The sequence below is a fragment of the Loktanella agnita genome (assembly GCF_046640325.1).
GTDB classification, from domain to species: Bacteria; Pseudomonadota; Alphaproteobacteria; order Rhodobacterales; family Rhodobacteraceae; genus Yoonia; species Yoonia agnita.
In genome coordinates, this window is record NZ_JBJMBF010000012.1 from 1 (window position 1) to 57148 (window position 57148).

The 57148-nt window shown below is 58.6% G+C and carries 54 protein-coding genes and 1 pseudogene (1 of these 55 cut by a window edge); 39 read left to right on the forward strand and 16 right to left on the reverse strand.

The window, feature by feature from the left end:
• Positions 1 to 590: 590 nt before the first annotated feature.
• Both ACJ5NV_RS13925 and ACJ5NV_RS13930 read right to left on the reverse strand, forming a co-directional pair.
• The gene (locus ACJ5NV_RS13925) at positions 591 to 902 is read right to left on the reverse strand and encodes an ETC complex I subunit (protein WP_411644628.1); all 312 of its coding nucleotides are present in this window, start codon (positions 900 to 902) and stop codon (positions 591 to 593) included.
• A gap of 122 nt (positions 903 to 1024) precedes the next feature.
• A complete protein-coding gene (locus tag ACJ5NV_RS13930; RefSeq protein WP_411644630.1) occupies positions 1025 to 2254 on the reverse strand; it encodes an aminopeptidase in 1230 nt (409 codons plus the stop codon).
• A 198-nt stretch (positions 2255 to 2452) separates the two neighbouring features.
• Between ACJ5NV_RS13930 and ACJ5NV_RS13935 the strand changes: the two genes are divergently transcribed.
• The 6 genes and pseudogenes from ACJ5NV_RS13935 to ACJ5NV_RS13960 all read left to right on the forward strand — a co-directional run bounded on the left by ACJ5NV_RS13935 (position 2453) and on the right by ACJ5NV_RS13960 (position 8753).
• Positions 2453 to 3025, forward strand: coding sequence for a hypothetical protein (locus ACJ5NV_RS13935; RefSeq protein ID WP_411644631.1), 573 nt, complete (start codon positions 2453 to 2455; stop codon positions 3023 to 3025).
• Positions 3026 to 3046: 21 nt separating this feature from the next.
• On the forward strand, positions 3047 to 4777 hold the full coding sequence (locus tag ACJ5NV_RS13940) for a methyl-accepting chemotaxis protein (protein ID WP_411644632.1): 1731 nt from the start codon (positions 3047 to 3049) through the stop codon (positions 4775 to 4777).
• Between the two features lie 126 nt (positions 4778 to 4903).
• The gene (locus tag ACJ5NV_RS13945) at positions 4904 to 5104 is read left to right on the forward strand and encodes a hypothetical protein (RefSeq protein WP_411644634.1); all 201 of its coding nucleotides are present in this window, start codon (positions 4904 to 4906) and stop codon (positions 5102 to 5104) included.
• Positions 5105 to 5233: 129 nt separating this feature from the next.
• Positions 5234 to 5755 (forward strand): annotated as a pseudogene (locus ACJ5NV_RS13950) (aminoglycoside phosphotransferase family protein); the annotation flags it as partial.
• Positions 5756 to 5849: 94 nt separating this feature from the next.
• On the forward strand, positions 5850 to 8045 hold the full coding sequence (gene uvrB / locus ACJ5NV_RS13955; protein WP_411644636.1) for an excinuclease ABC subunit UvrB: 2196 nt from the start codon (positions 5850 to 5852) through the stop codon (positions 8043 to 8045).
• A 252-nt stretch (positions 8046 to 8297) separates the two neighbouring features.
• Positions 8298 to 8753: a HugZ family pyridoxamine 5'-phosphate oxidase gene (locus ACJ5NV_RS13960; RefSeq protein WP_411644638.1), complete on the forward strand. Its 456-nt coding sequence runs from the start codon at positions 8298 to 8300 to the stop codon at positions 8751 to 8753.
• Here ACJ5NV_RS13960 and ACJ5NV_RS13965 read toward each other — a convergent pair.
• The 7 genes from ACJ5NV_RS13965 to ACJ5NV_RS13995 form a co-directional block, all read right to left on the reverse strand.
• The gene (locus ACJ5NV_RS13965) at positions 8750 to 9376 is read right to left on the reverse strand and encodes an NYN domain-containing protein (protein WP_411644640.1); all 627 of its coding nucleotides are present in this window, start codon (positions 9374 to 9376) and stop codon (positions 8750 to 8752) included. The two genes, ACJ5NV_RS13960 and ACJ5NV_RS13965, sit on opposite strands and share 4 nt — an antisense overlap.
• A gap of 51 nt (positions 9377 to 9427) precedes the next feature.
• Positions 9428 to 9826, reverse strand: coding sequence for a Cu(I)-responsive transcriptional regulator (cueR, locus tag ACJ5NV_RS13970; RefSeq protein ID WP_411644642.1), 399 nt, complete (start codon positions 9824 to 9826; stop codon positions 9428 to 9430).
• On the reverse strand, positions 9826 to 12252 hold the full coding sequence (locus ACJ5NV_RS13975; protein ID WP_411644644.1) for a heavy metal translocating P-type ATPase: 2427 nt from the start codon (positions 12250 to 12252) through the stop codon (positions 9826 to 9828). The genes cueR and ACJ5NV_RS13975 overlap by 1 nt, the downstream gene beginning before the upstream one ends.
• Before the next feature lie 55 nt (positions 12253 to 12307).
• Positions 12308 to 13606, reverse strand: coding sequence for a histidinol dehydrogenase (hisD, locus tag ACJ5NV_RS13980; RefSeq protein WP_411644646.1), 1299 nt, complete (start codon positions 13604 to 13606; stop codon positions 12308 to 12310).
• A 113-nt stretch (positions 13607 to 13719) separates the two neighbouring features.
• Positions 13720 to 14949: an ABC transporter permease subunit gene (locus tag ACJ5NV_RS13985; protein ID WP_411644861.1), complete on the reverse strand. Its 1230-nt coding sequence runs from the start codon at positions 14947 to 14949 to the stop codon at positions 13720 to 13722.
• Positions 14950 to 15053: 104 nt separating this feature from the next.
• Positions 15054 to 15857, reverse strand: a complete 804-nt coding sequence (locus ACJ5NV_RS13990) for a taurine ABC transporter ATP-binding protein (protein ID WP_411644648.1) — start codon at positions 15855 to 15857, stop codon at positions 15054 to 15056.
• Positions 15858 to 15972: 115 nt separating this feature from the next.
• Positions 15973 to 16992 (reverse strand): taurine ABC transporter substrate-binding protein, encoded by a 1020-nt coding sequence (locus ACJ5NV_RS13995; RefSeq protein ID WP_411644650.1) that lies wholly within the window; start codon positions 16990 to 16992, stop codon positions 15973 to 15975.
• 472 nt (positions 16993 to 17464) lie between these two features.
• Between ACJ5NV_RS13995 and ACJ5NV_RS14000 the strand changes: the two genes are divergently transcribed.
• A complete protein-coding gene (locus ACJ5NV_RS14000; RefSeq protein WP_411644651.1) occupies positions 17465 to 18847 on the forward strand; it encodes an aminotransferase family protein in 1383 nt (460 codons plus the stop codon).
• Positions 18848 to 18988: 141 nt separating this feature from the next.
• Here ACJ5NV_RS14000 and ACJ5NV_RS14005 read toward each other — a convergent pair whose 3' ends face one another.
• Positions 18989 to 19141 (reverse strand): hypothetical protein, encoded by a 153-nt coding sequence (locus tag ACJ5NV_RS14005; protein WP_411644653.1) that lies wholly within the window; start codon positions 19139 to 19141, stop codon positions 18989 to 18991.
• Between the two features lie 88 nt (positions 19142 to 19229).
• Positions 19230 to 19640: a hypothetical protein gene (locus ACJ5NV_RS14010; protein ID WP_411644655.1), complete on the reverse strand. Its 411-nt coding sequence runs from the start codon at positions 19638 to 19640 to the stop codon at positions 19230 to 19232.
• 172 nt (positions 19641 to 19812) lie between these two features.
• Here ACJ5NV_RS14010 and pdxR point away from each other — a divergent pair, with 172 nt between their 5' ends.
• From pdxR to ACJ5NV_RS14070, 12 genes are all read left to right on the forward strand, one after another.
• Complete coding sequence (pdxR, locus tag ACJ5NV_RS14015; protein WP_411644657.1) at positions 19813 to 21294, forward strand: MocR-like pyridoxine biosynthesis transcription factor PdxR; 1482 nt, start codon at positions 19813 to 19815, stop codon at positions 21292 to 21294.
• A 94-nt stretch (positions 21295 to 21388) separates the two neighbouring features.
• Entirely contained in the window at positions 21389 to 22060 is a 672-nt protein-coding gene (locus tag ACJ5NV_RS14020; protein ID WP_411644862.1) for a hypothetical protein, read from the forward strand.
• Positions 22061 to 22197: 137 nt separating this feature from the next.
• Complete coding sequence (gene xsc / locus ACJ5NV_RS14025) at positions 22198 to 23970, forward strand: sulfoacetaldehyde acetyltransferase (RefSeq protein ID WP_411644659.1); 1773 nt, start codon at positions 22198 to 22200, stop codon at positions 23968 to 23970.
• Between the two features lie 3 nt (positions 23971 to 23973).
• Positions 23974 to 24717, forward strand: a complete 744-nt coding sequence (locus ACJ5NV_RS14030) for a sulfite exporter TauE/SafE family protein (RefSeq protein WP_411644661.1) — start codon at positions 23974 to 23976, stop codon at positions 24715 to 24717.
• A 13-nt stretch (positions 24718 to 24730) separates the two neighbouring features.
• Positions 24731 to 25666, forward strand: coding sequence for a phosphate acyltransferase (locus ACJ5NV_RS14035; RefSeq protein ID WP_411644663.1), 936 nt, complete (start codon positions 24731 to 24733; stop codon positions 25664 to 25666).
• The gene (locus ACJ5NV_RS14040) at positions 25663 to 26727 is read left to right on the forward strand and encodes an acetate/propionate family kinase (protein WP_411644665.1); all 1065 of its coding nucleotides are present in this window, start codon (positions 25663 to 25665) and stop codon (positions 26725 to 26727) included. Before ACJ5NV_RS14035 ends, ACJ5NV_RS14040 begins: the two co-directional genes overlap by 4 nt.
• Entirely contained in the window at positions 26727 to 27491 is a 765-nt protein-coding gene (locus ACJ5NV_RS14045; RefSeq protein WP_411644667.1) for a TSUP family transporter, read from the forward strand. The genes ACJ5NV_RS14040 and ACJ5NV_RS14045 overlap by 1 nt, the downstream gene beginning before the upstream one ends.
• 18 nt (positions 27492 to 27509) lie before the next feature.
• Entirely contained in the window at positions 27510 to 30335 is a 2826-nt protein-coding gene (locus tag ACJ5NV_RS14050) for a molybdopterin oxidoreductase family protein (RefSeq protein ID WP_411644669.1), read from the forward strand.
• Positions 30332 to 30829 (forward strand): hypothetical protein, encoded by a 498-nt coding sequence (locus ACJ5NV_RS14055; protein ID WP_411644671.1) that lies wholly within the window; start codon positions 30332 to 30334, stop codon positions 30827 to 30829. The genes ACJ5NV_RS14050 and ACJ5NV_RS14055 overlap by 4 nt, the downstream gene beginning before the upstream one ends.
• On the forward strand, positions 30826 to 30969 hold the full coding sequence (locus ACJ5NV_RS14060; protein ID WP_411644672.1) for a hypothetical protein: 144 nt from the start codon (positions 30826 to 30828) through the stop codon (positions 30967 to 30969). The genes ACJ5NV_RS14055 and ACJ5NV_RS14060 overlap by 4 nt, the downstream gene beginning before the upstream one ends.
• Positions 30966 to 31727 carry a 4Fe-4S dicluster domain-containing protein gene (locus ACJ5NV_RS14065; protein ID WP_411644673.1) on the forward strand — a complete coding sequence of 254 codons (762 nt, stop codon included), beginning with the start codon at positions 30966 to 30968 and terminating at the stop codon, positions 31725 to 31727. The genes ACJ5NV_RS14060 and ACJ5NV_RS14065 overlap by 4 nt, the downstream gene beginning before the upstream one ends.
• Positions 31727 to 32599: a dimethyl sulfoxide reductase anchor subunit family protein gene (locus ACJ5NV_RS14070; protein WP_411644675.1), complete on the forward strand. Its 873-nt coding sequence runs from the start codon at positions 31727 to 31729 to the stop codon at positions 32597 to 32599. The genes ACJ5NV_RS14065 and ACJ5NV_RS14070 overlap by 1 nt, the downstream gene beginning before the upstream one ends.
• A gap of 96 nt (positions 32600 to 32695) precedes the next feature.
• Here the strand turns inward: ACJ5NV_RS14070 and ACJ5NV_RS14075 are convergent, their stop codons facing one another.
• Both ACJ5NV_RS14075 and ACJ5NV_RS14080 read right to left on the reverse strand, forming a co-directional pair.
• Positions 32696 to 33757: an ABC transporter ATP-binding protein gene (locus ACJ5NV_RS14075; RefSeq protein WP_411644676.1), complete on the reverse strand. Its 1062-nt coding sequence runs from the start codon at positions 33755 to 33757 to the stop codon at positions 32696 to 32698.
• A 3-nt stretch (positions 33758 to 33760) separates the two neighbouring features.
• Positions 33761 to 34564: an IclR family transcriptional regulator gene (locus ACJ5NV_RS14080; protein ID WP_411644677.1), complete on the reverse strand. Its 804-nt coding sequence runs from the start codon at positions 34562 to 34564 to the stop codon at positions 33761 to 33763.
• A gap of 162 nt (positions 34565 to 34726) precedes the next feature.
• Between ACJ5NV_RS14080 and ACJ5NV_RS14085 the strand changes: the two genes are divergently transcribed.
• The 10 genes from ACJ5NV_RS14085 to ACJ5NV_RS14130 all read left to right on the forward strand — a co-directional run bounded on the left by ACJ5NV_RS14085 (position 34727) and on the right by ACJ5NV_RS14130 (position 46136).
• A complete protein-coding gene (locus tag ACJ5NV_RS14085; RefSeq protein WP_411644679.1) occupies positions 34727 to 35992 on the forward strand; it encodes an ABC transporter substrate-binding protein in 1266 nt (421 codons plus the stop codon).
• A 144-nt stretch (positions 35993 to 36136) separates the two neighbouring features.
• Positions 36137 to 37093: a carbohydrate ABC transporter permease gene (locus ACJ5NV_RS14090; RefSeq protein WP_411644681.1), complete on the forward strand. Its 957-nt coding sequence runs from the start codon at positions 36137 to 36139 to the stop codon at positions 37091 to 37093.
• 96 nt (positions 37094 to 37189) lie between these two features.
• A complete protein-coding gene (locus ACJ5NV_RS14095) occupies positions 37190 to 38038 on the forward strand; it encodes a carbohydrate ABC transporter permease (RefSeq protein ID WP_411644683.1) in 849 nt (282 codons plus the stop codon).
• 2 nt (positions 38039 to 38040) lie between these two features.
• The gene (locus ACJ5NV_RS14100; RefSeq protein WP_411644685.1) at positions 38041 to 40122 is read left to right on the forward strand and encodes an alpha-galactosidase; all 2082 of its coding nucleotides are present in this window, start codon (positions 38041 to 38043) and stop codon (positions 40120 to 40122) included.
• Positions 40119 to 40877 (forward strand): SDR family NAD(P)-dependent oxidoreductase, encoded by a 759-nt coding sequence (locus ACJ5NV_RS14105; RefSeq protein WP_411644687.1) that lies wholly within the window; start codon positions 40119 to 40121, stop codon positions 40875 to 40877. Before ACJ5NV_RS14100 ends, ACJ5NV_RS14105 begins: the two co-directional genes overlap by 4 nt.
• On the forward strand, positions 40874 to 41773 hold the full coding sequence (locus ACJ5NV_RS14110; protein WP_411644688.1) for a 2-dehydro-3-deoxygalactonokinase: 900 nt from the start codon (positions 40874 to 40876) through the stop codon (positions 41771 to 41773). Before ACJ5NV_RS14105 ends, ACJ5NV_RS14110 begins: the two co-directional genes overlap by 4 nt.
• 3 nt (positions 41774 to 41776) lie before the next feature.
• Complete coding sequence (locus tag ACJ5NV_RS14115; RefSeq protein ID WP_411644690.1) at positions 41777 to 42382, forward strand: 2-dehydro-3-deoxy-6-phosphogalactonate aldolase; 606 nt, start codon at positions 41777 to 41779, stop codon at positions 42380 to 42382.
• Complete coding sequence (locus tag ACJ5NV_RS14120) at positions 42379 to 43200, forward strand: SMP-30/gluconolactonase/LRE family protein (RefSeq protein WP_411644692.1); 822 nt, start codon at positions 42379 to 42381, stop codon at positions 43198 to 43200. Before ACJ5NV_RS14115 ends, ACJ5NV_RS14120 begins: the two co-directional genes overlap by 4 nt.
• Before the next feature lie 42 nt (positions 43201 to 43242).
• A complete protein-coding gene (locus ACJ5NV_RS14125; protein ID WP_411644694.1) occupies positions 43243 to 45147 on the forward strand; it encodes a beta-galactosidase in 1905 nt (634 codons plus the stop codon).
• A complete protein-coding gene (locus tag ACJ5NV_RS14130; RefSeq protein WP_411644696.1) occupies positions 45144 to 46136 on the forward strand; it encodes an aldose epimerase family protein in 993 nt (330 codons plus the stop codon). The genes ACJ5NV_RS14125 and ACJ5NV_RS14130 overlap by 4 nt, the downstream gene beginning before the upstream one ends.
• Here ACJ5NV_RS14130 and ACJ5NV_RS14135 read toward each other — a convergent pair.
• Complete coding sequence (locus ACJ5NV_RS14135; RefSeq protein WP_411644698.1) at positions 46090 to 46389, reverse strand: YciI family protein; 300 nt, start codon at positions 46387 to 46389, stop codon at positions 46090 to 46092. The two genes, ACJ5NV_RS14130 and ACJ5NV_RS14135, sit on opposite strands and share 47 nt — an antisense overlap.
• A gap of 126 nt (positions 46390 to 46515) precedes the next feature.
• Between ACJ5NV_RS14135 and ACJ5NV_RS14140 the strand changes: the two genes are divergently transcribed.
• The 7 genes from ACJ5NV_RS14140 (at position 46516) to ACJ5NV_RS14170 (ending at position 52107) form a co-directional block, all read left to right on the forward strand.
• Positions 46516 to 46893 carry a winged helix-turn-helix transcriptional regulator gene (locus ACJ5NV_RS14140; RefSeq protein ID WP_411644699.1) on the forward strand — a complete coding sequence of 126 codons (378 nt, stop codon included), beginning with the start codon at positions 46516 to 46518 and terminating at the stop codon, positions 46891 to 46893.
• Positions 46890 to 47690, forward strand: coding sequence for a pseudouridine synthase (locus tag ACJ5NV_RS14145; protein ID WP_411644701.1), 801 nt, complete (start codon positions 46890 to 46892; stop codon positions 47688 to 47690). The genes ACJ5NV_RS14140 and ACJ5NV_RS14145 overlap by 4 nt, the downstream gene beginning before the upstream one ends.
• A gap of 266 nt (positions 47691 to 47956) precedes the next feature.
• Positions 47957 to 48778: a TerC family protein gene (locus ACJ5NV_RS14150; RefSeq protein WP_411644703.1), complete on the forward strand. Its 822-nt coding sequence runs from the start codon at positions 47957 to 47959 to the stop codon at positions 48776 to 48778.
• Between the two features lie 55 nt (positions 48779 to 48833).
• Positions 48834 to 49040 carry a hypothetical protein gene (locus tag ACJ5NV_RS14155; RefSeq protein ID WP_411644704.1) on the forward strand — a complete coding sequence of 69 codons (207 nt, stop codon included), beginning with the start codon at positions 48834 to 48836 and terminating at the stop codon, positions 49038 to 49040.
• Complete coding sequence (locus ACJ5NV_RS14160) at positions 49040 to 49942, forward strand: 5-bromo-4-chloroindolyl phosphate hydrolysis family protein (RefSeq protein WP_411644706.1); 903 nt, start codon at positions 49040 to 49042, stop codon at positions 49940 to 49942. Before ACJ5NV_RS14155 ends, ACJ5NV_RS14160 begins: the two co-directional genes overlap by 1 nt.
• Positions 49942 to 51132 (forward strand): toxic anion resistance protein, encoded by a 1191-nt coding sequence (locus ACJ5NV_RS14165; RefSeq protein ID WP_411644708.1) that lies wholly within the window; start codon positions 49942 to 49944, stop codon positions 51130 to 51132. The genes ACJ5NV_RS14160 and ACJ5NV_RS14165 overlap by 1 nt, the downstream gene beginning before the upstream one ends.
• Before the next feature lie 45 nt (positions 51133 to 51177).
• On the forward strand, positions 51178 to 52107 hold the full coding sequence (locus tag ACJ5NV_RS14170) for a DUF2927 domain-containing protein (RefSeq protein ID WP_411644710.1): 930 nt from the start codon (positions 51178 to 51180) through the stop codon (positions 52105 to 52107).
• A gap of 38 nt (positions 52108 to 52145) precedes the next feature.
• Here ACJ5NV_RS14170 and ACJ5NV_RS14175 read toward each other — a convergent pair whose 3' ends face one another.
• Entirely contained in the window at positions 52146 to 53318 is a 1173-nt protein-coding gene (locus tag ACJ5NV_RS14175) for a DUF4240 domain-containing protein (protein WP_411644711.1), read from the reverse strand.
• Positions 53319 to 53651: 333 nt separating this feature from the next.
• On the opposite strand from ACJ5NV_RS14175, the gene ACJ5NV_RS14180 reads away from it, so the two are divergent.
• On the forward strand, positions 53652 to 54761 hold the full coding sequence (locus ACJ5NV_RS14180; RefSeq protein ID WP_411644712.1) for an SPFH domain-containing protein: 1110 nt from the start codon (positions 53652 to 53654) through the stop codon (positions 54759 to 54761).
• A gap of 423 nt (positions 54762 to 55184) precedes the next feature.
• Here ACJ5NV_RS14180 and ACJ5NV_RS14185 read toward each other — a convergent pair whose 3' ends face one another.
• Positions 55185 to 56096: a LysR family transcriptional regulator gene (locus tag ACJ5NV_RS14185; RefSeq protein ID WP_411644713.1), complete on the reverse strand. Its 912-nt coding sequence runs from the start codon at positions 56094 to 56096 to the stop codon at positions 55185 to 55187.
• Between the two features lie 103 nt (positions 56097 to 56199).
• Between ACJ5NV_RS14185 and ACJ5NV_RS14190 the strand changes: the two genes are divergently transcribed.
• Both ACJ5NV_RS14190 and ACJ5NV_RS14195 read left to right on the forward strand, forming a co-directional pair.
• Entirely contained in the window at positions 56200 to 56610 is a 411-nt protein-coding gene (locus tag ACJ5NV_RS14190) for a RidA family protein (RefSeq protein WP_411644714.1), read from the forward strand.
• A 272-nt stretch (positions 56611 to 56882) separates the two neighbouring features.
• Positions 56883 to 57148: the beginning of a cytochrome B gene (locus ACJ5NV_RS14195; protein ID WP_411644716.1), read on the forward strand. 301 nt of this gene lie beyond the right edge of the window; 266 of the gene's 567 nt are visible here — the first part of the coding sequence; its start codon is at positions 56883 to 56885; its stop codon lies beyond the right edge, outside the window.

The following is a 57148-nucleotide window of genomic DNA, read 5'->3' on the forward strand; positions in this document are numbered from 1 at the left end:
CGTTTCAGTCCCATAGTCAATCTCCTTTGTTGCAGTAAATGCTATCAAAGGAGCGGCATCAAACCGCGACAGGTCCAGGTTGGGGCTCGACACCATTCGCGACACAACACAGCGTCAAGGGTGCACAATTCCCAAGTGTTCTAGTTGTCTTGAGCGGTGGTTGGAACCACTACAACTGGCCTAGGCTACTTGAGCAAGTCCACACAGGCAAAACTTCAGCCGCACAGCGAGCCGGTTATTACCGTGCTCGCAACCTTTGGTATGTCGCGTTGTCTCGCCCTGAAAAGCGACTGGCCATATTGGCCACTCAAGAGCTAAACTCAGACGCGCTGCTGGCAGTTGAACATCTCTTCACACCAGAGATGATGTTAGAGCTGCCTTTCGGGACTTGATATCTGGCATTTCTTTGGTGGCAGCAGTCTAGCTGCTCGTGGAGAGTGTGAACCTTCACCACGACGATCAAACTGGATCAAAGATGCGGCATCTGCACGTCTATTGTCAGGATAAAATAGGCCGTGCTGGCGAAGCACAATCAGCTTAGCGGGATCTTTAACCCGGTGCCGCGACCACTTTGCCCCGATTTACACAGATCAGTGCGTCCAGGCGCCGCGCCGGTTGGTGGCGAAGTTTTCGCCATAGCCGCCGGGGCGGATATTGACTTTGCGCTGTTTCGGCTCTTGCACGACGGTCGCGATGCCGCGTCCTTCTGCGTAATCCAGCGCCTCTTGCTTGCTGTCGAATGTCAGTTTGACTTGCGCCTGCGTGTCGCTTGAAGAGGTCCAGCCCATCAGCGGATCAACCTCGCGCGCCGTTTCGGCTACGAATTCCAGAATCCAATGCTTGGTCTTGGCTGTGCCAGAGGACATGGCCGTTCTGGCTGGTTTGTAGATTCGTGCGCGCATGTGCGGTCTCCTTCGCTGGGCTCATATATGTGCAAAACCGCCGCGTTACGCAAGCATTTGCGGCGGTCAGGGTTTACGCTCTCTGGCAGAGGTCCCGGATCAGGTCCGGGACACCGTCACGCTCAGGCCCATTCGCCCGCGCGCATGACCGCCACCCGCTCACCCGTCTTGGTGATCCCGTCGATATCCACCGCATCGGACCCCATCATCCAATCCACATGGATGATGCTTTGATTGCCGCCCTTTTGTTGCAGCTCCTCCGGTGACAGCTCTGACCCGCCCTGAATTGTATCAGCGTAGCATTGCCCCAAGGCGATGTGGCAGGCGGCGTTTTCGTCAAAGAGTGTATTGTAGAAAAGTAGCCCTGATTGGCTGATGGGCGAGGAATGCGGCACCAATGCCACCTCTCCGATCCGGCTGGCCCCGTCATCGGTTTTCAGCAATTCCTGCAGCACCTTTTCGCCTTTGCTTGCCGTCGCTTCTACGATTCGCCCCGCCTCGAACCGGACGGCGATATTTTCGATCAGGCTGCCCTGATGCGCCAGCGGCTTTGTAGCGGCCACCGTGCCATCGACACGGTAGGCATGCGGGCAGGTAAACACCTCTTCCGTGGGAATATTCGGCTGGCAAGTCACCCCGTTCAGCGCCGGAGAGGCCCCGCCCTTCCAGATGTGCCCTTCGGCCAGTCCAAGCATCAGGTCAGTGCCCGGCCCTGTGTAGTGCAGGCTGTCAAACTGCATGTCATTCAGCCAGTTCACACGCTCTTTCAACACGGCGGTATGCGCGGCCCAATTGGCCACCGGATCGTCACCGGCCAGCCGCGAGGCCGCGTAGATTGCATCCATCAGCTTGCCTTGCGCCTCTTCCACCGGCAGATCGGGAAAGACCCGCGACGCCCAGGCGGGACCCGGGAAAGCCACGATGTTCCAGTTGACCTCAAATCCGACGATTGGCGCCATGGCTGGTTTCGCGGCGATGGCATTGGCTTTGCTGACGCGGGCAACCTTTGCCGGGTCCTGTTCGGCCAGTAGCATCGGGTCATCACCCGTGATCGCCATGCGGGCGGCACCCCCTTTAAACGCTTTTGCCATCCCTTCAAACAGCCAGTTCTGTGCCCGGTCAAAGCTTTCGTCCGGTGCATTTTCATAGCGGGCCAGCGTGATCGGATCATCACTGAAAAGCGGCGTTACGATCCCGGCACCGGCCTTATAGGCATGCACCGCGATCCTGCGAACCAGCTCCAGCGCCGCCATGGGTGCGGTGATGATCAGGTCCTGCCCCGGCTGCAAATTCAGCCCGGTGCGCACCGCCACTTCGGCGAGCCGGTCGAGTTTTTCGGGATCAATGGACATGGGGCTGCCTCCTGTCTGTGGTACGTCATTGCTGTGCGGCTATGCATCTAAACCATTGTAAACGTGTGAAAATTTCCGATGTCAGGCATTTTAGTCTTTTGCGCTTTCGGCGCTTAAGTATCCATCAACGGATCGCACTTAGCTTCGCATGCATCAAACGACTCAGTTGGTCAATCCCGTGGATGAGGAACACAACACATGATCAGACAATGCATCGCGACGACCGCCATTCTTATCGCCGGGCAGGCCGCTATAGCAGATGAATTCACCCCAGCGCTGGAAAGCTATCTGAATGACAACATCACACTTTGGGCGACAGACCCGGTGATTGTCGAAGCTCTGCGCGCAGCGAACGCACATACGGCGGGTTATGATAGCGGACAGATCGAGACATTGGATCAAGCGTGGCGCGGCGAAATCGGATCAGGCAGCACGCCGACCATTACCCCTGTTCTGGAAAACCCCGCCTCGGATTTTCTGCGCAGCCAAGTGGATCGCTCCGGCGGCGTGATTTCTGAAGTATTCATCATGGATCATGTCGGGCTGAACGTGGCTGCATCCTCGGTGACCTCTGACATGTGGCAAGGGGACGAGGCGAAATTCACACAAACCTACAGCCAAGGCGCAGGCGCGGTGCATATTGGTGAGGTGGAATTTGACGAGTCGTCGCAAACCTACCTTGGGCAAGTCTCTATCAGCATTACAGATCCTAACACGGGTGATCTTCTTGGCGCGATGACGGTTGGGCTGAACGCTGAAGCGCTCTTCTGAAATACATAAAAAGGCTCTGTCATGCGCGCAACGCCCTCTGATCAGCAGCAGCTTTCCTTCGGCCGCTCCATCTATGCAAAATGCCTGATGATCACCGCAGCGGCGGCCATCGTTGTTGCCGCAATTCTCAGCGCGCTGAACTATGGGGTCAGCGCGCGTCTCGCGCTTGACAGCGTCGTTGACCTTGGCACCACAAACACCACCAATACAGCAAAGACACTTGGCGGTGCGGTGCGTTTCCAAAAGAATGAGGATCTCAATCTTCAACTGACCCAGCTTCTGGAATCTTCCGATGGCCGCGCCAATGTCGCGATTGTTGTCGGCCCAGATGGTCAGGTGCTCGCGCAGGTCCTGAAAGCGAGCGGGAACGCCGCACCGCTGGGCACTGTCGCAGAGCAGGCCATGGCAGCAGATTCGCTTTTCAGCAGCGAAGACAGGCTGACCATCGCCTCGCCTGTGCATTTCGGCCAATCAAATGACGTCGTCGGGGCACTGGCCGTGGGGTGGACTGCTGACGCGACACTTTCCAGCCTGAAAAAGGATAAAATTCAGGCCCTTAGCCTAACAGCCATCGCGCTGATCTTGATGCTGTCGGTCGCGACCTTCATGCTCAAACGTATTCTTGGCCAGCCCTTGCAAAAGCTCGAAACTGCCGTGCAATCGGTTGCAAACGGCAATTACGGGGTGACCATCGACGGGACCGGTCGTAGTGACGAAATCGGGCGACTGGCGCGTAATCTCGATCAGATGCGCGAGAACCTTTCGGAGGCGAAACGTGCCTCTGACCAAGCCGCAGCAGACCAAATCGAACAGGAAGAGGTCATCGCTATACTAACAAATGCGTTGCAAAACCTCGCGTCTGGCGATCTGACAACGGAAATCAAACAAAAGGTCAGCACACGCTATACCCGTATCCGCAGCGATTTTAATGACGCAGCGCGCAAACTACATGACGCCTTGCTATCGGTCGTCCAGAACGCCTCGCAGATTCGCAAGGAATCCGATGAAATCGGCAGACATTCGGGTGATCTGTCCCGGCGCACTGAAAACCAAGCCGCAACGCTGGAGGAAACGGCAGCCGCGCTTGATCAACTGACCAGCGGCGTGCGATCCGCAGCAGATAGTGCAAAAGAAGTCGAAAACATCGTCAAGGACGCTCAATCAGAGGCCGACAACAGCACCAAGATCGTTACAAAAACGGTGGCTGCGATGTCCGAAATCGAAGGTTCATCAAGCCAGATTTCGACCATCATCTCAGTCATTGATGATATTGCTTTCCAGACGAACCTGCTTGCGCTTAACGCCGGCGTCGAAGCCGCGCGCGCAGGTGAAGCCGGTCGTGGATTTGCTGTCGTTGCATCCGAGGTGCGCGCGCTCGCACAGCGCTCTTCTGAGGCGGCCCAAGAGATCAAGACGCTCATCGGCAGCAGTTCGGAACATGTGGCAAGCGGCGTGAAACTGGTGGGCGAGACAGGTAACGTACTCAACACAATCACAGAACGGGTGACTGAAATTGCACGCCTGATCTCGGATATGGCCAATTCAGCATCAGAGCAATCGCACAGTTTAGCGGAAATCAACATAGGTGTTGGCCAACTCGACAAAGCGACCCAGCAAAATGCTGGCATGGTTGAAAGTGCGAATGCAGCCAGTCAATCGCTGCGCCATCAAGCTGCGGAACTTGGTGATCTGGTGGCGCGTTTCAAGACCAATACACACAGCAATAACAGACGCGCGCGCGCCGCCGCGTAATTGCACAGGGCTACCAGATGCGTAGCAGGCTTACTCTAGGTTAGTTCAGGAGGGTACTCGCCTTGCCTTTCATTCTGTCACCCCGCATAAGTCCGGTCAGTAATTGCGACCAAGGCGGACGATCCAATGTGGCTGAACCAAAAAGGCCACGACGCCGCTCCACGGCTGATGGCCACCCGCTGGAATCTAAAAATCGACGCCTTGGCTGCCAAAACCCGCCGTGCTTTTGTCTACCATGTCGTGGCCCCCAAAGGACCCGCAGCATTGAAGCTCTACAAGCGGATCGGGGGCGTCTGGCGAAGGCGCAACCATTCCATTCTTGCGTGAGTTAGGACCGGACATCGGCGCAAATATTTACCGCGTGAACGCATTGCGACATGTCGTTTTTATGCAGTGGTTGGAAGGGGCAACCCTTGCCAATATTTTTGCGCCGGATGAAGAGGAACGCGCGACACGGCTGCTCTCTTCCGTCGCGAATGGTATCCGAAATTCAAAATTCCGGCGCCCTTTCCGCTTTCAAAAGTTGCCCCAACCTTCAAGCGCGAACTTGCCATTTGCAATAAGAATGGTTTGCAAAGCGCTGAGCTGCCGCAAGCGATTGCGCTGCTCGATTATTTGATGGTATCAACTCAAGAAGAATGCGTGGTGCACGGCGACCTGCATTACAAGAATGTCATCTTGAGCGACCGTGGCCCCAGGTTAATTGACCCAAAGGCACTACGTGCCGATCCTGCATTCGAACTGGCAACCAGTCTTTTGAAGACTGAACGTCGCCTGACGGTCCCCGACTTTCTTGCCCATATCAGACAGCATGCCGCGATCATGGCTGACGAGACGGGTATCGATTATACGCGCATTATTCAATGGGCGGCGGTCACCCTTGCCTATACCGTGTTCTACCGTGGCTTAAAGCAACCCAAACGCAAAACAAAGCTACCACATGTCACAGCATTGCTGGCGCTATCGTCGCAAGATTAAGGCCATCCAACTGACGAGAGACCGGCTTTCCTGACGTTCGCACTTGAACCTGCCTGCCAATGTCACAACTATTGGGGCAAGCAAAGGAATGCCGATGGACAACGCACAGACCGACCCGCATATCTATCTTTCCAACCCAGCGCCCGACGTGAAAACACGGGAAAAGCTGGAAGGCGGGAAGCAGTTTGTCCTCAAAACCGAATTTTCGCCTGCGGGTGATCAGCCGCAAGCCATCGTTGAACTTGCGGGCGGCGTGACATCCGGGGAACAATCGCAAGTCCTGCTTGGCGCGACCGGCACGGGCAAAACCTTTACCATGGCCAAAGTCATCGAAGAGACCCAGCGCCCGGCCATCATACTTGCCCCAAACAAGACTTTGGCCGCGCAGCTATACGGCGAATTCAAGGGGTTCTTCCCCGACAACGCCGTCGAATATTTCGTCAGCTACTACGACTATTACCAACCAGAGGCCTATGTGGCCCGCTCTGACACCTATATTGAGAAAGAATCCCAGATCAACGAACAGATCGACCGGATGCGCCACTCGGCCACGCGGGCGCTGCTGGAACGCGATGATGTGATCATCGTGGCCTCGGTGTCGTGCATTTACGGGATCGGCTCGGTCGAAACATATGGGGCGATGACACAGGATCTGCATGCGGGCGGCGAATACGATCAGCGTAAGATCATGGCGGACCTGATCGCCCAGCAATATCGACGCAATGATCAGGCGTTTCAGCGTGGCGCCTTCCGGGTGCGGGGCGACAGCCTAGAGATCTGGCCCGCCCACCTGGATGACCGCGCCTGGCGGCTGTCCTTTTTCGGCGAAGAGCTGGAAGCGATCACCGAATTCGACCCGCTGACCGGCGAAAAGACCGACACCTTCGAAAAAATCCGCATCTATGCGAACAGCCACTATGTGACCCCCCGCCCGACGATGAAACAAGCGGTCATAGGCATCAAAAAGGAACTGCGCGTCCGGCTGGATCAGCTCGTGGCGGATGGGAAATTGCTTGAGGCACAGCGGCTTGAACAGCGCACGAATTTCGATCTTGAGATGCTCGAAGCGACAGGTGTCTGCAACGGGATCGAAAACTATTCGCGTTACCTCACAGGTCGCGCGCCGGGCGAACCGCCCCCCACCCTGTTTGAATTCATCCCTGATAACGCCATTGTTTTTGCGGATGAATCCCACGTGTCGGTCCCGCAGATCGGCGGCATGTATAAAGGCGACTATCGCCGCAAATTCACGCTGGCAGAACACGGATTTCGCCTGCCATCCTGCATGGATAACCGGCCGCTGAAATTCGAAGAATGGGACGCCATGCGCCCGCAATCGATCTTTGTTAGCGCCACCCCCGCCGCGTGGGAGTTGGAGCAGGCCGGCGGCGTTTTCACCGAACAAATCATTCGCCCCACCGGCCTCATTGATCCGGAAATTGAAATTCGGCCTGTTGAGATGCAGGTGGACGACCTGCTGGACGAGGTGCGCAAAGTCGCCGCTGACGGCTACCGCACCTTGGTCACAACCCTGACCAAACGCATGGCCGAGGATCTGACGGAATACATGCATGAACAGGGGATCAAGGTCCGCTACATGCATTCCGACATCGACACGATCGAACGGATCGAAATCCTGCGCGACCTCCGGCTGGGGGCATTTGATGTGTTGATCGGGATCAACCTGCTGCGCGAAGGTTTGGATATTCCCGAATGTGGGTTGGTCGCGATTCTGGACGCGGATAAAGAGGGTTTCCTGCGCTCTGAAACATCACTGGTGCAGACCATTGGCCGCGCCGCCCGGAACGCAGACGGTCGGGTGATCATGTACGCCGATCGCATCACCGGCTCGATGGAGCGGGCAATGAAAGAAACCGAACGCCGCCGCGTCAAACAGCTCGCCTATAATGAGCAACATGGGATCACGCCGCAGACTGTCAAAAAGAATGTCGAGGATATTCTTGCAGGGCTCTACAAAGGTGACGTGGACATGAACCGCGTCACGGCCAAGGTCGACAAACCGATGGCCGGCGCGAACCTTGCCGCTGTGCTCGACGGGTTGCGCACAGATATGCGCAAGGCAGCCGAGAACCTTGAATTCGAAGAGGCCGCGCGACTGCGGGATGAGCTTAAGCGGTTGGAAACCGTAGATTTGGTGGTCAGCGACGACCCGCTGGCACGTCAGCAGGCGGTGGAAAAAGCTGTTGGTGACGCACAGAAGGCGGCGGGCCGGTCCACAGCCGGACGGCCGGGGCAGCGCGGTGGGGTGAAACGGCGTTCAACCCGTTAACCTGATCCGCATTCGTCGGTAAAAACCTACAAGAGCAATTTTCGCGCAACGCAGTCCCGGACCTCAATCGCAACGCGCCCCATTGTGCCGCCGCTCATCAAGTAGGTTGCGCGTTCATGCGCACCAAACCCTTGCACTTGAAGCGCTCCGCGAAAAGCCATCCCGCCCGAACCGCTATAACCCCCGCAAACTTCAATCTCGCCCAAATCACCCGTAGTGTGGGCGCAACCCGACACCCACGCGCGAGATCACATGACAATCAACCCAACCACCGACGACGCCCGTGCCCTTGGCTCCAACCTCCTGACCAAAGCTCGGTTCGGAGCCTTGGCCGTCATCATGGATGGCGCGCCTTACGTGTCACGGGTCGCGATGATTTGGGACAAGACCGCGCTGATCACCTTGGTCTCTACCCTGTCCACCCATACAAACGCGCTGCTGGCGAACTCGGCCTGTTCGGTCCTGATTGGTGAGCCGGCCGACAAGGGCGATCCGCTCACCCATCCCCGCATGACGCTGCTTTGCGAGGCGACTGAAACCGACAAGGCCGCCGCAAAAGGCCTATGGCTCAGCCGTATTCCCAAAGCGCAGCTATACTACGATTTCAAAGATTTTCGCATGTTCCGGCTAACGCCGTCTGAACTGCATCTGAATGGCGGTTTTGGCAAAGCCTTTAGACTGCACCCGCAGGATCTACACCGCCCCTAACGGCGGCCGCGGCCGAACAGCATCACGCTGCCCTGTTTCCACATGCCTTTGATCAGAAAACCCTTGTCGCCGACACGCGGAAATTTGGTTTTCCAATCCAGAAAACGGTCATTTGTCACCACGCGCAGATTGTCCTTGATTGCGCGTTCCAACAGGATCTCATCCGCCGGGGTGCGGCTGGGCGCATGCACAACCTGCGACGGCGGCAGTCCCAGTTTGCGCGCCATATCCGTGCTGTCCATATGTTGGTCGAACAGTTTGTAACCGACATTCGCGTCGAAATAGACCAGCGGCCCATAGCCGCGCGCTTGCAGCTCTGTCAGCACCCGCTGCAAGATTTTCAGCGACGGTTCACCGCCCCAATGCATGACGTTGGACCCATCGACCACAATGGGCCTGCCCACGATACGCGCGGTATCCGGTTGTTTGGCAGCAGTATCTGACCGCCGCAACCATTGTCGCAGCCGCAGCAGATACCCCAGCGACAGCAGGCCGAATGTGATGAAAACCCCTTTGCCCAGTGCATCAATCACGCGGGATTTCTGAGCATCTTCGGGGAGCAGGATAGCGCAGGCAATCATGCCCACGAACAGCCCGAAAATCAGAAATTTCAAAAACCGCATCCGCCGCACCTGCCACCTATCGCACTGATCACATGCAATCCTAAGGTGTATTTATGGGGATTCCATGTCCCCTTCCAGCCCGTTTAGGATCGGACAGTCAGGCCGGTTGTCCCCGGCACAATCGCGCACCAGATCTGCAAGCGTGTCGCGCATCGCCTCCAGCCCTGCGATCTTGACCTCAATCGCTTCCAAGTGGCCCTTGGCGATGGCCCGTACATCGGCGCTCGCGCGGCTTCTGTCCTCCCACAGGGCCAAAAGATTGCGGCAATCCTCGATCGAAAAACCCAGCGCCCGCGCACGGCCCAAAAAGGCCAGTTTATGCGCGTCATTGTCCCTAAACACCCGGTAGCCATTGGCGCTGCGCTGCGGGGTGACCAGCCCGATATCCTCATAGTAGCGAATGGTCTTTGCAGGCAGACCCGTGCGTTCAGATACGTCGCCAATGTTCATTATCGCTCTCCTTTCACCCAGCGCAGCCGTAGCGCATTACTGACTACCAAGACGCTTGATAGCGCCATTGCCCCAGCCGCCAAAGCAGGTGAAAGCAACACGCCCCAAATCGGATAGAACACCCCTGCCGCGACCGGGATCAGCAGGATATTATAGCCAAAGGCCCAGGCGAGGTTTTGACGAATATTGCGCATGGTCGCCCTACTGATCGCAATCGCATTCAGCACCCCGCCCGGATCACCCGACATCAACACCACATCCGCGCTTTCGATGGCGACATCAGTGCCGGTCCCGATGGCCACGCCTACATTTGCAGCGGCAAGCGCCGGGGCGTCATTGATCCCGTCCCCGACAAAGGCAACCTTTGCCCCCTTGGTCTGCAACGCGCGGATCGCATCAACCTTGTCCGCAGGCAGCGTGTCGGCGATCACCTCGCTGATCCCAAGCGCGCGCCCTATGGCCGTGCCGGTACGGGCGTTGTCGCCGGTCAGCATCACCACGCGCAGCCCCATCTTTTGCAGAGCTACCACAGTGGATTTCGCGTCAGGCCGCAGGGTATCGGCCACGCCAATGACTCCGGCAGGGGCGCCGTCGATGGCAACCATGATCGGCGTCTTGCCTGCGGCTGACAGCGTTTCGACATCCGGCAGTAGTACTGCGGCGTCGATCTTGTCTCGTGCGAACAGACGCGCGGCCCCGATCAAGATCTTGCGCCCTTCGACCGTGCCCGACAGGCCATAACCGGGAATCGCTGCGAAGTCAGAAACCGATGGTAAAGGCTTTGACGCAGCCGTGACAATCGCGTGGGCCAGCGGGTGTTCGGACAGTGCCTCCACCGCGGCGACGTCGCGTAGCAGCGCATCCGCCGTGCCATGCAGTGGCAGTACATCGGTCAACGCGGGCTTGCCGGATGTGAGCGTCCCGGTCTTGTCCAAGGCAACCACATCGACCCCTTGCAAAGCTTGCAACGCATCGCCTTGCCGAAAGAGTACGCCAAGATCGGCGGCGCGGCCCGTGCCCACCATGATAGCGGTTGGCGTGGCCAATCCCATGGCGCAAGGGCAGGCGATAATCAGGACTGAAACACAGGCGACCAACGCGTAGGACAGAACTGGTGAGGGTCCGAAGATGAGCCAGACCAATGCGGTCGCGGCGGCACCGCCCATGACAGCAGGGACAAACCATGTCGTGATCCGGTTGACGAGGTCCTGCACTGGCAGGCGCGCGCCTTGGGCCGCTTCGACCATTGCAATGATCCGCGCCAGCATCGTGTCGCCCCCGACGGCCGTGACCCGCATTTTCAGCGCGCCGTTGCCGTTGACCGTGCCGCCGGTCAACGTATCGCCGCTGCGTTTTTCAACCGGGACCGGTTCACCAGTGATCATGCTTTCATCCACAAAAGACGTGCCTTCCCGCACGACCCCATCGGTCGCGATCCGTTCGCCCGGATGGATGATCAGGATATCGCCGCGTGTGACTTCGGCGATGGGCAGGTCAACCGCAGCCCCGTCGCGCAACACGCGGGCCGTTTTGGGGCGCAGCCCGACCAGCCGCTTGATCGCGGCCCCGGTCTGACCCTTCGCCCGTGCTTCCAGCCAACGGCCCAGCAGGATAAGCGTCACGATCACGGCAGCGGCCTCAAAATAAACCGCGCGGGTGCCATCGGGCAGAAGCCCCGGCGCGAACAGTGCAACAGTGGAAAATGCCCAAGCCGCACTGGTGCCCAACACAACAAGCGCATTCATGTCCGGGGCCCAGCGCAGCAGTGCAGGCACGCCCTTTGTGAAAAAACCACGTCCGGGCCAAGCAAGCACCAGCGTGGTCAACACGAACTGGATCAGCCAACTGGTCTGCATCCCAATGCTTTGCGCGATCAGGTGATGCAGTGCTGGGAACAAATGCCCACCCATTTCCATCACAAAAACCGGCAGAGTCAGCGCGGCAGCGATCCCGAACTGTCGCAACAAATGCTGCGCCTCTGCTGCTTGCCGGTTATCGACCTGGTCGGCCTGCCCCAACGGTGTGGCGCTGTACCCTTTCGCCGCCAAAGCCCTTTGCAGCGCGCCGATATCCGTGAGGCTAGAGATCGTCGTACTGCCGTCGGCCAAATTCACATGGGCAGACAACACGCCCGGCACCGCGTTCAGCGCATGCTCTACCCGGCCCACGCAACTGGCGCAGGTCATGCCGCTGACCGCTAGCCGATAGGTCTGTGCCAGTGCCGGATAGCCCGCCGATTTCAGCGCGCCCGCCACCGCGCGGCCCGTTTCCGCGTTGTCCATCTGGACGGCGGCAGAGGCACGGGCAAGATCGACCTGCGCCCCGGTCACGCCCGCCACAGATGTGATCGCCTTTTCGGCACGGCCCACGCAGCTTGCGCAGGATATGCCGTCCACCCCGAACCTGATTTCCGTAACCTGTGTCATGCTGCGCCCTACCTCTGATCAGGCCCCTTAGATAGGGGTTCCCGTCACGGGAAGGTCAAGGGCGTAACATGAATTCTTCGTCGGGAAAATATTTGGCAAGCCGGATGTCGGCTGTGCGCGCGTGGCCTTCCATCCCTTCGATCCGGGAAATCCGCGCGGTGGCCTCGGCCAGCGGGCGCGCGGCATCCCTCGAGGCCCGCTGCCAGGTCACCGTTTTCATGAACTTTCCGACCGACAGGCCACCGGTATAACGGGCCGCACCAGAGGTGGGCAAAACGTGGTTCGGACCAGACGCTTTGTCGCCAAAGGCCACGGTGGTTTCTTCCCCAAGAAAAAGCGAGCCATAGGTGGTCAGCCGGTCCAGCCACCAATCCAGATCGGCGCATTGCACATGCAAATGCTCAGGCGCGGTCTGGTCGGATATCTGCGCCATTTCTTCACGATCCACACAAAGCACGACCTCGGCATAGTCACGCCACGCCGCAGTTGCACTTTGCGCATTCAGCGCGGGCAGGTCGGCAATCAGGCGCGGCACGCGCGCCATGACATCCTCGGCCAAGTTCCGGTCATCAGTGACTAACCAAACGGGCGAGTTCGGCCCGTGTTCGGCCTGCCCCACAAGATCAGCCGCAACAAAATCCGCATTGGCGCTGACATCTGCCAGCACAAACGAATCCGTGGGCCCGGCGACCATGTCGATCCCGACCTCGCCAAACAGGATGCGCTTTGCCTCGGCCACGAATTGATTGCCGGGGCCAACCAGCACGTCGGCACGCGGCACCCCGAAAAGACCCTGCGCCATGGCTGCAACCGCCTGCACGCCGCCCATGTTCAGGATCACATCCGCGCCACAAAGGTCCATCGCATAGAGGATTGCGGGCGGGATACCATTCGGGCCGGAAGGTGGCGAACAGGCCGTGATATGCTTCACGCCTGCGGCTTTGGCGGTCGTGATTGTCATCATCGCGCTGGCAATATGCGCATAGCGCCCGCCGGGGACGTAACAGCCAGCAGCGGCAACAGGAATCTGGCGCTGGCCCGCGATCAGGCCGGGCAGGATTTCCAGCTCCATATCGGTTATCGTGCCGCGCTGCGCCTCGGCAAAGCGACGGATATTGGCGTGTGCAAAATGAATATCCGCCTTGGTCTGGTCCGATACCAGTGCCCGGGCGCGTTCCAGAGCTGCAGCAGAGACGGTGACCGGGCCGGTCCATTGATCGAAGCGGCGTGCCATGTCGATGGCTGCCGCCTCTCCCCCATTGGAGATTTCATTCAGTAATGCGTGCACCGCAGTGCTGACATCGGCATGGTCAGCCGTGGCGGTAAGTGTTGCGCGTTTCAGATATTCAGCCACGGTAAAACCCCTTTATTTATTACGATTTAGGGGTGAAATATGCAGAAAGGCAAAGGGTTATCCGCCCTTTGCCTTGCTCGTTTACTCTGGCCGAATATCGCGTTCGGATAGGCTTAACCTTTGCCCTTCCACGGGACGAGCCACTTTTCCGCCTGCCGCATCAGCATGTCGATGGTAAAGCCGATAATCCCGATCAGGATGATCCCAATCAGCACGATATCAGTGTTCTGGAATTTCGAGGCGGCCATGATCATCATCCCGGCACCCTTTTCCGCCGCAACCAATTCGGCGGCCACAACCGTGCCCCAGCACACACCCATCGCGACACGCGCGCCGGTGAAAATTTCGGGCAATGAGTTGGGGACGATCACATGGCGCATGATCTGCCATTTCGAGGCCCCAAGGCTATAGGCCGCGTGTACCTTGGAAATCCGCACGCCCGACACGCCGGACCGGGCCGCAATCGCCATGATCCAAAGTGCTGCAAGAAATAGCAGGATGATCTTGCCGACTTCGCCGATCCCCGCCCAGATGATCACCAGCGGGATCAGCGCCAGCGGCGGCACCGGGCGCATGAATTCCACGATAGGGTCGAACCAGCCGCGGAACCAATTGGACAGACCCATCGCATAGCCCAGCGGGATGCCAACAATCGCACCCAATACAAAGCCTACGATGACCCGGAACAGCGAATAGCCCAGATGTTCGGCCAAGGACGAATTTCGGTAACCGGATGTCGCGATTTCGGTCAGGCGCTGCCAGACATCTTCTGGCGCAGGCAGCCAGATCGGTTCCATCTGCATGCCGGTCGCGGGGATGATGTTCAGCGTGCCCTTGTCGGACATCGCGACAGTGCCAAACCCGGTTTTGACCGCGCCGCCCGGCGCGATGGGCGCGCCGTCCACAGCGGTGATAAAGGTTTCTTCGTCACGCCCCATTTCATCATTACGATCCACGCGCAGCAGCTTGCTGCGGTAACTGGCGATGGCTGTGCTGTCGTTCTTGGCGATCCCATCGCCGGGGGTGATTTCAGGCGCGTCGACCTCTTCGCTGGCGGGATGCACGACGACCGTTACTGTCGCGTCGTCGCTTTCACCGGCGGGGGTGGTGATCGTGTATGTAAAGCTCGCCTCGCCGGTAAATGCACCGGGTGCATGCAGAAAGCCGGGCAACAGGCTTGACCCGGTAAACGCGCCCCACAGCACGAAAATCAGTACAATAGACACGACCGATGCGACCGTGTTCGAGGTCACCGCACTTTCGTCGCCAAAGGTCACAGTCTTGAGCGAACTGTAATCATGTTTTGGCGTCAAAAGCTGCTTGATGAACGACCAGATCACCATGGTCAGCAGGATCAGCAGGATATAACCGATAATATAAGGGGCGGCAGCGGCCAATGTGCTGAGCACGGCCCAAAGTTCGGCTCCGAGATCGCTTAACAGTTCCATTATGCGCTCTCCTGCCGACCCATGATTTCCTCTTCCATGTCCCAGATCATCGACAGGATCTCCTCACGCGTCGTTGCGAAATCAGGGTTTTTCTTGACCTCGCGCAGGTCCTTGTTCACGCCCATTTCGGCAAAGGGCAGATTGTATTCCTTGTGGATGCGCCCCGGACGCGGGGCCATGACCAACAGGCGTTCTCCCAGAAGCAGCGCCTCTTCCACCGAATGGGTGATCAGGATGATGGTTTTGCCCGTCTCTTTCCACAGCTTCAGCACCAAGCCCTGCATCTTTTCACGGGTCAGCGCATCAAGCGCGCCCAGCGGTTCGTCCATCAGGATCACATCCGGATCATTGGCCAGACAGCGCGCCAGCGCCACGCGCTGCTGCATCCCGCCGGACAGTTCATAAATCGCCTTTTCCTTGAAATCTTGCAGCCCGACAACATCAAGCAGGTGGTCCACAATCTTGGCCTTTTCGGCCTTTGGCGTGCCCTTCATCGACGGGCCAAACCCCACGTTTTCCCGCACGCTCATCCATTCGAACAGCGCGCCTTGCTGGAACACCATGCCGCGTTCCGCGCCGGGGCCGTGCACGGCATTTCCGTTCAGCACGATCTGCCCTTCGGTCGGTGCCAGAAAGCCCGCCACGATGTTCAAAAGCGTGGTCTTGCCGCAGCCCGATGGCCCCAGCACAGAAAGGAGCTCCCCCGCCCGCAGGCCGAGCGAAACATCCTTGAGCGCCTGTACCGAGGACCCGTTCGGCAGGTCGAACCGCATTGAGATATTATCTATTTCTAAAGACGACATGTTCTGTCCGCTTTTTTGTCCGGATAATCCCGGCACGGGCTTCGCGCCGCAGAAATCATCTGGAATAATAATAAGTTGGCGCGGGGCTGACCCCCCGCGCCAAACCGATGTCAGCTTACATGTCGCCCACTTCGGACAGCGGGCCAATGTTTACGTTGCCCGAATAGCTGTCCAATGAAGCGGGGATTGATCCGGATTCAACGAATACATCCGCCACACCTTTCATAAAGTCCGGTGCAGCACCGCCCAGCCAGCGCTCGGAGAGCTGGCTTTGTACGCTGGGGAAGACAAATGCATCCAGTGTTTCGCGGGTCGCATCAAGGTCCATTCCTGCGTCTTCTGCGATCACCGGCAGCATAAGATCTTGCATTTCGGGAAATAGAGCACCGGAATTCCATGCAGCATTCGCAGCAGCGGTCACTTCGAGGAATTTGGTAACCAGTTCAGGATTTTCCGCGACAAAAGATGCCGGCGCAGAGGTCACGTCAAAGACCAAAATGCCCAGTTCTTCCTTTTCGGCGCCGGTCAGCAGCACGTTGCCGTGCTCTTTCATACGGCGTAGAGCGCCACCCCAGCCGCAGGCCATATCGACCGACCCCTGTGCAATTGCCGCAGCGCCATCGGCGGGGGCCATGTCCACAACTTCAAGCGAGGCAAGTTCAACCCCGAAATGGTCCATCTGACGCAGGAACCCGTAATGGGCGGCAGTGCCCAGCGGCACGGCGACTTTCTTGCCCGCCAGTTCGTCAGCGCTGTCTTTGTCGATTTCCAGTTCAGCGCCCACGACGCAATTGTCGTTGTCCGCATAGGATACGGCCACATCAAGGATCTGCAAATCCTGCCCGGCAGAGGCGGCGACCACGAAAGGCGGTACACCTTGGCTGACCGACATTTGCACGTCACCCGACGCCATGGCGGCGGACATTGCTGTGCCTGCGTCAAAGCTGACCCAGTTCACCTTGAGCCCAAGGGCTTCGTCATAGGTGCCATTAACCTTGGCGTATTGGAACGGCATGGGCCATTCGAGGAAATAACCGATGGTGATTTCTTCCATGTCTTGCGCAAACGACTGTGTCGCGCCGGTCATCAGGGCGACGCCAGCAGCGGCACCGAAAAGCGTTTTTGTGATACTCATTCGTATTCTCCCGTGTTGTCGGCCCGTTGGACCGATATCTCAGGACAGGGTTTACCCTGCCTCTCTTCTATCTAGCTGACCACGAAACGCGCTTGTTTGGTAGCCCTTTCATGCCCGCCCAAGGACGGTCTGTTTGCGTGTTCCCGCGAGGGTGCAATTGGTGCATCCACGGCAGGTCCTTTCAGAGCGAAAGAAATTCGCGGGAATGCGTCAATGATAAGAAGGAAGCGCGAAATGCAACCAGTGCGTGAAATGGGATAATAGCGGATTTAATTTTTCTCTTACGTATAAAGGATTTAAGCCCTAATTCGGGATGTGGTTGCTGATCTTTTTCCGGCATTTTGGATATATACATGCGCACCGACTGGACCTACTGACGATGCCACTACTGTAGGCAATGTGCTTGCGAACGGGGCAGCTTGCGAAGTGGATGCGCGCCGCCCTCCCCCTTGGTATTGATGGAGTCCCGCCGATGGATAGTTATTCCCTTCCCAACGATCCGGAACAGGTGATCGAAGCGGACCGCGCCCATGTCTGGCATCATCTGGTCCAGCACAAACCGTTTGAAACGATTGATCCCCGTATTATTGTTGAGGGGAAAGGTCTACGGCTTTGGGACATTAAGGGCAAAGAACATATTGATGCGGTCGCCGGTGGCGTCTGGACGGTGAATGTGGGCTATGGCCGCGAACGGATCGGCAAAGCGATTGCCGATCAGGTGACCAAGATGTGTTTCTTTGGCGGCACAATGGGCACGATCCCCGCTGCCACATTTGCCGAGATGCTTACGGCAAAAATGCCCGGTCTTGACCGTGTTTACTACGCCAATTCCGGGTCCGAAGCGAATGAGAAGGCGTTCAAGATGGTTCGCCAGATCAGCCAGAAACACTATGGCGGCAAAAAGCATAAGATTCTGTATCGCGACCGTGACTATCACGGCACGACCATCGCTGCCTTGTCCGCTGGTGGGCAGGATGATCGCAATGCTCATTACGGCCCCTTCGCTCCCGGTTTTGTGCGTGTGCCCCATTGTCTGGAATATCGCAGCCAGGACGGGTCCACCGGTGAGGCTTATGGCGAAAAATCCGCGCAGATGATCGAGGATGTGATCCTGGCCGAAGGCCCCGATACAATCGGCGCGCTTTGCCTGGAACCGATCACCGCTGGTGGTGGTATTATCGTCCCGCCCGAAGGCTACTGGCCGCGTGTGCAGGAAATCTGCCGCAAATATGATATTCTGCTGCATATCGACGAGGTCGTCTGCGGGTTTGGCCGCACGGGGACTTGGTTTGGATATCAACACTTTGGCATCGAGCCGGATTTTGTGACGATGGCCAAGGGCGTAGCGTCTGGCTATGCCGCGATTTCCTGTTGCGTTACATCAAACCGCGTCTTTGAAATGTTCAAAGATGACACCGACAAGATGAGCTATTTCCGCGATATCTCCACCTTTGGCGGTTGCACGGGCGGGCCTGCCGCAGCTATCGAGAATATGAAGATCATCGAAGAAGAAGACCTTGTCGCCAATTCCGCCGCGATGGGTGACCACCTGATGGGCCGCCTGTCAGAGCTGATGGACAAGCACGCTTGGATCGGTGACATCCGCGGCAAGGGGTTGTTCGCCGGGGCTGAACTGGTCCGCGACCGCGATACAAAAGAGCCGATTGACGAAAAATACACGGCGGCGATTGTGGCTGATTGTATGGCGCAGGGTGTTATCATTGGCGGGACAAACAGGTCAGTGCCGGGCTTTAATAACACGCTGCTATTTGCACCCGCGCTGATCGCGACCAAGGACGACCTTGATCAGGTTGTCGCTGCCGTTGATAAGGCGATTGGTAGGGTGCTGGGCTGACATGCCGGCCCCTTTGGGCCGATGTCTCAACCCGTTCACAACAAAAGTTTATCCAACCCAAGTGGCCGGATTTTTGCTATTGATTTGGCGTCGGAAAAGCGTCGGACTTGCGTCGGACCCCACCGCACGGCATCTGGGGGACTAACGCAACGTGCGGTGGGATCCGGCACCGTCCCAGTGCGCGACCATCTGGGCGGAAGGGGCTGCATCTGTGTGCAGCGTTTCGGATGTCACGAAGGTGGCGAGACAGGCGGCCCCCATGACGAATACAAAGGCAAGATGGAGCGGGTTCATTGGTGTCTCCTGTGCGGCTCTGAGGTTTTAACGCGCACCAGAATGATTTCCGTCGATCTATGCTGCAAATAGTTTTCGGCTCGTCAGATCAGAGCCGTTCGCGCATGGCGGTGACCGCCTTATCCTGCTGTTGTTGCTGTATCTCGCGCGCCTGAACAAACGCCGCTTCGGCCAGCTGTTTGGCCTTTGCCTCCCGATTGTCATCGGGGTTCAGCGTTAGTGTCGGTCCGCTCTCTTCCTCTGTTTGTTCTTCGAGCTTTCCTTCGACGACAGAGCGGGCAAGACTGCGGTCATCCTGCGGGACCTCGCGCTTGCGGGCATCAGCCTCGCGCTGTTCGCGCGGGTCCTGTTTATCGCCGTTGCCGGTTTTGTTGTCGGTATCGCTGCGCTCTGTTTCCGCCGGGGCGGCAACAGTCTGGTTCTGGGGGGCGACAGCAGGTTGCAGTTCGCCGATGGGCAGGCCCGTCAGAGGCCCCTGAGGAGAAATAGGTGCGATCATGGTCCGACCTTTCTGTGGCACGCGATCTGCGCTGAAAATGCCATTTTGCGGCTTAACAAACTCCTAAAAAACGCCCGTTACCGGTGTATTTCTGAAAAGTTGGTTAAGATCGCGTGGCCGCTTGTCATCCCCGCGCGATAGGTCCAATCTGGCGTCAAAATAAGGCCAGTACATGTCGATTTCCGTTGAGACGTTTTTTCTAGATACCGCTGCCGAGGGCACCTTGCAGGCCCGCATTCAGCAGATGGTGGCGCAGGGCATTCTCAAAGGCCGGTTCCGTCCCGGTGAGCGTCTTCCATCCTCGCGCAGGATGGCCACGCATCTGGGGGTCAGCCGGATCACCGTCACCCTCGCTTATACAGAACTGGTGGCGGATGATTACCTGACCTCGCGCGGGCGTTCGGGCTATTACGTGTCTGAAAACGCCCCCGAACCACCCGCCTTTGCCGCACAGCGCGCCGCCACAGGCACGGTCGATTGGACCCGCGCAATTGGTCGCCCGTTCACACCGGGGGTGAATTTCGACAAACCCGCCGATTGGGCCAGCTATCGCTATCCGTTCATTTATGGGCAGGCCGACAAGACATTGTTCGACAGCACGAATTGGCGCCTCTGCGCCCTACAGGCACTGGGGATGCGCGATTTCACGGCGTTGACGGCGGATTATTATGACCGCGATGACCCCAAGCTGGTGGATTTCATCACCCGTCAGATCCTGCCCCGCCGTGGTATTCTTGCCCATGAGGATGAGGTGCTGCTGACCATGGGCGCGCAGAACGCGCTGTGGCTGTCGGCGCAGGTGCTGTTGAACAGCCGCCGCCTTGCTGCGATTGAAGACCCCTGCTATCCCGCGCTCCGCACGATCCTGACGCAAGCCCGTTGTCAGCTAAGCACCGTATCGGTAGACGCGGATGGGCTGCCGCCTGATGCCTTGCCGGATGGCACCGATGTGGTCTTTACCACCCCCAGCCACCAATGCCCGACCGCCGCTACCATGCCGATTGCCCGGCGCAAAGCGCTGCTGCAAAAGGCCGAGGCCGAGGATTTCCTGATCGTCGAGGATGATTATGAATTTGAGATGTCGTTTCTGAAATCGCCGTCTCCTTCTTTGAAGTCCCTCGATCAGAATGGCCGGGTGATTTATGTGGGTTCGTTTTCGAAATCGCTATTTCCGGGGCTGCGGCTTGGCTATCTGGTGGGCCCCGCCCCATTCATCCGCGAGGCGCGGGCCCTGCGCGCAACGGTGCTGCGCCATCCGCCGGGCCATATCCAGCGCACGGTCGCCTACTACCTGTCGCTGGGCCATTATGATGCGCTGATCCGCCGAATGGGCCGCGCTTATCACGAGCGGCGCAAAGTGCTGGATGCAGCGTTGAAAGCGCATGATCTGACCGTGGCGGGCGTCGGCACATATGGCGGCTCTGCTGTCTGGATGAAGGCCCCGCCGGGTGTGGATACGGCCCTGCTGGCGGCCCGCCTGCGCGCGGATGGCGTTCTGATTGAGCCGGGGGCCGCGTTCTTTGCCGCTGAGGACCCGCCGCGCCAGTATTTTCGTCTTGCCTATTCTTCTATCCCCGTGGCGCGCATCCCAACAGGTGTCGCCCTGATCGCGGCGGCGCTGAAGGAGATGGCGGGCGAAAGCATTTCGATCTAAGAAACGGTTTTGCAAGATTTTGCTGTCATGCCTTGCCCTGTCGGGACGGGATGCGGACAGAATGTTGCAACTAAACAGATTTTTGTTTTGGCTGATGTGCTTGATTTGGCCTTATGTCGCGATGGCGGACAGCGGGTTTATGCAGTCGCGCGGGGCGCTGTTTGAAATGGAGCCTGTGGCCAGCCAGCAAAGTTCTGCCAGTTTGTTTGCTGGCGCGACCGGCCGCAGTCTTTTCGCGCCGATACGGTCGGGTGTGACACCGCTGCTGGGCACATGGCGCGGCGATCCGCGGGTCCGCCAGTTGTTCGATCTAATTTCACGGGCGGAATCCGGGCGTGACGGCTATGACGCGGTCCAACATGGTGCGCGCCAGCGCCCATCAAAACGCCCCACCGACATGAGCATTGCCGAAATCTATGCCTGGATCGCGGCCACGCCGGGCCAACCCCATGCGATTGGCCGCTATCAGTTTATCCCTGCAACGCTGAAACGGCTGGTGGCGCGTTCGGGCACGCCGGTCACAGCCCAGTTCGGCCCCGCCGTGCAGGACCGCTTGGCGGACCTGTTATTGCGCGAGGCCGGGTATGAGGCTTTTCTGGACGGCGAGATCGACAAGGTGGGCTTTATGAACAACCTTGCGCGGATATGGGCGGGGCTGCCCAATGCATCAGGCCAGTCGCATTACCACGGGGTTGCGGGCAACCGCGCCTCGATCAGTTGGGCCCGGTTTCATGCAGAGATGGCACAGATTTTCCCCACCTTGTAATCGAATGATCCCGCCGTGGAAACTGGCCTTAAGCGCATGATCCAATTGGCCCTATATCCCCCCTTGCCACAAGCCTAGGTTAACGCCAAAACAGGGCCGAACCCCGCCCCTTTTTCCCGCTGCAAGGATTATGCCCGATGAAAATGACCACTGAAGAAGCATTCGTCAAAACCCTGCAAAGACATGGTATCAAACATGCTTTTGGCATTATCGGGTCTGCCATGATGCCGATTTCGGATATCTTTCCTGCCGCTGGCATTCACTTTTGGGACTGCGCGCATGAAGGGTCAGCCGGCATGATGGCCGATGGCTACACCCGCGCCACGGGCGAGATGTCGATGATGATCGCCCAAAACGGCCCCGGCATCACCAATTTCGTGACGGCGGTAAAGACTGCCTATTGGAACCACACCCCGCTGCTGCTGGTGACCCCGCAGGCCGCCAACAAGACCATCGGTCAGGGCGGGTTCCAAGAGGTCGAGCAGATGAAACTGTTCGAAGATATGGTCGCCTATCAGGAAGAGGTGCGCGATCCGTCCCGCGTGGCCGAGGTGCTAGCCCGTGTGATCGCCAAAGCCAAGCGCCTGTCTGGACCCGCACAGCTGAACATCCCCCGCGATTTCTGGACACAGGTGGTGGATATCGAAATCCCCGATCCCATCGAGTTTGAAGCCAGCCCCGGCGGTGAAAACTCTATCGCGAAGGCGGCGGAACTGCTGTCTACCGCCAAATTCCCGGTGATCCTGAACGGCGCCGGCGTAGTGCTGGCCGCGGGCGGGATCGACGCGTCAAAGGCGCTGGCCGAGCGGTTGGATGCCCCTGTCTGCGTCGGCTATCAGCACAATGATGCCTTCCCCGGATCACACCCGCTTTTCGCCGGACCGCTAGGCTATAATGGGTCTAAGGCGGGGATGGAGCTGATCAGCAAGTCGGATGTGGTGCTGGCGCTTGGCACAAGATTGAACCCGTTCTCGACGCTGCCGGGCTATGGCATTGATTACTGGCCCACGCAGGCCAAGGTCATTCAGGTGGATATTAATCCCGACCGGATTGGCCTGACCAAGAAGGTCACCGTCGGGATCGTTGGTGACGCGGCAAAGGTCGCGAAGGGCATCACGGAGGCACTAGCAGACAGCGCAGGTGACACCGGCCGCGACGACCGCAAGGCGCTGATCGCGCAGACCAAATCGGCCTGGGCGCAGGAATTGTCGTCGATGGATCACGAAGATGATGATCCGGGCACGACGTGGAACGAACGCGCCCGCGCGGCCCGCCCCGACTGGATGAGCCCGCGTATGGCGTGGCGTGCGATCCAATCGGCAATGCCGGAGAATGCCATCATCTCTTCCGATATCGGCAACAACTGTGCGATCGGCAATGCTTACCCCAGCTTCCCCACGGGCCGCAAATATCTTGCCCCGGGTCTGTTTGGCCCTTGTGGCTATGGTCTGCCGTCAATTGTCGGCGCTAAGATCGGCTGCCCGGATGTGCCAGTGATTGGTTTCGCTGGTGACGGGGCCTTTGGCATTTCGGTCAATGAGCTGACGGCGATTGGCCGTGATGAATGGCCTGCCATTACCCAAATTGTGTTCCGCAATTACCAATGGGGCGCTGAAAAGCGTAATTCTACATTGTGGTTTGATGACAACTTTGTCGGGACAGAGTTGGACATGAAGGTGTCTTATGCCGGAATTGCGCAGGCTTGCGGGTTGAAAGGCGTGCAGGCCAAGACGATGGATGAGCTGACTGCGCTGCTGAATCAGGCGATCAAGGATCAGATGGAATACAATGTCACCACTCTGATCGAGGTGATCCTGAACCAAGAGCTGGGCGAACCTTTCCGCCGGGACGCGATGAAGAAACCGGTCCGCGTGGCCGGAGTCGCCGCAAGCGATATGGTGGCAGAGTAATTTTTGCCCTTCGATCTGCCCCTCGCCACAGCAGCGGCGCTGGCCTGCGCCCTGCTGGCCGCCGCATTCGTGCGCGGTTATTCGGGGTTCGGATTTTCGGCGATCTTCATCGCCTTCGCGGCGCTGCTGACCAACCCGTTGCCCCTGATCCCGGTGGTGTTCCTGTGCGAAATACTGATGACAGTGTTTCAGGCGCGGGGCATTCGCGGTCAGGTGGACTGGCGGCGGGTCAGCGCGTTGCTGGCCGGGGCGGCCATCGCCTTGCCCTTCGCAGTCACGCTTGTCCTGTCGCTGGGCGATGCAAATGTGCGCCTGACCGTGTCGCTGATCGTGGGGATTATGGCGCTGGTGCTGCTGTCTGGCTGGACTTTGCAACGCCGGATCGGCGCGCCGGGCACGCTGGGCGTTGGGCTGCTGTCAGGTGCGATCAACAGCGCAGGCGTCGGCGGGTTGCCGGTTGCCGCATTTCTGTCGGCCCAACCGATGCAGGCCGCCACGTTCCGCGCCACAATGATCATCTATCTGACCGGGCTGGACTTGTTGACCTTGCCGCTGATGGCGCTGGGCGGGATCGTGTCGTGGGACACGGCACTGGCCGCACTGCTGTGTTTTCCGATTTTGGCGTGCGGGGTCTGGCTGGGCGGGCGGCGCTTTTTGTCGACACCGCCTGCGACCTTTCGCAAATTCGCGGTTTTGCTCTTGCTGATCTTGGCGGGGCTAGGTCTGATCCGGGCAATGCTGTCATGAAAGGTTACGCCCGATGAACTCTGCCTTCCCCTTCCTTGCCACGGATACCGCCCCCTGCCCGCCCGGCCTTCTGGCCCGTGCGCAGGCGCTGCCGACCCCACGCGTGGCACTGGTCAACGCCGGCAGCGATGTGCCCCTGAGCGGTCTGCGCGAGGCTGTTGATCTGGGTCTTGCTGAACCGGTGCTGTTGGGGGATCGCGATAAGATTAACGCGGCCGCAGACCGCATTGGTTGGGATATCAGCCCTTACCGGTTGGAGCACGCCCCCCATGAAGCCGCCGCACCGCTGGCCGCAATGCTCGCCCGGCATGGTGAGGTGAATAGTATTATGAAGGGTCAGGTGCATACTTCGACCTTTTTGAAAGGTTTGCTACCGTCCAAGGCCGGGCTGCGCGAAGAAGGTGCGCGCGCGGGCCATGTGTTTCACATCACCAAACCGGGGTCGGAACGCCCGCTGCTGTTGACCGATGCCGCGTTGAACGTGAACCCTAATCTGGACACGCGCAAAGCCTGCCTGATCCATGCGGTCGCCCTTGCCCGCACTTTGGGCGATATGCAGATCAAGGCCGGGCTGCTCTCTCCGACCGAGGATCCGATCCCATCCATTCCAAACACGATGGAAGCGGCCGAGATCGCAGCCTGGGCCAAAGACGCCCTGCCCGACGCGACCGTGCAAGGACCGATGGCGCTGGATTTGATTTTCAGCCAAGAGGCGGCGAAGCTAAAGAATTACGTATCCGATGTGGCGGGCGATGCCGATATCATGCTGGTGCCCAACATCACGTCAGGCAATGCGCTGTTCAAACTGATGGTGCTGGGCATGGGTTGCTGCGCGGGTGGGCTGGTGATGGGTCTGAAAGTGCCGGTCCTGCTGACATCGCGCAGCCAAAAGGCACCGGACCGCATTTGCTCTGCCGCACTGGGTGCAATCGTGGCGGCAGCCGCATGATCCTTGTCATTAATGCCGGATCATCATCGCTGAAGATCAACCTGTATCAGCCGGACCTGACCGTGCTGGCCGATGGGATGATCAGTAATATCGGCACTGATGGCACATTGACGTTGAACGGGCAAAAGCACCCCGTGACCACTGCTGACCATGACGATGCGTTGGCGCGTATGCTCGCAGCGCTGGCAGATGCGGGCTATCCGGCAGAGGGGTTTACAGCCGCCGCGCATCGCGTGGTGCATGGCGGCACGCAGCTGACCGCGCCGACCAGGGTCACGCCGCAGGTGGTGCTGGATATCCGCGCCTGCATCCCGCTGGCCCCGTTGCACAACCCGGTCAACCTGACAGGCATTCTGTCCTTGGGCACTGCCCTGCCAAACCTGCCGCAATATGCCAGCTTTGACACGGCGTTTCATGCCACTGTGACAGAGCTTGAGCATCGCTACGCCATCCCTGCGAGGTTTCACGACGACGGCATTCGCCGCTACGGGTTTCACGGGCTGTCCTATGCCAATATGGTGACCAAATTCGGCGAGGCGCTGCCCGACCGTCTGCTGGCCTTGCATCTGGGCAATGGCGCGAGCCTGTGTGCGATATTGCGCGGCACGTCGGTGGCGACCTCAATGGGCTATTCGCCACTGTCGGGGCTGACGATGGGCACGCGCGCGGGCGATATTGACGGGGCGGCTGTGCTGCGCATCGCGGATGAGATCGGCGCGGCAGAAACCGATCACCTGCTGAACAAGGAAAGCGGGCTAAAGGCGCTGGCGGGCGACAATAATATGAAAATTCTGTTGGATCGGCAGGACGACGATGCCCGCTTTGCGGTCGATCATTTTTGCTATTGGGCGGCGCGCCACGCCGGATCGGCCATTGTGGCGATGGGCGGGCTGGATGCGGTGGCCTTCACCGGTGGGATTGGCGAAAACGCCGCACCAGTGCGGGACCGGATCATGGAACACCTCGCCTGTTTCGGCGAGGTCCCCGTGCATGTGGTCCCCGCCGACGAAGAAAAACAGATCGCCCGCGATGCGGTGGCGCTGATGATGGAACGTGGCTGATGGTAAATGGTCTGCTCAGCATCACCAACCTGACCGGGCCGGAGTTTCTGTTCCTGACAGGCGTGGTGCTGGTGGCCGGGATCGTGCGCGGGTTTTCGGGCTTTGCGCTGTCGGCGATGATCATGGCGACGGCGACCGTGATTCTGCCCCCCATCGCGCTGATCCCGATGCTGTGGTGGCTGGAACTGGGCGCGTCGCTGATGATGCTCAAGGGCGGCTGGCAAGATGCGGACCGGCGCGTTGCGATTGCGCTGGTCATCGGTTCGACGCTGGGCTGGCCAGTGGGGTTGGCCTTGACGGTGAGCCTGCCAGTCGAGACCTCAAAAATCATCGCGCTGAGCATCATCATCACGCTGGCCCTGTCGCAACTGGCGAAGGTTCGGCTGGGGTTTCTGGCCTCGCGGCCCGGTCTTTATGGGACGGGTGTTGTGGCGGGGATCGTCAGCGGGCTGTCCAATGTGGGTGGCATGGTCGTGGCGCTTTATGTGCTGGCCAGCGATGCGCCCGCGCGGCAAATGCGCGGATCGCTTGTGTTGTTCCTTCTGTTTGGGGCCGTTACCTCCTTGATCACTCTGCTCGCCTTTCGTGTGATGGATTTTTCCGGTATCTCGCGCGGGTTGGTCTTTGTTCCTGCGACACTGGTCGGGGTCTATCTGGGCCAAAAGATGTTCACACCTGTGCTTTCGCGCTATTATCGGTCCTTCTGTCTGGCTTTGCTTTGCGCATTGGCCGCTGCGGGGCTGACCCGGACTATGGTATCGTAACGTGAAAGGTTGCCGTTGATGTCATTTGAACAGCCCAAGCTGGACACATCGCCCAAAGTGTCGGACGAGGTGCGCAAGACGACCTGCTATATGTGTGCCTGCCGTTGCGGGATCAACGTGCATCTGAAGGACGGCAAGGTCGCCTATATCGAAGGCAACAAGGATCATCCGGTCAACAAAGGTGTGCTTTGCGCCAAGGGGTCGGCGGGGATCATGCAGCATAATGCGCCGTCACGGCTGCGTGCACCGTTGAAACGGGTTGGCCCGCGCGGGTCTGGCGAATTTGAAGAAATCAGCTGGGACGAAGCGCTGGGGATGGCGACCGACTGGCTGAAACCGATCCGGGAAAAGCATCCTGAAAAGCTCGCCTTTTTCACCGGTCGCGATCAGTCGCAGTCTTTCACCAGCTTTTGGGCGCAAGGTTTTGGCACGCCAAATTATGCCGCCCACGGCGGGTTCTGTTCGGTGAATATGGCTGCGGCTGGCATCTACACCATGGGCGGCGCGTTCTGGGAATTCGGTCAGCCCGATTGGGACAATACCAAGCTATTCATGCTGTTCGGCGTGGCCGAGGATCATGACAGCAACCCGATCAAGATGGGTATCGGCAAGCTGAAGGCACGTGGTGCACGGATGATCGGGGTGAACCCGATCCGCACCGGCTATAACGCTGTGGCCGATGATTGGCTCGGGATCACGCCGGGCACGGACGGGCAGTTCATTCTGGCTTTGATCCATTGCCTGATGAAGGCGGGCAAGGTGGATCTGGATTATCTGGCGCGTTTCACCAATGCCTCTGTGCTGGTGAACGAAGACCCGCAGTCCGACCAGCGCGGGTTGTTCCTGCGCGATGCAGATGGGCAGCCGCAGGTGATCGACCGGCGCACCGGCGCTTTGGCCGCATGGAATGGCGCAGGGGTAGAGCCTGATCTGGCCGCGACCCATATTGTCAACGGCGTGACCCATCGCCCGGTGTTTCACCTGATGGCCGACCGCTATCTGTCCGACGATTACGCACCCGAAGCCGTCGCCGAAAGCTGCGGCATCCCTGCGGCCCGCATTCGCGCCATCGCTGCCGATCTGGCTCGCACCGCCTTTGACGAGGCGATTACGCTGGACCGGGAATGGACAGATTTCCGAGGCAAGCGACATGCGCAGATGATCGGCCGCCCGGTCAGTTTTCATGCGATGCGCGGGATTTCGGCCCATTCTAACGGGTTCCAGACCTGCCGCGCGCTGCATGTGTTGCAAATCATTCTGGGTGCGGTGGAAACACCAGGCGGCATGCGCTTCAAGCCGCCCTACCCCAAGCCTGCCACCGCCCATCCCAAACCTCATGCCAAGGTCACCCCCGGCGCGCCGCTGGATGGCCCGCATCTGGGCTATACGCATGGTCCCGAAGATTTGCTGCTGGATGAGGCTGGCGCGCCCAAGCGGATCGACAAAGCCTATAGCTGGGAAAACCCGATGTCGGCCCATGGGCTGATGCATATGGTGATCTCAAACGCGCATGCGGGCGATCCCTATAAGATCGACACATTGTTCATGTATATGGCGAATATGTCGTGGAATTCGTCGATGAACACCGGCGGTGTGCATAAGATGCTGACCGATACCGACGCGAACGGCGATTATGTGATCCCGCGCATCATTTATTCCGATGCCTATTCATCCGAGATGGTCGCCTATGCCGACCTGATCCTGCCCGACACGACCTATCTGGAACGGCACGATTGCATCAGCCTGCTTGACCGTCCGATCTGCGAGGCGGATGCGGTGGCCGATGCGATCCGCTGGCCGGTGGTAAAGCCCGATCGGGATGTGCGCGGGTTTCAATCCGTCCTCTGCGATTTGGGCGCACGGCTGGGGCTGCCGGGCTTTGTGAATGAGGACGGCAGCGCGAAATATGCCGATTACGCCGATTACATCACCAGCCACATTCGCCGCCCCGGCATCGGGCCGCTGGCTGGCTGGCGCAATACGGATGGGTCGGGCGAAGGCCGGGGCGATGCCAACCCCGATCAATTGCAGCACTATATCGACAATGGCGGCTTTTGGTTGGAGCATGTTCCAGAGAATGCCGCCTACTACAAACCCTTCAGCCAGAACTATCAAGACTGGGCGGTGAAAATGGGCTTCTACGATGTGGAACAGCCCTATATTTTCCAGCTTTACGTCGAACCGTTACGCAAGTTCCAAGCCGCCGCCGAAGGTTTCGGCAGCCGCCAGCCCCCGGACCACCTGCGCGGTCAGATCAAGGTCACGATGGACCCGCTGCCGATCTGGTATCCACCATTCGAGGACGGTCATGTGGACCCCGAAGAATACCCGCTGCACGCCCTGACTCAGCGCCCGATGGCAATGTATCATTCCTGGGGCAGTCAAAACGCCTGGCTGCGGCAAATCCACGGGCGCAACCCGCTTTATGTACCCACCGCCGTCTGGGCGGCACATGGTTTTCAGGACGGCGACTGGGCGCGCGTCAGTTCGGCGCATGGGGCGATCACGGTGCCGGTCGCCCATCAGGCAAGCCTGAATGAACACACGGTCTGGACATGGAACGCGATCGGCAAGCGCAAGGGGGCGTGGGCGCTGGACAAGGACGCGCCAGAGGCCACCAAAGGGTTCCTGCTCAACCACCTGATCCACGAATTGCTGCCGCCCAAGGGGGACGGGCTGCGCTGGGCGAACTCTGATCCGGTCACCGGCCAAGCCGCGTGGTTCGACCTGCGCGTGAAAATTGAAAAATCCGCCGCCCCGGTCGAGACGCAGCCGGTGATGCCGCCGGTCGGGACGCCTGTCGGCAAGGGGCCGGATGTTTTGAAATGGAAGGTGGGGGAATGATCCGTACCATCATCTTGTGCCTGTCGGCCGCAACGCCCGCTTTTGCTGACGGGCAAGCGGATTATCAGGCCGCCTTGCTAGCTGCCGCACTTGACGCACAGCGCGAAGATGAGCGGCTTGGTATTGTCGATATTGGGTTCGGCGCTGACGGCCGCGCAGATGCAGTTGGCTTTTATAAAGACGGCGTTGAAATCGAAGGCGTCTTTGCAGAAATCGTCGCAGTCCATGATGATACGGCCAATATCTGCATGTGGGGGTATCAGACCGATCTCATGCCGTCGCTGCCGCGCACTGCTGCCTTTGCTGTGAAAGCGCAGGCCGAAAACAACGGATGGCCATCCGAGGCCGAAGCTCCTTGGAACAGCACCACAACAGAATGCACAGCACGGACCAATCTTGCCACATCGGTGGGTGATCTGGACTACATAGGAAGACTCGCGGTAGGCCCATATATCGTCTACTTCGGCATGGCGACGAAGGCGGTGGGATCATGAAAAAGACCCTTTTGCTTATCGCCCTCTTCCTTACGCTGATAATCGGTAGTTTCATCTGGTTCATTGCCACGTGGGAAGCTGAAAAAGAACAACCGATTGGCATGCGCACGCCGACACATATGCAAAGGGCCATCACATGACCCAACTCCCCCCGCCATCAGCCAAGAAATTAGGCCTTGTGATCGACCTTGATACCTGTGTGGGCTGTCATGCCTGCGTGGTGTCCTGCAAGGGGTGGAATACTGAAAACTACGGCGCGCCCTTGTCGGATCAGGACCCCTATGGCGCAGCCCCGTCGGGGACGTTCCTGAACCGGGTCCATTCCTACGAGGTCCAGCCCGTGGCGGGTCCGGCGCAACTGATCCACTTCCCCAAGTCCTGTTTGCATTGTGAAGACGCCCCCTGCGTCACTGTATGCCCCACAGGGGCCAGCTATAAGCGCGCCGAAGACGGGATCGTTCTGGTCAATGAAAGCGATTGCATCGGCTGCGGCCTGTGTGCCTGGGCCTGTCCATATGGTGCGCGTGAACTGGATGCCGCGGCAGGGGTGATGAAGAAATGCACCCTTTGCGTGGATCGGATTTACAACGACAACCTGCCCGAGGAAGACCGCCAGCCCGCCTGCGTGCGCACCTGCCCTGCGGGCGCGCGTCATTTCGGCGATCTGGGTGATCCGGACAGCGATGTCAGCCAGCTTGTGGCAGAACGCGGCGGGTTTGACCTGATGCCAGAGCAAGGCACAAAACCGGTGAACAAATACCTGCCGCCGCGCCCCAAAGATCAGGCGCCAGAGATCGACATACTCGCCCCGCTTTTGGAACCCGTCGCGCAAGACGGCCAAGGCTTTGCCGCTTGGCTTGATAAGGCGCTCTCAACACTGCCGGGCGGGCGAAACTGATGCATCCAGCCCCAAGTGTCATCATCTTCAACACGTTTTCCGGTTTGGGCTTTGGCCTGCTGTTCTGGCTCGGCATGGGCGTGCTGGTGCCCACCGGGTTGAGCGCCTTTATCTGGTTCACTATCGCCTACCTCTTTGCCGTCGGCGGGCTGATCGCATCGACTTTTCACCTTGGCCGTCCGGAACGGGCGATTAAGGCCCTGACCCAATGGCGCACCAGTTGGCTGAGCCGTGAGGGGATTTGTGCGATTTTTGCGCTGCTGGTGATGGCACTTTATGGGGCCGTACTGGTCTTTGCGGGGACACGGCTTGTACCGGTCGGTGTGCTGGGTGGGCTGGCATCGCTGGGCGTCGTGTTCACGACCGCGATGATTTACACACAAATGAAGACCGTGCCGCGCTGGCGGCATTGGACAACACCGATGCTATATCTGCTGCTGTCACTCAGCGGCGGCGCGCTGTTGGCCGGGCAGGTCCGGTTGGCATCCGTGTTGCTGCTGGCCTGTGGCATCTTGCAGATGTTCGCATGGGGTGTGGGGGACGACCAGTTGGCCGCATCCCGGACCAACATGGCCAGCGCCACAGGGCTGGGTCATATCGGCAGCGTTCGCGCGTTCGAGCCGCCGCATACCGGGACGAGCTATCTGATGCGCGAATTCATTCACGTGGTGGGGCGCAAACATGCGTTGCAGCTGCGCGTCATTACGATCCTGCTGGCATTTCTGCTGCCGGTCGTGCTGCTATTGCTGCCGCATAACCACGTCTTTGCCGCGCTTGCGGTGCTGAGCCATATCGCCGGCGTGCTTTGTCTGCGCTGGCTGTTCTTTGCACAGGCAGAGCATGTGGTCGGGCTGTATTATGGGAAGCGCTAAAACTTACAAAAAGGCCCACAAGAATGCGGGCCATATCTAACGGGCACCAAAAATCTTTGAAGATTTTTGTTCAGAATTTTTGAAAATTCTGAGGCTTTAGCCGCGAATACGCTGCTCAGTTTTTGCATCGAACAAAAGAATACGTGACGGGTCAATCTTGATGCCCACCTTGTCGCCGGTTGCAGACCGGTCATCGCCGCGCTCTTCCACGATCACCTTTTCGCCGGTCTCACTTGTCAGATAAGCATAGGACACGCCGCCAAGGCTTTCAGTCATATCGACGATATGTGTGTCTCCCGCCGGATCAATGACAATATGTTCGGGCCGCGCACCGATGGTGACGTTTTGGCCGTCGTGGGCGCTGTGGATCACCCCGTCGAACCGCGCGCCGAGGCCTGGTGCCACAACCGTGCCGCCTTCGACCGTGCCGTCAACGAAATTCATCGAAGGAGAGCCGATAAAGCCCGCCACGAATTTATTGTCCGGGTCGCGATACAGATCCATCGGTGCGCCGACCTGTTCGATATTACCCGCCCGTAGCACGACGATCTTGTCGGCCAGAGTCATCGCTTCGACCTGATCATGGGTCACATAGATCATCGTCGCGCCGATTTCCTTGTGTAGACGCGCGATTTCCACCCGCATTTCCACCCGTAATTCAGCGTCAAGATTGGACAGCGGTTCGTCGAACAAGAACACCTCTGGCCCGCGCACGATGGCCCGCCCGATGGAGACCCGCTGCCGCTGGCCGCCGGACAGGGCCGATGGCTTGCGGTCCAGGTATTGTTCCAGCTTGAGAATCCGCGTGGCCTCGGCCACTTTTTTCGTGATCTCGGCCTTGGGGTGGCCGTTCATCTTGAGCCCAAAGCCCATGTTATCGCGAACCGTCATATGCGGGTAAAGCGCGTAGGTCTGGAACACCATCGCCACGCCGCGCTGCGAGGGGTCAAGCCGGGTCACGTCGCGGTCGCCGATCATGATCTGGCCATCGCTGGTTTCTTCCAGCCCTGCGACCATGCGCAACAACGTGGATTTCCCGCAGCCTGACGGCCCCACAAATACGCAGAATTCCCCGTCTTCGATTTGCAGGTCGATCCCGTGGATCACCTGCACGTCGCCATAGCTTTTGATGACTTTATTCAGCGCCACACCTGACATGAGTTAGCTTCCTGTTGTTTCTTTGCTGTCGTAATCCGGAAAGCTCCAGTTCTGGGCCTCCGCTGCGATATCTTTTGCGGTTTGTTGCAGTACCGGGGCGTATGTTTCCAGCCCTGCAAGGTCGGTTCGTGCCGTTGTGCTGGTAACGGACAATGCCCCCAGCAACCGCCCCGTTTCTGACAGGACGGGCATGGCGATACAAATGATCCCCGGTTCATGTTCTTCGCGGTCAAATCCAAAGCCGTTGGTCTGGATCTCGGTCAGCTCTGCGCGCAGTGCTGCGGGGCTGGTCAATGTGTGCGGGGTGAACTTGTGAAAGCTTTGCTGCGCGATGACCCTGTCCACTGTGCACGCTTCGGAAAAGGCCAGCATCACCTTGCCCACCCCTGTGCAATAGGCCGGGCCGATTTTACCCGCCTGACTATACATCTGCACCGGTTTGCCTGCGTTGCGCTTGTCGATGTAAAGCACATGGGCATTGTCCAATTGTGCCAGATGCACCGTTTCCCCGACCTTGGCGCTGAGCGCATCAAGATGGGGCCGGGCGATCGGCGCAAGGGTGGATTGTTCCCACGCCGCATGCGCCAGCCGCACCAGCCGGATGCCCGGCGCGTAGGTTTGCCTATCGGGATCATAGGCCAGCATTTGTTGGTTGGTCAGGCTTTGGACAAACCGATAAAGCGTCGGCTTGGGGTAGTCAGAGCGCGCCAGCAATTCGCTGAACCGCACCGGCCGCCCAAAGGCCGCCACCTGATCAAGCACATGCAATGCTTTCCCCACTGTGCCGTCACCGGTCACGCTTGCCATAGATCCTCCCCGTCCGGCGGCTGCTTGTAACGTCGGATCATGCACCGATGCCGCGCTGGACTGTTGACAAGGCTAGCCGAGTCGCGGTTTAGTATCAATATGCAAAACAAGGTTTCAAATAATGAAACCAAGTTTGATTCGGAAGCATATTGGGAGGACACCATGCATTCCATTTACAAGACGTCGGTCGCGACGCTGGTTGCCGCAGGCATGACTGCTTCATCGGCCTTTGCCGATGCGCATGCTTCACTGTCGGGTGATCTGAAGATCATCTCGGACATGTCGAACCCTGCGCCACGCGCGGTGATGGAAGGGCTGGTCGCTGATTTCAGTGAACTGCACCCTGACCTGGACATCGAGCTAACCATCGTTGACCGCGAAGCCTGGAAAACCCAGATCCGCAACGCGCTGGGTGCCAACCCGCCAGATGTCGTGAACTGGTATGCTGCCAACCGGATGCGCCCTTATGTGGATGCAGGCCTGTTCGCTGATATCTCTGACCTGTGGGCCGAGCCGGAATTCGAAGGGCTGGCATCGACCAAAGGCGCGATGACCCTTGATGATAAGCAGTGGGGCGTTCCCTATACTTACTACCAATGGGGCGTCTACTACCGCAAAGACATCTACGACCAGTATGATCTGTCCGAGCCAACCAATTGGGAAGAAGAAATCGCCAACTGTCAGACCCTGCTCGACAATGGTGTGAAGTGCTACACAATCGGCACCAAATTCCTGTGGACCGCCGGTGGCTGGTTTGACTACATCAACAGCCGCACCAATGGCTATGATTTCCACATCGAACTGGCCCGCGGTGAAGTGCCTTGGACCGATGAACGCGTCCGCCAGACATTTGCCAACTGGCAGCAGCTGATCGACATGGGAGCCTTTATCGAAGATCACCAGACCTACAGCTGGCAAGAGGCCCTGCCCTTCATGCTGAACGGTGATGCCGCCGCCTACCTGATGGGTAACTTCGCCGTCGCCGCCATGCGTGAAGGCGGGCTGACTGATGAACAGCTGGACTTCTACCAGTTCCCACTGATCAATCCTGATGTCGACTACGCCGAAGATGCGCCAACCGATACGTTCCACATCGCATCCGGTGCCCAGAACATGGACGCTGCGAAGGAATTCCTGCGCTTTGTCACCTCGCCCGAGGTTCAGACCGAAATCAACGGTGGTGATGCATTGGGTCAGTTGCCTGTGAATGCGAATGCTGAAATCGGCGATGACAAATTCCTGGAGCAGGGCTTTGAAATGCTGTCGAACAACGCCACCGGCGGGATCATGCAGTTCTTTGACCGCGATTTTGACGCCGAAATGGCATCTGTCGGGATGGAAGGCCTGCAAGAATTCATGGTCTTCCCCGACAACCTGGAAGACATCCTGACCCGTCTTGAAGAGACACGTCAGCGTATCTACCAATAAGCGATTAGGGCGGGGTTTCCCCGCCCTCTTCATTCCTCGCCGACCCCATATTCCAATACCCCGCCTCCGGGTGGGGTTTTCACGTCAATATATCTGCAAGGCAGGCCTGCCTTTCACATGTGTTGACTCATCAGGAGAGACGCCATGTCGGTTTCCCCCGCCATGCCCGCCGCGGACCCCACACTGCCGCAACGTGGCTGGTACAAGCGTAACGAAATTGCAATCACGCCATGGCTGTTTCTGCTGCCGGCGATGTTGTTTTTTGCGGTCTATGTGATTATTCCCATCGGCCAGTCGTTCTGGATTTCCTTCCATGCGTGGGACGGTTTGGGCGAAAAGACCTGGGTCGGCACGGCGAATTATGAACGGCTGCTTGGGCTGGGCGATCAGCGGATGGATCGCAAATTTGAAGTTTCGTTCTGGAACAACCTGCGTTGGCTGGTTCTGTATCTGCTCGCCATCCCTGCCGGTCTGTTCATCGCGCTGTTTCTGAACCAGACCGTGACTGGAATCCGCTTGTATAAATCGCTGTTCTTCTTTCCCTTCGTCATCAGTCAGGTGGTTGTCGGGCTGGTCTTCAGCTGGTTCTACCTGCCGAACGTCGGGCTGTTTGATGTGATCACCAATTGGTTTGGTCTGGATATTCGCGGCGGCGTGCTGGGCAACCCGAACACGGCGACCTATGGGATCATTGCCGCCGGGCTCTGGCCGCAGACGGCCTATTGCATGATCCTGTATCTGACAGGCCTGAACGCGGTGGACCCTGAACAGGTCGAAGCGGCACGGCTGGACGGGGCCAAGGGGCCAAAGATGCTGTGGTATGTGATCCTGCCGCAGTTGAAGCCTGCGACCTTTATCGCCTTTGTGGTGACGATCATCGGCGCGCTGCGATCGTTTGACCTGATCAGCGTGATGACCAATGGCGGCCCATTCGGGTCCACCCGCGTGCTGTCATTCTACATGTTCGAAGAATCCCTGTCCGAATTCGGCTTTCGCATGGGCTATGGCGCGGCGATTGCGGTGGTGCTGTTCTTCATCATGCTGTTCTTCATCACCTATTTCCTGTGGACCATGTACCGCGATGAGAAAGGGGCACGTTGATGCAAAGCGCTGACACCGTCCCGGACCTGATCCGGGACCTCCACATCAACGGCAGCAAGAGGTCCCGGATCACGTCCGGGACAGCGGAGCGATAAGATGTTTCCCACACCGATCCAAAAACGCCCCCGCACGGCGCAGATCACCTATCAGGCCTTCCTGCCCGTCGCACTGATCGTCTGGCTGCTCCCATTGCTGGCCGTGGCCCTGTTCTCCATCAAGCCCGACGCCGATTTCACCACTGGCAACTACTGGGGCTGGCCAAGCAGTTTTGAAGCCTTCAACAATTACGGCAAAGTGTTCTTTGAATCGAACATGCCCCGCTATCTGTTGAATTCGCTTCTGATCACCATTCCGACGGTCATCGGCGCGGTGGCCCTGTCCTGCATGGCGGGTTTTGCCTTGGGCGTTTACCGCTTCAAAGGCAATCTGTTCATCTTCTTTATCTTCATCGCCGGCAACTTCGTCCCATTTCAAATCCTGATGGTCCCGGTGCGCGATCTGACAGTGAACCTGAACCTGTATGACACCAAGCTGGGTCTGGTTCTGTTCCACATCGCTTTCCAGACCGGGTTCTGCACGCTGTTCATGCGCAACTTCATCCGCGCCCTGCCCTTTCCCCTGATCGAGGCTGCACGCGTCGAAGGCGTGGCCGAATGGCGTATCTTCTTCTACGTGGTTCTGCCATTGATGAAACCCGCATTGGCCGCGCTGGCCGTGCTGATCTTTACCTTCATCTGGAATGATTATTTCTGGGCCGTTGTCCTGACCCAAGGACCGGGTGCCCAGCCGGTCACTGCCGGGATCACAGAGTTCAACAGCCAGTTCCGCGCCGCTTACCACCTGATGAGCGCGGGATCGATCGTGGCTGCATTGCCCCCTGTGATCATGTTCTTTCTGATGCAGAAACACTTTATTGCCGGTCTGACGCTGGGGGCCGTGAAGTAGACATGACACGTACTTACCGTATTGATGATGGTCGCCAGACCCTGGTTCTGGCCGCCCGCAACGACCGCCTGCCAGAGGTAGTCTACTGGGGCGCCTGCCTGCCCTTGGCCGAGGATCTGGACACGCTGCACGCGGCCCATGCCATCGACGTGACCGGCGGCATGCTGGATGAAAACCCCGACCTGTCGGTCTGTCCAGAGGCAACCCGCAGCTTTCCCGGCCAGCCCGGCCTGATCCTGCGCGACACGGATGGCACGCCGCTTTTGCCGAAATTCTGTTTTACCAGTGGTTCGCAGAACGGCACGCTAGTGCTGACCTATACGGATGCACCAAACGGGCTGACCCTGACCGTCACTTTTGCATCCGATCCGGACACCCATGTCATCACCTGCCAGACCACGCTGGACGCCACGCGCCCGGTGCATCTGCACTGGCTCGCCGCCCCGGTCCTACCCGGCCCGCAGCAATCGGATGAGATGATTGATGTGTCGGGCCGCTGGTGCGGGGAATTCCAGCTGTCCCGTACCGCTTGGGCCCCCGGTATGCGCTACCGCGAAAACCGCACGGGTCGCACCGGCCATGAACATTTTCCCGGCTTGATCGTCCCCTGTCGCGGGGCCACCAATACCCGTGGCGAGGCCTATGCCTTTCACTATGGCTGGTCGGGCGGGCACCGGATGATTGCCGAAGAATTGCAGGATGGCCGCCGCCAGATCCAATGGGGCCATGCCGCCCGGATGGAGACGGAAGCGTCAACGCAGTTCAAGACTGCGCCGCTATACATCGCTTATTCCGACCGGGGCCTGAATGGCTGCGCGGTCGCCTTTCAGCGCCACCTGCGCGACCGTATTGTCACATGGCCCAAGCCTGATGCCCCCCGCCCGGTGCATTATAATTGTTGGGAAGCTGTTTATTTCGATCACAAACTGCCGGTGCTCAAAGACATCGCCGACCGCGCCGCCAAGCTGGGGGCCGAACGTTTTGTGCTGGACGATGGCTGGTTCGGGCAGCGCGACGATGATACCCGCAGCCTGTCCGACTGGACGGTGGACCCGCGCAAATATCCTGACGGGCTGCACCCGCTGATTGACCATGTGCATGGGCTTGGCATGACATTCGGGCTCTGGTTCGAGCCTGAGATGATCAATGAAGACAGCGATATTCACCGTGCCCACCCTGACTGGGTGCTGGGCAGTGAAGATCAAACGCTGGGCCGCCAGCAAAAAGCGCTGAACATGGCGCTGCCTGCCGTGCGCGATTACCTCTATGATCGCATGTCGGCGATCCTGCGCGATCACGACATCGACTACATCAAATGGGACCATAACCGCGTGCTGCCGATGCCTGACGCGGCACAGACCCGTGGGTCCTATGCGCTGATCGACCGGCTCCGTACAGAGTTTCCACAGGTGGAAATCGAAAGCTGCGCCTCTGGCGGGGGCCGGATTGATTTCGGGATTTTGCAACGCACCCAACGGGTCTGGCTGTCGGACAGCAATGACGCGCTGGAACGGCTGCGCATTCAGCATGATGCAGCACTGTTCCTGCCGCTGTCTGTGACCGGTAGCCATGTAGGGCCGCGCGTCTGCCATACGTCTGGCCGGACGCTTGATATTTCTTTCCGCGCATGGGTTGCTGCCCAGCGCCATATGGGGTTTGAGATGGACCCCCGCGAACTAAGCGAACACGAAGCGACAGTGCTGTCCGAGGTGACAAGCTGGTGGAAGCACCACCGTGACTGGATGCAACGCGCCGATATTCTGCGGCTGGACAGCGCCGATCCTGCCGTGATTGCCGAACAGCAGCTGGCCCGCGAAAAGGACCGCTTTGTCGTCTTTGCCGGTAAGGCTGCGACCAGTGGCCAGATCGTGCCGCGCCCGCTGCGCCTGACCGAACTGGACCCGGACGCCACCTATCGCGTTCGCCTGATCAACCGCGACAGTGCCTCTCATCTGTCACGCGGCACGCCAATCCTGAAATCCGATGCCATCAAGATGACAGGCACCTATCTGATGCAGCATGGTGTGACCCTGCCATGGTCCTTTCCCGAAAGAATGTGGGTCTTAGAGGGAGAGAGACTATGACCGCGACCTTTCACGATCTGAAGGATGCCTCTGTCTTTATCACAGGCGGTGGCAGCGGCATTGGGGCGGCTCTGACGGCGGGTTTTGTCGCGCAAGGGGCAAGGGTGGCCTTTGTTGATATCGCGGACGCCAGTGCCTATGCGGCGGAACTGGCCGAAGGCAGTTTCCACGCGCCCCTGTTTATCCAATGTGACGTGACCGATACGGCAGCACTGACCGGCGCTATGGATCAGGCGTGCGCCGCCCATGGCTCGTTCAAGGCGGTGGTGAACAATGCCGCCAATGATCAGCGCTATGCGCTCGCCGATGTCACCCCCGAAGACTGGGACGCGATGCATGCGGTGAACCTAAAAGCGTATTTCTTTTCTTGCCAGAAGGCCGCGCAGAATATGGCCCCCCGCGGGTCCATCGTGAATTATGCTTCGACCTCTTATATGATCGGCTCGGCGGCGCTGGCGGTCTATGCGACTGCGAATGCCGGGATTTCCGGGCTGACCCGGTCACTGGCGCGCGAGTTGGGGCCGCAGGGCATTCGGGTCAACGCCATCGCGCCGGGCTGGGTGATGACGGAAAAGCAGGAACGGCTTTGGGCCACGCCCGAAAGCAAGGCTGCTTTCTTAGATTCCCAATGCTTGCCAAAGCATATGATGCCCGCCGATCTGGTCGATCCGACGCTGTTTCTGGCGTCTGACAGTGCAGCGATGATGACCGGACAGATGATGGTGGTGGATGCAGGGGTGGTGACAACCGGATGACGGATATACGCGCAGACTGGATCGCCGTTGACTGGGGCACCTCACATATGCGGGCCTGGGCGATGTCCGCCTCGGGCACGGTGCTGGCCGCGGCACAGTCGGACAAAGGCATGGGCACGCTGGACCGGGACGGGTTCGAGCCAGAGTTGCTGCGCGTCGCGGGCGGGTGGATGGACGGGCCAACGACAGTGATCGCCTGTGGCATGGTCGGTTCACGCCAAGGCTGGGTCGAAGCCCCCTATGCCACCGTCCCTTGCCCCGCGCTGCCCGATGGGTTTGTGCAAGCGCCGACAACCAGCCGCGACTTACAAGTTCATGTCATCCCCGGCCTGAAGCAGACCAACCCAGCCGATGTAATGCGCGGCGAGGAAACCCAGATCGCAGGGTTTCTGGCCCGCAACAAAAACTGGGACGGGGTGATCTGCCTGCCCGGCACCCATACCAAATGGGTGCATGTCAGCGCGGATGAGGTTGTCAGCTTTCAGACATTCATGACCGGAGAACTGTTCGCCACCATCGGCAGTCAGACCGTCCTGCGGCATTCCGTGGCCGCCGACGGCTGGGATGATACGGCCTTTGCAGATGCGGTGACCGATGCGATGGCCCGCCCCGAAAAGCTGGCCGCGCAGTTGTTTTCGCTCCGCGCTGAGGGGCTATTGAACGATCTTTCCGGCCCTGCGGCCCGCGCCCGCCTGTCGGGGCTACTGATCGGGGCAGAGCTTGCGGCCGCCAAACCCTATTGGCTGGGCCAACAGATCGCGGTGATCGGCGCAGGCGATTTGTCAAAGCTTTACGTTGATGCCCTTGCCGCCCAGCATGCGCCCGCTACTCAAGTGCAGGCCGATGCGATCACACTCGCCGGTCTGACAGCCGCCTATCGCAGCCTGAAAGGATAACCCATGTCGCGCCCCCTGATCGCCATTCTGCGCGGGATCACCCCGGCAGAGGCTGTACCTGCCACCGCTGCCCTGATTGACGCCGGGATCACACGGATCGAGGTTCCGCTGAATTCCCCCGACCCATTCGACAGCATCAAGGCGATGACCACCGCCCATGGCGATGATGCGCTGATCGGCGCCGGCACGGTGCTGACCCCTGACGATGTGCGCCGCGTGTCAGAGGCAGGCGGCAAGCTGATCGTGTCGCCCAATTGCGACCAACGCGTGATCGTTGCAACGAAGACCGCAGGTATGCAAAGCTGGCCGGGGGTCATGACCCCCACTGAATGCTTTGAAGCGCTGAAATGGGGAGCAGACGGTTTGAAGATTTTTCCAGCAAGCCTGCTTGGCCCTGACGGGATAAAAGCGATCCGCGCAGTTCTGCCGCAAGGCACGCAAGTTTATGCCGTGGGCGGTGCCGGACCGGATAACTTTGGCCAATGGATCGCCGCCAGCGCCGACGGGTTCGGCATTGGCTCTGCCCTTTATAAACCGGGGATGTCGGTTGCCGATATCGCCACCCGTGCGCGGGATCTTGTTGCGGCCTATGACAAGGCCGCAGGATGATCTACGACGCCACCCAATGTCAGCTTGGTGAAGGTCTGCTTTGGCATCCGGAACGGGCAGAGCTGTTCTGGTTTGATATCCTTGGCCATCGGCTGCACCGCAAGGGCCAGCAATGGCAGTTTGATACCTATGTCAGCGCCGCAGGCTGGGTGGACCACGACACATTGCTGGTCGCCTCGGCTCGCGCGCTGCATCGCTTTGATATTACCAGCGGCGATCATGAAGAGCTTTGCCCGCTGGAGGCTGACAACACCGTCACCCGGTCCAATGATGGCCGTGCTGACCCGCAGGGCGGGTTCTGGATCGGAACGATGGGGATCGACGCCGAAGCAGACGCAGGTGCGATCTACCGCTACTACAAAGGTGAGCTGCGCCAGCTTTTCGCCCCGATCACCATCAGCAACGCGATCTGCTTTGCCCCGGATGGCAAAACCGCCTATTTCACAGATACGCCCACGCAAAAGATCATGCGCGTCGCCCTTGATACCGATGGTTGGCCTGCTGGTGATCCGACCCTGCATATCAACTTGAGCGGCACAGATTTCCGCCCCGACGGCGCGGTTGTCGATGCGGCTGGCAACTTGTGGAACGCCCAATGGGGCACTGCGCGGGTTGCGGGCTATACCGCCAATGGGGATTTCATCAAAGCCTTTGACTTCCCCGCAGATCAAACCACCTGCCCTGCTTTTGGCGGGCCCGATCTGAATATTCTGCACTGCACCTCTGCCGCTGTCGGGCTGACCGGCGCGGCACAAGGCCAGACTTTTTCCATCAAAACCGACATCGCGGGACAGGCGGAACACAGGGTGATCCTCTGATCATCCCCTTCGCTTTGTTCCAAATATCCAAAAGGCTCGCATATGAAACGCACGCTTGGCGTCTGCTATTACCCTGAACACTGGCCCGAAGATCAATGGGCAGAAGATGCCGCAGGCATGGTCGCCGCCGGGCTAAGCTGGGTGCGCATCGGTGAATTCGCTTGGGCCCGGATGGAGGCCGTCCCCGGCACACTGACCTGGGATTGGTTGGATCGCGCGATTGACGTGCTGGGCAATGCCGGGCTGAAAATTATCCTTGGCACCCCAACCGCCACCCCACCGCGCTGGATGCTGGATAAATACCCCGACATGCTCGCCGCTGATGCCCAAGGCAATCCGCGCAAATTTGGGTCACGCCGGCATTATGATTTCAGCCATATGGGCTATCGCGACGAATGCCGCCGCATCGCCCGACTGATGGGTGAACGCTATGGGAAAAACCCGCATATCGCGGCGTGGCAGATCGACAATGAATATGATTGCCACGACACCACGATCAGCTATTCCGACGTCGCGCGGCGGGGGTTTCAGGACTGGCTGGCGCAGACCTATCAATCCACTGACGCGCTGAACCGCGCGTGGGGCAATGTGTTCTGGTCGATGGATTACGATACATTTGATCAGATTGATCTGCCCAATTTGACCGTGACCGAACCTAACCATCCGCATCAGCTTGCCTTTCGGCGGTTTAGCTCGGATCAAGTGGTGGCTTTCAACAAGGTGCAGGCGGATGAATTGCGCCAACACACGGATGCCCCGCTGATCCATAACTATATGGGCCGGATCACCAGCTTTGACCATTGGAAAGTCGGCGCTGATCTGGATATCGCCAGCTGGGATAGTTACCCGATTGGCTTCCTGTCTGACCGGCTTGAAGGAACGGCGGAGGAAAAGCAGAAATTCCTGCGCCAAGGGCACCCGGATATGCAGGCCTTTCACCATGATCTCTACCGTGCTGTCGGCAAAGGGCGGCTTTGGGTGATGGAACAACAGCCCGGCCCGGTGAACTGGGCCCCCTATAACCCTGCGCCCCTGCCCGGCATGGCCCGCCTTTGGGCGTGGGAGGCCTTTGCCCATGGTGCGGAAACCGTCTGTTATTTCCGCTGGCGTCAGGCCCCCTTTGCCCAAGAGCAAATGCATGCGGGCCTGTTGCGCCCCGATCGCGCCCCCGCACCTGCGCTGGCCGAGGCCCGGCAGGTCGCCGATGAATTTGCACAGCTGCCTGACGTGGGCACTGCACAGGCGCAGGCGGCGCTGATCTTTGACTATGAAAGCGCCTGGGCCTGGGATGTGCAGCCACAAGGTGCGGATTTTGAGATGTTTCGCCTTGCCTTTGCCGCCTATCGCGCGTTGCGCCGCTGTGGGCTGAACGTGGATATCCTGCCACCTGATACAGCTGATCTTTCTGCCTATAAATTGGTGCTGGCCCCCGGCATCATGACACTGTCCGATCCGCTGCGCGCCGCATTGGCGGCTTTCAAAGGCACAGCGCTGATCGGTCCCCGCACCGATACCAAAACGCAAGAGCTTGAAATCCCCGTACCGCTTGGCCCACAATTGCCAGAGGTTGATATCAGCGTCGCACTGACCGAAAGCCTGCCCCCGTCCGAACAAATTACCCTGCAAGGCAGCGGCCAATTTGTGCATTGGTTCGAACATCTTGAAGGCAATGCAAAGGTACGTCTGGCCACCCAATCCGGGCATCCCGCGATCATGGGCGGCGATCACCTGCGCTATCTTGCTGGTTGGCCGGATGAGGCGACATTCGACAGGATCATCCGTGATCTTTGCGCCGCGCAGGGTATTGTGACACATTATCTGCCCGAAGGGCTGCGTATTCGCGATACGGACACGCATCGCTTTGTCTTTAACTACGCGCCGGAGCCGCAAGACTGGCAGGGCACCACAATCCCCGCCGCAGGTGTGCATTGGGCAGTTCTAACATGATCGTTTTTGGCACCACCCAGTCCGGCAAGACCGTTCACAAGATTACCCTGCGCGCAGGGGATCTGACGGTCAGCCTGCTGACATGGGGGGCCGTGATACAAGACCTGCGCCTGCATGGGGTTGATCGCCCGCTCACACTTGGGTCCGTAAATTTGGCGGATTACGAAGGCGACATGCGCCACCATGGCGCGCTGATCGGGCCGGTTGTGAACCGGATCAGCAATGCCCGCGCCCGCGTTGATGGCATGATGTACGAGTTGGAGCGGAACGAGAATGGCAGCGTCCACCTGCATTCAGGCGCGCAAGGCACGCATTTGCAAGTGTGGGAGGTAGCAGAGGTCACAGACAGCAGCGCCACGCTGACCATCGATTTACCCGATGGCATTTGCGGGTTGCCCGGCAACCGCCACGTCAGCGTGACCTATACGCTGACCGCCCCTGCCAACCTGACCATGCATGTCACCGGCACGACAGACGCAACCACGCTGATGAATTTCGCCAATCACAGCTATTGGAACCTTGATGGCAGCGATTGCTGGACCGGGCATCAACTGCAAATCGCGGTTGATCGCTACCTGCCCAGCACGGCGGGCAATTTCCCCACCGGCGAGATTGCCGATGTGACAGGCACGGATATGGATTTCCGCCAGCCGCGCGCCATCGCGCCCGGCGCGCCGCTGCTCGACCATAATTTTTGCCTGTCTGATCAGCGCAGCGCCCTGCGCGATGTGCTGTGGCTGACCGGCCAATCCGGGGTAAGCTTGACCATGGCCACCACCGAACCCGGCATGCAGGTCTTTGACGGACGCCCCGGCTATCAGGCATTGGCGCTGGAGGCGCAGCATTGGCCCGACGCGCCGAACAATCACGGTTTTCCCCCGATCACACTGCGGCCGGGCGAAACCTATCGCCAGACTACAGAGTGGCGCTTTGCCGCAGGAATCAGCCGACCGGCGCGCGGGCCATCAGGTAATCTAGCGCCGGGATAGTTCGGTTCACATCGACTCCGAGCACCTCTGCCTTGACGACGCCGTGCTTCACGAACGGGTCGGCCTGCACCCGCCGCATCAGCGCATCGGTATCTTCACCATGGGCAATCACCGCGCCGCCGCCCGCGTCCAGCGAACCGACGCATTGAAAGACGCCATCGGCCAGCCCCTTCGCGATCCAGTCTTTATGCGACGCCATATGATCTGGCGCCGCAGATTTATTTGATCCGAATCTTAGTAGGATGATATGCATGGTGTGGTCCTTTCGATCTGCTTTGCGGGTGCTTGAACTACTTTCGACATTCGAGGATTTACTCGAATTTGCAAAGTAGGCATCTTTCTCATACTAAAGACACAAAATGATACTATTGTGCAAAACATGGCTGAAACCGACACTCCAGAGATCTGTCCAGCCCCCATCATCTTTTCGATGATCGGCGGAAAGTGGAAATTGCTGATTCTGAAAACGCTCATCTTCAAAGGCACAAAACGGTTTGGGGCATTGCGGCGCGAGGCGGAGGGGATCACGCAGACCATGCTGACAAAACAGCTGCGCGCATTGGAAGAAGACGGGCTGGTCCATCGCGAAGTCTTTGCGGAGGTGCCCCCGCGCGTGGAATACAGCGCCACACCCGATGCGCTACTATTACGACCGGTTTTCGAAGCGATGCATCACTGGTGGCTGCAAAGCGACCGGCCCGCCGACGCAGATACGCCATTGCAGGCAGCCTCTGGCCTGACTAAAGCTGCTCCATGACCGATACACCCCCCGCAGGCGACCGCATCGCCAAAATCCTGTCCCGTGCCGGGATCGCCAGCCGCCGCGAGGCGGAACGCATGATCGCCGAAGGGCGCGTCAGTGTGAATGGCACCGTGATCGACAGCCCTGCCCTGAATGTCACCGCGGCTGACAAGATCACCGTGGATGGCACCCCCGTGGGCGAACCGGACCCGCCGCGCATGTGGCTTTATCACAAACCCGCTGGCCTGGTGACGACAGAGCGTGACGAAAAGGGCCGTGAAACCGTATTTGACGCCCTGCCCGATGACATGCCACGGGTAATGTCCGTAGGACGGTTGGACCTGAATTCCGAAGGGCTGCTGCTGCTGACCAATGACGGTGCGCTGAAACGGCGGCTGGAATTGCCCAGCACCGGCTGGCTGCGCCGCTACAGGGTGCGGATCAATGGCACCGCGAGCGAGGCAAAGCTGGATGCGCTGCGCGCAGGGATTACTGTGGACGGGGTCAACTATCAACCGATGGTCGTCACATTCGACCGCCAGCAAGGGGCCAATGCGTGGCTGACCATCGCGATCCGCGAAGGCAAAAACCGCGAAATCCGCCGCGCGATGGAGGCGATCGGTGCCACGGTGAACCGGTTGATCCGGATCAGCTATGGCCCGTTTCAACTGGGCCAGTTGAAACAGGGCGCAGTGGAAGAGCTGAAACAGCGCGTTGTCCGGGACCAACTGGGCCTGTCGGACAAGCCTGTGCCCACCCGTGTACGCAAACCTGCCAAGAAATCCGCGCCCAAGCCGAACCGGCGCCGGTAGACCGACGGCTTTGGGCGGTTCCCCAAACCTCATACCTGAAAGCCATTCAGGCTATCGGGCAAAGTCTTGCGTGCGCGCCCATCGGCGACCCGTGTCCCAGCGGTCACTTATTCACGGCAGGAACAATCAGGAATGGTCTTCAAGCCTCGGGCTATTTATAGGCGCAGAACCGTGTCACGGGGAAAATGCGTTCATGTTGAACCCTTGCCCTGCTCACGGCGTTGTGCATGGTTAAAAATTAAAATCAAACTTCTGGGGGACCGACCTTGGCCGACCTTCTTACACTGGAAAACGCGACCAATCTGCTCATGCTATGCTTTCTGCAAGCGGTGCTGGGCTTTGACAATTTGCTATATATCTCGATCGAAAGCCAACGCGCGCCGGTCGCGCAGCAAAAGGCGGTGCGCATGTGGGGGATCATCATCGCTGTGGCGCTGCGGGTTGTCCTACTTTTCGCCATGATCGAGCTGATTGATCTGCTGGCTGAACCATTCTTTGTCTTTGACTGGACCGGGGTCATCGAAGGCGGGGTGAATTTCGCCACGATTGTCTTTGTTTTGGGCGGTATCTTCATCATGTACACGGCGGTCAAGGAGATCGCGCATATGCTGTCGATGGATCACTTGGGCCATGACGTGCAGGGCAAGTCCGGCAAATCCGCCACGCAGGTGGTTCTGTTGATCGTCCTGATGAACCTGATCTTTTCGTTCGACTCGGTGCTCTCCGCACTCGCCATCACCGATGTCTTCCCCGTGCTGGCCACGGCGATCCTGCTCTCCGGTCTGGCGATGCTGCTTTTGGCCGATGGGGTCACCCGGTTTTTGGAAAAGAACCGCATGTACGAAGTTCTTGGGCTTTTCATCCTGCTGATTGTCGGTGTCGTTCTTCTGGGTGAAGCCGGACCAGCCGCTGCCCATGCGATGCATGATGACAGCCTGCAAATCATGGTCTTTGGGCAGGATATCGTGCCGATGTCGAAATCGACCTTCTACTTCTCGGTCATCGTTCTGTTTGCAGTGGAAATCATCCAGTCCGGCTATTCCCGCAAGCTGAATGCAGAGCGGGCCGCCCGGCAGAAATATTCGTAAAATCGGTGTCCCCTTCCTATCTGAGGAGTGACCGCAAAGATGGAGCGACCCGCCAATGATACGTTTGATACCGCTGATATTATTTGTTGTTGCGCTGCTGATGCTGTTCACAGCCGTCTTTGCCACCATGCAAACGGTAGCCTCAGCGACGCAGAACGCAACGACGGAGGACAGGATGCCAAACACTCTTAAGCGCGTGGCCTATATACTGCTTTTCATCCTGTTGATCGGGTTGAGCACCGGATGGATGGGGGCGGCCTGATGGCGCAGCGGTTTGGCGGTAAATATAGTCCCGACGGCAGCGGACCGCAGGCCGATGCGGTCCGTGAACAGGCAGTGGATCAGCGCAACGTTGCCTCTGCCGGGGCGCGGGCCAAATGGCTGTTCATCCCGCCGGTGATCCTTGTCTTCACAGGGTTCGGCGACGGGCCGGTCACATTGATCACCGCGCTGGTGGGCGGCGGTGTGCTGGCGCTGGCCGCTTGGCTGCTGCGCGAGGGGCTAAAGGCCGAGGCCGCCTATCACGCCCGCCGGGTCGCGCGGCGACCTGCCATCCCGCGCAAAATGCTCGCTGCCGGACTGACCGGCACCGGGGCGACCTTGGCTGCCTATTCTGGCGATACCGGAATGATCGGATCCGTGCTTTATGGTGTGGCGGCTTTGGGGCTGCATGTTACCGCCTTTGGGATTGATCCGCTGTCCGACAAACAGATGCAAGGCGTCGACACACGCCAGCAAGACCGGGTTGCGCGGGTGGTGGACAAGGCCGAAGCGCATCTGGACGTGATGAACGCCCAGATCGCGGCCCTCAGCGACCGCAAGCTGGACCTGCGCGTGGCCAGCTTTCAGGCCGTCGCGCGCAAGATGATCCGTACTGTCGAAGAGGACCCGCGCGATCTGACCGCTGCGCGCAAATTCTTAGGCGTATATCTGATGGGCGCCCGCGATACGGCAATCAAATTTGCCGATCTTTACGGGCGCACCAAAGACGCAGATGCCCGTGCCAGCTTTGAGGCGCTGCTTGATGATCTTGAGCAGAATTTCGCCGCAAAGACGCAAAAAATGCTACTCGATGATCGCAGTGATATGGATATCGAGATCAATGTGCTACGCGACCGCTTGCAGCGCGAAGGTGTGCACCTGAACACAAAAGGGAATGAGTAATGTCTGAAACGATCCGCCAAAAGGCCGAAGCGACCCTTGCCGAGGTGCAAAAAGTAACCGCCGTGGTCCTGCCCGAACCGCAGGGTGAAGTGGTCACAATGGAACAGGCCGACCCCCCCACCACCGAGGCAATCTCTGCCCGGATGGGCGAAATCGACATCACCGACACGAACTCGATCGTGTCCTTCGGGTCAGCCGCACAGGCCGAGTTGCAGGAAATCAGCCAATCCATGCTGGCGGGCGTTCGCAACAAGGATGTCGGACCGGCGGGCGACTCCTTGCGCAATATCGTGACCACGATTCGCGGGTTTTCCATATCCGAACTGGATGTCCGCCGCGAACGCAGCTGGTGGGAAAAACTGCTGGGCCGTGCAGCACCCATGGCCAAATTCGCCGCCAAATTCGAAGAGGTGCAGGAACAGATCGACAATGTGACCGATGACCTGCTGGGCCATGAACATGTGCTGCTGAAGGACATCGAAAGCCTCGACATGCTGTATGAAAAGACGCTGCAGTTCTACGATGAACTGGCGCTTTATATCGCAGCGGGTGAGGCAAAGATTATCGAACTGGATGACAAAACCATCCCGGCGAAAGAGGTCGAAGTTGCCGCCGCCGCAGAAGATCAGGCCGTGATGAAAGCGCAGGAACTGCGCGATATCCGCGCGGCCCGTGACGATCTGGAACGCCGGGTGCATGATCTGAAACTGACCCGCCAAGTGACGATGCAGTCTCTGCCATCAATCCGGCTGGTGCAGGAAAACGACAAATCGCTGGTGACCAAGATTAATTCCACCCTCGTGAACACAGTGCCCTTGTGGGAAACCCAACTGGCGCAGGCCGTCACGATCCAGCGATCCGCCGAAGCCGCCGAGGCCGTGCGCGACGCCAATGATCTGACCAATGAGCTGCTGACAGCCAATGCCGAAAACCTGCGCGATGCCAACCGCACGATCCGCACCGAAATGGAACGCGGCGTGTTTGATATCGAAGCGGTGAAAGAGGCAAACGCCCATCTGATCGCCACCATCAACGAAAGCCTCGCAATCGCTGACGAGGGCAAGCGCAAGCGGGCCGAGGCTGAGGCTGAGTTGCAAAAGATGGAAGGGGAGCTGAAAAACACGCTCGCCGCCGCCAAGGCCCGCGAGACCGGCAGTGGCGCTGCAATTGGCGGATCTGTCGAAAGCTGATCACAGACCATGCGCATCACGGGCACATATCTGCGCGGATGCGCGTTGGCTGGGCTGATTGGGCTCAGCGGCTGCGTCAAAGCGCCGCCGCCCCCTGCCCTGCCGCCGCTGCCGACACCGGCCCCGGTGAGCGTGGAACCACTTGAACCGCTTGTCGTGCCCCCCAGTCAGATCAGCAAGGATCTGTCTGTCTATTACCGACGCCTGCAAAACGACCTTCTGGTGCAGGGGTTGCTACGCGGCGATGGCGGCGGGGCAGACACGCCCTATACACAGGCAGAGCTGGCGCGGAACTTCGTGCGCATCGCGCTGTTCAATGAATACCGTGACGACAGCGATTTCCGCAGGCCACAGGCGACCGTGTCGCAGCTGCGCCGCTGGACCCAACCCATCCGCATGTCGGTGGAATTCGGCGCGACCGTACCGCTGCAACAGCGCGATCAGGACCGTGCCAGCGTCAGCGCCTATGCGGCCCGGCTGTCGCGCCTGTCGGGCATTCCGATCACGCTCACCGATGAAAACCCCAACTACCGGGTCCTGTTTCTGGGCGAAGACGACCGCCGCGCCTATGGCGAGCAGCTGCGCGCGCTGATCCCGTCGATCTCGGAACCCACCCTGCGCGCTTTCGTGAACCTGCCCCGCGACCAGCTTTGCGTGGTGATCGGCATGTTCGCCCCGGGCAAGTCCAGTTATGTGCAAGCCATCGCGATGATCCGGGCCGAACACCCTAACCTGATGCGCTCGGCCTGTATCCACGAAGAACTGGCTCAAGGGATGGGGCTGGCCAACGATAGCCCCGGCGCGCGACCGTCGATCTTCAACGACGACGAAGAATTCGCACGGCTGACAAGCCACGACGAACTGCTGATCCGCATGCTCTACGACCCCCGGCTCAAACCCGGCATGCCGCCAAACGAAGCCGCCCCGATTGCACGGGTGATCGCGCGGGATATTATGGCGCAGGGGGCGAGTTGATATTCCCCGACATTTGTTGGAACCATACTAATGGCCGACTACCAACCCCACAGCCTATTGGGAAGCTGCAATTCCACGCCTAACCTCGAAAGACATAGGGTCTGCCCTTCCGATCTGAGGCATACACCATGCAAATCGCCGCTTCCGTTCTTGTCGCATCCATGCAGGGTCAACGACACACATTCAGGAGCACCTTCAAACGTCAACTGAAGCGATCCGAGCCCAGTACGTTTCGCTGAAGAAATCACAGGTTTACCAGAGCCCGAGTTAAGCGCCTGATCGGTCGCCTGACCAACATCTTCATCCATTTGTGGTTTTGGCGTAACGCCAGTGAGAAGGTTCTCAAACATTTCTTCTGGCGATTGTGCAGGCTCTTCAAAGCGTGGATTCGACCGTACGTCATCCAACACGTCCTTTGGAAGGCCTTCTAACGCATTCCCATGATCAATGACATATTTTGCAGCGTGTAAGGTGCGGCCATCTGACAGTGTTATCGACCAACACCTGCCCTCAATTGCATCACCCGGATCGTCATCATCCTTCCGTGCCCAATTCAGCGACACATGATTATGAATTGCACCAACGAAACTCAGCTTTCGACCAACGAGTTTTTGCAAATGCGCGTCAAAATCTTGTACGTTCTTTTCGGAAAACTCCGGCACACCCAGCGCAATAAGCCTTTCAATTTCGGGGCTATGTTGAGGTGTAAGCCCAAGATCATTCATGTCGGCTGCATGTGTGGCCTCTGACAGGCGCGGGTATTGATCTTCGACGGTGTCTTCGTCGAACGGTTCTCCCAATGGCTCGGCCCTGCCGGTCCTGCTCACCTCAAGATCGCGCCCCAGTTTCGATTTATAAACATCACCAGCCACGTAACGAAAATCTTCAAATTCTCTGTCGCCAGATAGGTCGATATCGGCAAGACTTTCGGGGTAGGATAACGCACCTTCGTATACGGTCCGCCCTTTCGAAATCAACCAGTCGCAAAAATAGTCAAACCCATCGTCCGAGCAGCCACCATTAATCACATATGCTGCCCCCCAAAGATCCCACCGATAGGCCCGGTCAAGTAGCGTGTTATATATCGTCTTGAATGCGATAATATTTTCGGGTTCTTGCTTTTCAAGCGCTTCAGTCAGCAAAGCAACCTGCGTCTCTTGGTCATCTGATTTCGTCGTATGGATAATTTTCCAAAACTCATCTTCAATCATGGGCTTTCCTTCAAACCTACCGCTTTACAGCGACACTTGTCTGGTCAGTGACAACAGTCAATCTGATCGACAACAACCGGTCACCTTGTGCCGCGCAAAGTTTCATTTACGTGACACAGTCCTCACCTATAGATCTCGCATAATTCTTTGAAAATGCGTTCGAAACCGATATACCGCTCGCTCGGGCTGGCAGGCTAACAAAACGTATTTTCCGCAAGCAGATAGGGTCCAACAGGTGGATGACCTATCTATTGAAAACCGCTATAGGTTGGCGGATGATAGTGAACGGGGCATGACGCCCCTGCGCACGCAGGTAAGTACAAGGGCTGACAGATGGGTATTTTCGATTTTCTGACCGGTGAATTCATCGATGTCATTCACTGGACCGACGATACCCGCGACACGATGGTCTGGCGGTTCGAGCGCGAAGATCACGAGATCAAATATGGCGCCAAACTGACCGTCCGCGAAGGTCAGTCCGCTGTCTTTGTCCATGAAGGGCAGCTCGCCGATGTGTTCACCCCCGGTCTTTATATGCTTGAGACCAACAACATGCCGATCATGACGACCCTGCAACATTGGGATCATGGGTTTCAAAGCCCGTTCAAATCGGAAATCTATTTCGTCAACACAACCCGGTTCTCCAACCTTAAATGGGGCACCAAGAACCCGATCATGCTGCGCGATCCCGAATTCGGGCCGACCCGGCTGCGCGCCTTTGGCACCTATACGGTCAAAGTGGCCGATCCGGCGGTGTTTCTGCGTGAAATCGTCGGCACCGATGGTGAATTCACAATGGATGAGATCAGCTATCAGATCCGCAATATCATCGTGCAGGAATTTTCCCGCGTGATCGCCCAATCCGGCATCCCTGCGCTGGACATGGCCGCCAATACCGCCGATCTGGGCAAGCTGATCGCCGCAGCGATTGACACCACGATGCAGCAATACGGGCTGAGCATCCCAGAGCTTTATATCGAAAACATCAGCCTGCCCCCGGCGGTAGAGGCAGCGCTAGACAAGCGGACCTCAATGGGCCTCGCGGGTGATCTGGGCAAATTCACGCAGTATTCCGCAGCCGAGGCGATGACTGCCGCCGCGCAAAACCCCGCCGGGGGCGGCATGGCTGCTGGCCTTGGGGCCGGGATGGGCATGGCGATGGCCGGGCAGATGGGCCCTTGGGGCGCGCAGCCTCAACCCGCTGCCCCTGCCGCACCACCACCCCCGCCGCCCGTTGAACATGTCTGGCACATCGCCAAGGACGGGCAGACATCCGGCCCGTTTTCCAAGGCCGCGATGGGCCGCAAGGTGACAGAGGGCACGTTGAGCCGCGACAGCATGGTCTGGACGCAAGGGCAGGATGGCTGGATGCGGGCCGAGGATGTGACAGAGCTGGCGCAGCTCTTCACCGTGATGCCACCCCCCCCACCGCCGGGGATTTAAGCCAAGCCAGACATCTGGACCAAGATAGGACATCGCGTCGGACGACAGGCATTGCGCGCAGGGACGGATCGATCCGCTGCCGAGCAAGGGGCGTATCTAACAACAAAAGCGTTTCGATTTTAACTTGAGACATCAAGCATCACAAATCGCGTTCGACCGTTAGGGAGAGGCAGCCAATTGTGATTCAAGGATAAACCGAAACGCTGTAAGGGCACTAACTCCTCGCGCGGAAACGAGGACGCTCCCTGCGTCCGGCAATGCGCTATTCAGTAGCCGCCCCGCTTGCGCCGTTGCACATTGCCGCGCATATTTGCTTGAAAAGTGTACGACCGAAAAGAGCCCAATTTGACTGGTGCCGCACTGCGCATAAATGACTGCTTTGCCTTTGCACCAATCGAAATCAGTATGGCCAACTCATCGAGACTAAACGTTGGCCCCGCAAGGCGAAAAATCTGCCACCAATGCGTCTATAAATCGGCGGACGCGCGGTTCGAGAAATCTTTTATGCGGATAGATGGCAACGATTGGCACCTCCCCGCAATCTATGTTCGGCAAGACCTGCACGAGGCGTTCTGCACGCAATTCATCCTTCACCAAAGTCGCAGGTAGCAAAGCGATACCCATCCCAGCCAGGGCTGCCTCGCGCAGACCTTCAGCACTGTCCAAGCGCAAGGATACACGGCCTGACACATTGCCTAAAAAACTACTGGCATCCTGGAGGGACCAGACTTGTCGCTTCGCTACACTTGAAAATTGTAGAAGGTCATGGGTGCTCAATTGATCGATGTTTTGAGGAACATCGCGGCCCGTAAAATACTCGGGCGAAGCGCACAGCACAATTTTTTCCATTATTAGAGTTCTTGAAATCAACGAGGCATCCGGGGTTGTAACACCGACCCGAATTGCAAGATCAAAACCATCTTCGACGATACGGCTGACGGAGTCAGAAAAGCTGATTTCAAAGCGAACGTCCGGCCAGACCGTCTGAAATTTTTTTACGACCGGCAGCACCATGCGCCGTCCTAGAGCATCTGGCGCAGCGATCCGTAGTGTACCCTTGGGAGTGCCATCGGCGACATCCATTTGGGCATCGGCTTCGGCAATTGCCGCCTGAATGGCTTCGCCCTGAGCATACAGCCTTTGACCCGCTTCGGTCAGACTGACAGCACGGGTTGTGCGGTTAAGGAGGCGGGCACCGTACCTGTTTTCAAGCCGTGCCACTGCCTTTCCTGCGGTCGAGCGCGAAAGACCAAATGCGCGACCAGCAGTCGTGAAATTTCCAGTCTTGGCAACTGACATGAAAAGAAGAATGTCGTTTACTTTAGAGTCAGCCATATCTCTCCGAATGTCGAAAATTATTCGCCTGAGTTGTGAAAACTGTTCGCCATTAGTTCGGCATATCGTTTGGATATTCAAGTGCCAACAAGAGAGAGATAGAATGCAAACTTCACTTCAAAGAATGAATCCGGCGACACTGCCAGACGCAAGTAAGATCGGCTACTCTCAGATAAGCATCACAAATGCTGGCACTTTGGCTTTTGTTTCTGGTCAAGTTGCTCAGGCCGTAGACGGGTCTTCTGGCGCGCCGGAAGGGCTAGAGGCACAGACCAAGCAGGTCATCACCAACCTTTCAGAGGCATTAAGGGCCTTGGAGGCAAGCGCTCACGATATTGTTCAGTTGCGCATCTACGTCATGCATCTGGACGAACAAGCCATGGCCATCGCGATGCCTCTTATCGTCGCATTTCTTAACGGAGCAGAGCCCAGTCTTACCGGGATAGGTGTCGCCGCTCTGGCCGGGCCCGATTTGAAAATCGAGATCGAGATGATCGTACAGCTTCCAACCTGATGCGATCAAACGGCGCCAATATAGATCGCTTTGTACGCAAGCGGCTGAGCCGATGTCGACGCAAAAGAGAGCGGGCAGACCTTGGGAAAGTGCGCCCATAGGTCCGCTTCGTCCACATTACTTACCTTAGCATAGGATGCCGCCCCCGACCGACACGCTAAACCGATGCAGAGACAAATCTGTCGCAGCAAAACGCAAAAAGATCTGACGCATTTCTAAAACCCGCGAAACTTCTTGCCATCCCACGCCGTGCCTATGGCATGACCACCCCCATGCGATCCTTTTGGCAGAACACGCTCTGGCCCCGCCTGCCCCACCGGCGCAGCTGGCTGAAGGCCATGCATGGTGCGATGATCCCGCTGTTGATCTGGTTCATCGTGGTGACGCCTGACGATGTGGTCCCGCTCGGCCCGCGCGCATTTCAGTTCCATTCGATCCTTGCACTGGTGTTCGTGACGCTCTCGCTGATCTGGATGGCCGATCACATGCGGCGCGGGCTGGCCGGGCGGCCGGGACCCAAGCTGGGGCAACGCGCGCG

Bases quoted from the DNA above. Each gene is read 5' to 3' on its own strand.
- ACJ5NV_RS13925 (WP_411644628.1), bottom strand. From the start codon at position 902: ATGCGCGCACGAATCTACAAACCAGCCAGAACGGCCATGTCCTCTGGC.
- ACJ5NV_RS13930 (WP_411644630.1), bottom strand. From the start codon at position 2,254: ATGTCCATTGATCCCGAAAAACTCGACCGGCTCGCCGAAGTGGCGGTG.
- ACJ5NV_RS13935 (WP_411644631.1), top strand. From the start codon at position 2,453: ATGATCAGACAATGCATCGCGACGACCGCCATTCTTATCGCCGGGCAG.
- ACJ5NV_RS13940 (WP_411644632.1), top strand. From the start codon at position 3,047: ATGCGCGCAACGCCCTCTGATCAGCAGCAGCTTTCCTTCGGCCGCTCC.
- ACJ5NV_RS13945 (WP_411644634.1), top strand. From the start codon at position 4,904: ATGTGGCTGAACCAAAAAGGCCACGACGCCGCTCCACGGCTGATGGCC.
- uvrB (WP_411644636.1), top strand. From the start codon at position 5,850: ATGGACAACGCACAGACCGACCCGCATATCTATCTTTCCAACCCAGCG.
- ACJ5NV_RS13960 (WP_411644638.1), top strand. From the start codon at position 8,298: ATGACAATCAACCCAACCACCGACGACGCCCGTGCCCTTGGCTCCAAC.
- ACJ5NV_RS13965 (WP_411644640.1), bottom strand. From the start codon at position 9,376: ATGCGGTTTTTGAAATTTCTGATTTTCGGGCTGTTCGTGGGCATGATT.
- cueR (WP_411644642.1), bottom strand. From the start codon at position 9,826: ATGAACATTGGCGACGTATCTGAACGCACGGGTCTGCCTGCAAAGACC.
- ACJ5NV_RS13975 (WP_411644644.1), bottom strand. From the start codon at position 12,252: ATGACACAGGTTACGGAAATCAGGTTCGGGGTGGACGGCATATCCTGC.
- ACJ5NV_RS13985 (WP_411644861.1), bottom strand. From the start codon at position 14,949: ATGGTGATCTGGTCGTTCATCAAGCAGCTTTTGACGCCAAAACATGAT.
- ACJ5NV_RS13990 (WP_411644648.1), bottom strand. From the start codon at position 15,857: ATGTCGTCTTTAGAAATAGATAATATCTCAATGCGGTTCGACCTGCCG.
- ACJ5NV_RS13995 (WP_411644650.1), bottom strand. From the start codon at position 16,992: ATGAGTATCACAAAAACGCTTTTCGGTGCCGCTGCTGGCGTCGCCCTG.
- ACJ5NV_RS14000 (WP_411644651.1), top strand. From the start codon at position 17,465: ATGGATAGTTATTCCCTTCCCAACGATCCGGAACAGGTGATCGAAGCG.
- ACJ5NV_RS14005 (WP_411644653.1), bottom strand. From the start codon at position 19,141: ATGAACCCGCTCCATCTTGCCTTTGTATTCGTCATGGGGGCCGCCTGT.
- ACJ5NV_RS14010 (WP_411644655.1), bottom strand. From the start codon at position 19,640: ATGATCGCACCTATTTCTCCTCAGGGGCCTCTGACGGGCCTGCCCATC.
- pdxR (WP_411644657.1), top strand. From the start codon at position 19,813: ATGTCGATTTCCGTTGAGACGTTTTTTCTAGATACCGCTGCCGAGGGC.
- ACJ5NV_RS14020 (WP_411644862.1), top strand. From the start codon at position 21,389: ATGTGCTTGATTTGGCCTTATGTCGCGATGGCGGACAGCGGGTTTATG.
- xsc (WP_411644659.1), top strand. From the start codon at position 22,198: ATGAAAATGACCACTGAAGAAGCATTCGTCAAAACCCTGCAAAGACAT.
- ACJ5NV_RS14035 (WP_411644663.1), top strand. From the start codon at position 24,731: ATGAACTCTGCCTTCCCCTTCCTTGCCACGGATACCGCCCCCTGCCCG.
- ACJ5NV_RS14040 (WP_411644665.1), top strand. From the start codon at position 25,663: ATGATCCTTGTCATTAATGCCGGATCATCATCGCTGAAGATCAACCTG.
- ACJ5NV_RS14045 (WP_411644667.1), top strand. From the start codon at position 26,727: ATGGTAAATGGTCTGCTCAGCATCACCAACCTGACCGGGCCGGAGTTT.
- ACJ5NV_RS14050 (WP_411644669.1), top strand. From the start codon at position 27,510: ATGTCATTTGAACAGCCCAAGCTGGACACATCGCCCAAAGTGTCGGAC.
- ACJ5NV_RS14055 (WP_411644671.1), top strand. From the start codon at position 30,332: ATGATCCGTACCATCATCTTGTGCCTGTCGGCCGCAACGCCCGCTTTT.
- ACJ5NV_RS14060 (WP_411644672.1), top strand. From the start codon at position 30,826: ATGAAAAAGACCCTTTTGCTTATCGCCCTCTTCCTTACGCTGATAATC.
- ACJ5NV_RS14065 (WP_411644673.1), top strand. From the start codon at position 30,966: ATGACCCAACTCCCCCCGCCATCAGCCAAGAAATTAGGCCTTGTGATC.
- ACJ5NV_RS14070 (WP_411644675.1), top strand. From the start codon at position 31,727: ATGCATCCAGCCCCAAGTGTCATCATCTTCAACACGTTTTCCGGTTTG.
- ACJ5NV_RS14075 (WP_411644676.1), bottom strand. From the start codon at position 33,757: ATGTCAGGTGTGGCGCTGAATAAAGTCATCAAAAGCTATGGCGACGTG.
- ACJ5NV_RS14080 (WP_411644677.1), bottom strand. From the start codon at position 34,564: ATGGCAAGCGTGACCGGTGACGGCACAGTGGGGAAAGCATTGCATGTG.
- ACJ5NV_RS14085 (WP_411644679.1), top strand. From the start codon at position 34,727: ATGCATTCCATTTACAAGACGTCGGTCGCGACGCTGGTTGCCGCAGGC.
- ACJ5NV_RS14090 (WP_411644681.1), top strand. From the start codon at position 36,137: ATGTCGGTTTCCCCCGCCATGCCCGCCGCGGACCCCACACTGCCGCAA.
- ACJ5NV_RS14095 (WP_411644683.1), top strand. From the start codon at position 37,190: ATGTTTCCCACACCGATCCAAAAACGCCCCCGCACGGCGCAGATCACC.
- ACJ5NV_RS14100 (WP_411644685.1), top strand. From the start codon at position 38,041: ATGACACGTACTTACCGTATTGATGATGGTCGCCAGACCCTGGTTCTG.
- ACJ5NV_RS14105 (WP_411644687.1), top strand. From the start codon at position 40,119: ATGACCGCGACCTTTCACGATCTGAAGGATGCCTCTGTCTTTATCACA.
- ACJ5NV_RS14110 (WP_411644688.1), top strand. From the start codon at position 40,874: ATGACGGATATACGCGCAGACTGGATCGCCGTTGACTGGGGCACCTCA.
- ACJ5NV_RS14115 (WP_411644690.1), top strand. From the start codon at position 41,777: ATGTCGCGCCCCCTGATCGCCATTCTGCGCGGGATCACCCCGGCAGAG.
- ACJ5NV_RS14120 (WP_411644692.1), top strand. From the start codon at position 42,379: ATGATCTACGACGCCACCCAATGTCAGCTTGGTGAAGGTCTGCTTTGG.
- ACJ5NV_RS14125 (WP_411644694.1), top strand. From the start codon at position 43,243: ATGAAACGCACGCTTGGCGTCTGCTATTACCCTGAACACTGGCCCGAA.
- ACJ5NV_RS14130 (WP_411644696.1), top strand. From the start codon at position 45,144: ATGATCGTTTTTGGCACCACCCAGTCCGGCAAGACCGTTCACAAGATT.
- ACJ5NV_RS14135 (WP_411644698.1), bottom strand. From the start codon at position 46,389: ATGCATATCATCCTACTAAGATTCGGATCAAATAAATCTGCGGCGCCA.
- ACJ5NV_RS14140 (WP_411644699.1), top strand. From the start codon at position 46,516: ATGGCTGAAACCGACACTCCAGAGATCTGTCCAGCCCCCATCATCTTT.
- ACJ5NV_RS14145 (WP_411644701.1), top strand. From the start codon at position 46,890: ATGACCGATACACCCCCCGCAGGCGACCGCATCGCCAAAATCCTGTCC.
- ACJ5NV_RS14155 (WP_411644704.1), top strand. From the start codon at position 48,834: ATGATACGTTTGATACCGCTGATATTATTTGTTGTTGCGCTGCTGATG.
- ACJ5NV_RS14160 (WP_411644706.1), top strand. From the start codon at position 49,040: ATGGCGCAGCGGTTTGGCGGTAAATATAGTCCCGACGGCAGCGGACCG.
- ACJ5NV_RS14165 (WP_411644708.1), top strand. From the start codon at position 49,942: ATGTCTGAAACGATCCGCCAAAAGGCCGAAGCGACCCTTGCCGAGGTG.
- ACJ5NV_RS14175 (WP_411644711.1), bottom strand. From the start codon at position 53,318: ATGATTGAAGATGAGTTTTGGAAAATTATCCATACGACGAAATCAGAT.
- ACJ5NV_RS14180 (WP_411644712.1), top strand. From the start codon at position 53,652: ATGGGTATTTTCGATTTTCTGACCGGTGAATTCATCGATGTCATTCAC.
- ACJ5NV_RS14185 (WP_411644713.1), bottom strand. From the start codon at position 56,096: ATGGCTGACTCTAAAGTAAACGACATTCTTCTTTTCATGTCAGTTGCC.
- ACJ5NV_RS14190 (WP_411644714.1), top strand. From the start codon at position 56,200: ATGCAAACTTCACTTCAAAGAATGAATCCGGCGACACTGCCAGACGCA.